This is a genomic window from Caproicibacter sp. (assembly GCF_046707225.1).
Lineage (GTDB): Bacteria > Bacillota > Clostridia > Oscillospirales > Acutalibacteraceae > Caproicibacter.
The window spans coordinates 1-57,671 of the sequence record NZ_JBJKOP010000048.1 but is presented as its reverse complement, the minus strand read 5'-3'; the positions used below and the strand labels follow the sequence as shown (position 1 = coordinate 57,671).

Below are 57,671 nucleotides of genomic sequence, written 5' to 3'. Positions count from 1 at the left end.
AAATTGTAATTTTCATTCTGATTCCTCTCTAAGAAACAATAAACTTCAATGAATTTTCGGAACGGATGTGGCGAAATTCCGAGATCTGTTTACAGGGAGCTGATATCCCGGACAAGGCGTTCCACGTCTTCGTCGCGGGTCGCCCAGCTGGTGCAGAACCGGACGGCGCTGTGCGATTCGTCGATTCTTCCAAAGTAGGATACCTCGTAGTTCTGCCGCAGGGATGAAAGCGCCGAGTCCGGCAGAATCGGAAACTGCTGGTTGGTTGGGGAAGGGGACAGAAATTGCCAGCCTTTTTCCGCGCAGGCGCGGTGGATCCGCATGGCCTGCCGGTCGGCGCGCGCCGCGATGTCAAAGTAAAGATCGTTTTCCAAAAGGGCGAGAAACTGAATTCCCAGCAGACGACCCTTGGCAAGCATTCCGCCCCTTTGCTTGAGAATGTAGCGGAAATCCTTTTTCAGCGCGGGATTACGGATGACCAACGCTTCGCCGAACAGCGCGCCGACCTTGGTTCCACCAATGGTGAACGCGTCGCAGAGCCCGGCGAGCGCGGGCAGTGTAAGGTCGCAGCCTTCGGCGCTCAGCCCGTAGCCGAGGCGGGCGCCGTCCACATACAGGAGTAAACCGTTGCGGCGGCAGGTTTCGCTGATTTCGGTCAGCTCCTTTTTGGAATAGATGGTGCCCAGCTCTGTGGAATAGGAGAGATACACCATGCCCGGCTGAACCATGTGCTCGTGAGTCTCGTCGCCGAAATGCGCGTCGCAGGCAGCCTGAATCTGAGCGGCGGTGATTTTTCCGTCTGTTCCCGGCACAGGCAGAACCTTGTGTCCGGTCGCTTCCACCGCGCCGCTTTCGTGGACGTTGATATGCCCGGTATCGGCGCAGAGAGCGCCCTGGTGGGGACGCAGGGATGCGGCAATCACAATCAGGTTGACCTGAGTTCCGCCGATGGTAAACTGTACGTCGGCGTCGGGGCAGGCGGCTTTTTGGCGGATCAGTTCGGCCGCGCGCCTGCAATAAGGGTCTTCGCCGTAACCGGCGGTTTGTTCCAGGTTGGTTTGTGAAAGCAGTTCCAGGACTTTCGGGTGTGCGCCTTCGCTGTAATCGCAGTTGAATCGAATCATGAATTTACCTCTTTTATATCATGTTAGATGAATGGCAGGAATAACAGAATCCTAATTCGTTACGGTTTGCCGGTAGAGCATACGGTTCTCTGAAAAAATCGCCTGCAATTTTTCTGTGTCCTGCAGATATGAAAGGTAGGAACGGACGGTGCTGCCGACCAGAGCATATTGCTCAAAAGTCATCTTTAGCGAATAGAAGTCAAAGATATGACGCAGGATTTCTTCAAACGAGGAAGGCGGTTCACAGAACGATGTGATTTTCCCGGCTATTTCATGGACCTTGTCCCGGTTGATTTGAACCAAAGGCCGAATGTCTTTGACAGCCGGAGCGTGTGCCGGAACAAACAGCTCCGCTTTCATCTGCTCCACACGGTCCAGGGTGCGCAGGTATTCGGCAACATTATAGATGAAATTCAGATGATATTTTGTGATGATGGTTTCCCCGAAAAGGCAGTCTGCCAGAAAGCATACGCCGTCCGCAGTTTTCAGACCGATCATATCGAAGAAGTGGCCGCCCAGACGGAAAAACTCCATCCCGGCGGGAAGAAATTCCTCAACGGTTCCGGTTGGTTTGCACGGCTCGGCCATCAAAAATTTGCTGCGCAGCTGGCGGCAGGGATATCCGCCGTAAAGAAAGGAGGGCTCCAAAACCGGATATTCTGTGAATGCGTTTTCAAGGCCGGTCGAATAGATTTTACAGCCGGTTCTCTTTTGCAGCAGGCTGTTGCCGCCAATGTGGTCCGCGTTGGAATGGGTGTTGATGATGCCGCTCAGGGCCCACCCCCGGGAGTCGAGAACTTTCAGAACCTTTTTCCCGGCTTTCTTGTCGTTGCCGCTGTCGATCAGCCATACGTGTTCCGGGTCTTCCAGAAAAATGCCGATTTTCGCGGGACACTCCAGATAAAAGGTGCGCTCGCCCGCCTGAATCAGTTCATACATAAGATTTCCCCTCCTTGGTGTCAAAATGCTCGGTTGTTATCGAGTCGGAATGAATCCCCGCGCGCGAACCGCAAAATTGAACCTGAAAACGTACACAGCTCTGGCCGCGCAGGGCACTTTTCATCCCCTAAGGCTGCATTTTCTTTCTTTTCCCGCTGATTTGTTCGGCCGTGACTTGGAATACGGTGGTCTGACGGACCATTCGGTCATCAAACCGGAATTCTCCGCCGGACTGGTAATGTTCCATCAGGCGGGTCAGTGCGCCGGTCTTTTCCGCCGGATCCGTAATGAATTCAGCGATGCCGAAAGCGACGGCGCTTTCGTACTCCGTAGAGCAGTCACAGGCTTTTTCTCCGGTAATCAGGCGATGGGAACAGTCAAATTGAAGGCAGACCCGCGGGTCCTTCCGAAGCAGGTCGATTTTTCGGCCTTCCCCGGCGCAGTGAAAATAAAAGGCAGCCCTGTTTTCTGAAACGGCATAGCCGAAACTCATCGGCACCACATAGGGCAGACCCTTGTCCGTCATACCGATATGGCATACGTCGCACCGGTCAATGATCTTGACGATTTCGTTCAGTTCGGTGATTTCGCGGTCTTTGCGTCTCATGATAAAAAATCTCCTTTTGCAGCGCGCCAACTGTAAGAATTCATTCTCCCGGATGATAAAAAAACCGATTGCGGCCCCCAGAGGAGACAGACCGCATCGGTAATCTGGTCACAGTAATGTCGCAAAGCGCGGCCTTCCCGTCTTCATCGCGGTCTCTGCACCCCAGGCACACCGGATCAAGATCATGGGTGCGGGGAAAAGCGCCCTTGCTTTTCGGACTCTGTATTGAATACTATTATTATATGGGTTTCATAGGGACTTGTCAATTTCATCACGCGCGCGGCAGGCGCATTATTTTATACTTTACAAACCCGCCAACCGTGATATAATAATGAGAAAACCCGAAGTTGGGCGGGGGAGCATGGCGCTGAAAACGCCGTTGTACCTGCCGTCCGCCGCGAAAGCTGTTCAGGGAGTAATCAGAAGCAAGGAGAAGATAAAATGGCGTATTTTTATGAAGAGCCCTGCCACACGTTCAGCGAATATCTGTTGGTACCGGGCTATTCCTCCGCGGAATGCATGCCCGCGAATGTCTCGCTGCAAACACCCGTCGTGCGTTTTAAAAAGGGTGAGCAACCGGAGCTGAGCATGAACATTCCTCTGGTTTCTGCGATTATGCAGTCGGTCTCCGATGATCGCATGGCGATCGCGCTGGCAAAGGAGGGAGGAATTTCTTTCCTTTACGGCTCCCAGAGCATTGAAAAACAGGCGGAAATGGTCGGGCGCGTCAAAAGCTATAAAGCGGGATTTGTGATCAGCGACTCCAATATTCGGATGGACCAAACCCTGGCCGATATTCTTGAGCTGAAGGAAAAGACGGGCCATTCAACGGTGGCGGTGACGGACGACGGCACACCGAACGGGCATTTGCTTGGAATTGTGACAAGCCGCGATTACCGGGTAAGCCGGATGTCGCCGGAAGAAAAGGTCTTTACCTTTATGACGCCGATCGAAAAGATTATCTATGCCGAAGAGGGCGTCAGCCTGAAGGAAGCCAATAATATCATCTGGGACAACAAGCTCAATGCCCTTCCGATTCTGGACAAGGACCAGCGGCTGGCGGCGTTTGTGTTCCGCAAGGACTACGATTCTCACAAGGGGAATCCGCTGGAGCTTCTGGATTCCCACAAGCGTTACGTGGTCGGCGCGGGCGTCAACACGCGCGATTACGAAGAGCGCATCCCCGCTCTGGTGGAAGCGGGCGCGGACATTCTCTGCATCGATTCCTCGGAAGGATATACCGAGTGGCAGAAACGCACGCTTGACTATGTGCGCAAAACCTACGGTAATGCCGTGAAAATCGGGGCCGGCAACGTGGTTGACCGCGAAGGGTTCCGCTTTTTGGCGGAAGCGGGCGCCGATTTTGTCAAAATCGGGATCGGCGGCGGTTCCATCTGCATTACGCGTGAAACCAAGGGAATCGGCCGCGGCCAGGCAACCGCCGTAATTGAGGTTGCGAAGGCGCGCGACGAGTACTTTGAGGAAACCGGCGTCTATGTTCCAATCTGCTCGGACGGCGGAATCGTTTACGACTACCATTTGACGCTGGCGCTGGCGATGGGATGCGACTTCTGCATGCTGGGCCGCTATTTCGCCCGCTTTGACGAAAGCCCGACCAATAAAGTGATGATCAACGGAAATTATATGAAGGAATATTGGGGCGAAGGTTCCGCCCGCGCCCGCAACTGGCAGCGCTATGACATGGGCGGCGATAAAAAGCTGAGCTTTGAAGAAGGGGTCGATTCCTACGTCCCCTATGCCGGCAGTCTGCACGACAATCTTTCACTGACGCTGAGCAAGATGCGCTCCACCATGTGCAACTGCGGCGCGCTTTCTTTGCCGGAGCTGCAAAAGAAAGCCCGCTTGACGCAGGTGTCTTCCGTCAGCATTGTCGAAGGCGGCGCCCACGATGTGGTGCTGAAAGACGACATGCATCTGATGAAATAAAGTTTGATATTCAGTAAACGGCGGGGCCGGGATGAAAATCCCGGCCCCGCCGTTTTTTTTATATGCTGCACCCTGCCGTGAAACCGAAATCAAGGGAAACGTCCGGGTTATTTAGCGGAATGAATCGCGTTGCCGACCGCGAAAGCCAGACCCTTGGGGTTTTCCCAAGCCATGGAATGGCCCGCCTGTTTTACGATTTCTATTTGAATCCCATGTTCCGCCAGAATCTGTTCGTCCGCATCGGGCAAAGACTTTTCCCCAAAGATGAAAGTCCTGGGGCATTTCAGCGAATACAGAATGTCTCTCCACGATGGGTTTCCTCCCGCTGCCGCCGACTTGGAAATCAGATAAGCGGCTTTTGGAAGCCACACGGACTGGGATGCCGACCATATCCTGTTACCGTCCTCACGGCTCTCCTTTACCAGCTTTTCGAAGCCGCGGTCAATGAAGTCCCGCATCTCAAAATCGGCGATGTATTTGCTTGTGGAGCCTTTGGAGCTTGGATCCAGATTAGATTCACTTAATATAATCTGATGCAGCCGATCCCGGCACTGATCGGCGACAGCAAGGGCAACGGCTCCGCCCAAACTGTGCCCAAACAGAAGAAACGGACCGATCTTTAAAGAATTGATAAATTCCAGCAAATATTCCGCGTGAGCTTCGACGGTATAAGCGAAATCATCGGGCTTATCACTGTAGCCGGCGCCTAAAAGGTCCACAAGAATGCGGCGATGGTCCAGCAGCGGCTTCTGTGCCGCAACTTCCGGATAGTCGAATGTGCCCGCGCAGCCAAGTCCGTGAATAAACAGAATCGGCAGGTCCTTTCCGGGCAGGTCGTGATATCGTATCGTATTACCGGTATTTTGAATGGTATATTCTTTCATGGTTCAATCCCTCCGCGGTTCGTTTTATGGGACCAGCCAAACAGAGTAATATCGGGATCAGGCTTTTGCACCCTTTGCAGATGAGACGATGGATGGCGAAACGATACAAAACGGCCTCCTAACCGAACCGTTAAGGTCGTATGTTAGGAGGTCTTTTCTGCCTGGATGTTATTTTACCGAGCCTTCGCCGCCCATCAGCCTTGTCATTTCCTCAATGCGTTCTATGGGAAAAGGCGGTGAAGTAAGCGGCTTCATGGCAATCGACATGAGTTTGATCGGATTATCATCCGCCGCCACACGATTTGAGCTGATTTTTCCGCAGACGCGGCAGCGGTGAATGACGGCCCATTCTCCGTTTTTTTTGACCCATACGGCAACAGGCTCCATGATTCCCCCGCAATCGGCCAAACGATCCCCCGGTTCATCATCAACATGCAGGCTCGACAGGCAGTTTGGGCAATGATTTCTGTGGCTGGTTCCGGCGCCTTCCGGTGTTACAATTCTTCCGCATAGCTTGCAGGTAAATGTTTCGCTGCAAGCGTGTGTTTTATAATATCCTTTTTCAAATGATTTTTTCTTGTTTTCCCGATTCATGGGATGGTCCTCCTAACAGATGATAAAAATCCTATTGGGAGGTTTCGATTTGATGTTACGCAACCTCCCGGTTAGCGCACAATCACCATAGCGTTATTATTTTTCATACAATAATCTCCTTAAAATATCTTTATAATCAAGCCGATTGGCTGGATTAACGATGTCTAATATTATTATACGCTTATGCAGGATCGGCATCAAGTTTTAGTCAATATTTTTGCTCGAAATGTTTACCGGGGCAGCCCTTTGCATTTGTCCGGCTGCTGGTTCCTCCATAGAGGACAAATTCACTACGGAACTCAAATCCGGTGTGGGTGGAGGTGGACGAATGAAGCACACCCTATACGGCAAAGTTAATATAGCGTGTGCTTCAAGTACTTGATATATCAATTATTTCGCCTTATTATTTACTTGACATATCAAGAAAATGGAGGCGAGTATCCTTGGAACGTCAAGAAATAAAGAGCATTGGGAAATGGATTTCTATTCTCTACAGGCAAGCACAGATTTACCTGAACAGGGAATTAAAACCATACGACTTAAATTCCTCGGAGTATATCTATCTTGTCAACCTTGCCGCTGAAACCAATGGGAGCAATCAAAAGCATTTGTCCGATATGATCAGTATCGACGATGCGCTTACCACCAGGGCAATGAAAAGCCTTGAAAACAAAGGCTTTATCATCCGGGAAAAAAGCCGGAGCGACAAACGGTCCTACCATATCAGTCTGACAGAAAAAGGTGTCGGTATACAGCCAAACATTCTTGAAATACTTAAAAAGTGGACGGATATCATTTCAGAAGGCATGGATGAAGACGAGAAAGATTTTATCATTCAAAAGCTTACAGTGATGTCAAATAACGCGATAAAAGTAACGAAGGGAAAATAATACGGGGGAAGGCGCAACTCTATTACGGCATAGAATTTTGATTGAGGTTAAAAATAAACAGAAGTTAGAAAGGAACAGAAAAATGAAATATTATGTATTGGAAGGCACGTTTTCCAAAAATCTCCCGGAAAAAGCTGAGCTGCAAAAAGCGATTGACGCACACCTTGAATATTTAAAATTTGGATTTGATGACGGCTCAATCCTTGTATCCGGCCCCAAAACAGGAACAGGCGGCGGCATTATCGTTGTCAAATGCGATGATATTAAAAAGTTCTGCGAGAATGATCCGCTCGTTCAAGCGGGAATTCAGGAGTATCGAATCACGGAGTTTGATTTGTATCATTGCCAGAGTTACCTCAAAATTTGGTTTGATGAATAAAAGTAATCGAGAAAAGAACAGACATCCTGCAAAGGTGAGTCAGTTTTCATTGCTGGACGGCAAAGTTTGCATCAGGGCAAAGAAACGGTCTGGCTTCCCGGTACTGAAATATTCATACCAGACTTCCAGTGTGTCTGCCCCAAAAACACCTAAATGCTCAATGATTTGTTTCGCCCACAGCAAAGCCCCGGTGGAACTTGCAGTAATCAGGTTATCATCCGCCACAGAGGGCTGGTCTATATAAAAGCTTTGCCCTTTATAACCGGGAGCAACCATTTCAAGAAATCCCTGTCCGTTACTGGTATGCGGGCGGTTATTTAATAGACCGAAGCTGGCAAGCGCAGCGGTAGCTCCGCAGATTGCGCACACCGTCGCGCCTGTAGAAAGAAATTCCCCTGCTTTTTTGATGATCGAGCTATGCTTCGGGTCGCTCCATGTAGTTGCACCCGGTAATAGCAGCACGCTTGTTTCGCTCACAGCCATATCGTCGATCAGGCAATCGGGCGCGATTGTCAGCCCGCCCATTGTTTTGATCGGCTCTTTGGAAGCACTGACCGTTTTGAGTGTTACCCGCTGCGCGCCCTTTTTGAAAAATCGGCCGGAATTCAGCTCCGAAGTCACATACCCCAGTTCCCAGTCGGCTAAAGTATCAAGAACGTAAACATAGACTGTAAACATAAATTTCTCCTCTTTCATTGCTTTATTGATTTGTTTGCTTTTTTATAGTACCATGTAATTGTTGACAACAGTATGGCAACAATCAAAAAGAAATTTGGAAGGCGGCTGTCGGATGAAAGTAGACAGGCTTGTCAGCATTATTATGATACTCCTTGACAGAGAGCGGATCGGCGCACAGGAGTTAGCAGATCTGTTTGAAGTTTCACCCCGCACAATCTACCGCGACATAGATGCGATCAACATGGCGGGCATTCCTGTTTGCTCAACATCGGGCGTGGGCGGCGGCTTTGAAATTATGCAGAAATACAAGATGGATAAAAAGGTTTTTTCAACTGCCGATCTTTCCGCTATCCTGATGGGGCTTTCCAGTCTTACGGGCATGATACGGGGGAATGAACTGGTAAACGCCCTGGCGAAAGTCAAAAGTTTTATCCCCGCCGACAGAGCGAAAGACATTGAATTAAAAGTAAATCAAATCCATATCGATTTAAGCCCGTGGATGGGCAACAGGAACATAGGGCCATATTTAGAAAGCATCAAAACGGCTTTGCACGAAAGCAAGCTGCTTTCGTTTGAATATGTAGCCCACCACGGAAATAAGACCGCACGAACAGTCGAGCCGTATCAGCTTGTATTGAAAAGCAGTCATTGGTATATGCAAGGGTATTGCCATAAAAGAAATGATTTTCGCTTATTCAGACTATCACGCATGTCAAACCTGCAAATACAGGAGGAATTTTTCACGCCGCGGGATTATCAAAAGCCGCAGCTGGATTTTGCCGATACTCTGGAGACCATTCAGACAAGAATCAAAATTCGGATTCATAAATCTGTCATGGACAGGATGCTTGATTATTGCGCTTATGAAAACTTTTTGCCGGACGGCGAGGAGCATTACATTGTGAGCTTTCCCTTCATTGAAAACGAATACTACTATGACATCCTTCTGAGCTTTGGGGACAAATGCGAATGTTTGGAACCGCCGCATATCCGCGAAGAGATGAAGCGCAGAATACAAGATATTGCTGCCGTGTATGAAAGTTAATACAGGAGTGAGACGAAAAATTCCTTCACCAGCGCCGACTCTGCATATTGCTTTCCTGAGAATGTGCTGTAATTTGTGTTGCTAACTATGTTGATATTCCCAACTCATAATGAGTTCTTTTTCCCCAGTAGCTTCGTCGATCTGCTTACAGATAATAGTGAAAGATTCCCGTTGATAAAATTGAACCGCACGTTTATTTTTCTGATAGACATGGAGGGACAAAGCATCAGATTGTTTCTTCATGTGGTTCAGTAAAGCTTTCCCAATGCCGTGGGACTGACTGTCCTGCCTGACAAAAATCCCAGCGATGTAGTTGTTAATTAAACCTATAAATCCTTGGATTTTGCCGTTCTCTTCATAAACAAAGATGTTCGCGTCCGTCAGTGCGGTTTTTACGAAATCATAATTTTTTCGCCAATAGCTTTCTGGAATGAAATCATGGGCTTTCATATTTGTTTGAAACCATATTTCCATAATTGTATTTAAGTCGTCTGATTTAAATTCTCTTATCACAAATCCTCCGATTTAGCCCACGCCAACAGGCTCATTGCCTTGTTACCGGTATATCCAAATTAAACCTGTTGCCACAATCTGCCATTGTACGCGAATTACGAGTCTACTCGACATAGTCCTACTACGGTTTCCACGTGGATTGAGTAGACAATAATGATGCTGTTAAGACATAGTTACCCCTGAGTGGCGGGTTGTTTTTTATTCATTTGGGAGTTCTTTATACTTTGGTATTTTCTCTAAATCACTGTCCCAACTCGCTTTGCTCGCATAGTAGATGTGTCCTTGCGGTTTCATGTATATGACACTGTCAATACATCCTGCGGGAACAACCAGCAGCTTTCCGTCAGACTGAATATTAGGCAGTGCTGATCCGCAATTAGCGCAAAAGCTTTTTATGTGTCCTTCTGAAAGATAGTTAAAAGTTTTCACTTCATTTTGACCTGAAAGCCAGGTTAACTTGGCTGTAGAGGAAAACAGATTGGCCGCATGGGCTGACCCTGTATCTTTACGGCATCGTTCACAATGGCAAAGGAAAAAATTATCAAAATCCCCCTCTACTTCAAAAGTAACTCTGCCACAAAGACATGATCCGGTGTAGTTCACAGTCAAAACTCCTTTCAAAAGCTAAATATTTTATATTCTACACAGTTTGACAACACATTCTGTATGCGCGGTGCGGGGGAACAGGTCTACCGGTGTGATCTGCATGGTTTTATATCCGCGCAGAGCGAACCGTTTTAAATCGCGCGCGAGTGTTTCCGGGTCGCAGGAGACGTAAACCACGCGCTGGGGGGCCATCTTGCCGACGGTATCAATTAAAGATTCGTCACAGCCCTTTCGCGGCGGGTCCAGAATGACGACGTCCGGCTTCTCTCCGCGGTTCTTCAGCATGTCGGCGGCTTTCGCGGCGTCCATGCAGAGGAATTCCGCGTTCTTAATTCCATTCTCCTCCGCATTTTGCCTGGCGTCTTCCACCGCCTGCGGAATGATTTCCACTCCGATCACCTTGCCCGCGTTTTTCGCCATGGATAGCCCGATGGTTCCCGTGCCGCAGTAAAGATCCAGAATCGTTTCGCCGCCGGTCAGGCCCGCGTACTCTGCCGCCAGATTGTAAAGGCGTTCCGCTTGCCGGCGGTTTACCTGGTAAAAAGAGAGCGGGGAAATGCGGAATTTCAGGCCGCAAAGCTCATCCGTAACGGTGTCCTGGCCCCAGATGGTCCGGCATTTGGGCCCGAGTATGACATTAGTGCGCTCGCGGTTGCTGTTAATGACAACGCTTTTTAATCCGGGAACGTTGTTTTTCAGCAGCTCAACAAGCTCCGGTTCGTTGTGGACTCCGTTGCCGTTGACGACCACGCACGCCATAACCTCGCCTGTGGATTCCGCCAGACGAAGAAAAAAATGCCTGATGTGGCCGCGCCCTGTTTTTTCATCGTATACGTCTTCCCGGGTGCGTTTCTCCCACTCGCGGAAGGCACCGGTTGCCGCGGCGAAAACCTGCGGCTGCAGCAGGCATTCGCCGCAGTCGATGATTCGGTGACTGTGGGAAGCGTAAAAGCCGAGGCTGATTTCTCCGCCGGGACCGCCGCCGACCGGCAGCTGCGCCTTGTTACGGTAGTGGTCCGGATTTTCCGCGCGGACAATCGGATTCAGGATTGTGTAATGAAATCCGGCGATTCGCTCGATTGCGTCCTGAACCCGCTGCTGCTTGGCTTTGCATTCGGCTTCATACCGAACGTGCCGGTAAACGCATCCGCCGCAGCGGGAAAACTGTGGGCAATCCACTGGAATGCGGTCCGGGGAAGATGAAAGGATTTTTTCAATCTTGCCGAACGCATAAGTTTTGGCAGTTTTTAAAATTTTCACGGAAAGACGGTCGCCTGCGGCGGCGTGCGGGACAAAAACGGCAATTCCGTTACAGCGCCCGACTCCATTGCCTTCGGCCGTATATCCGGTAATATCGAGTTCGATCATTTGATTTTTCTTGAGTTCCATTTTTTCTCCGTTCTCCTTTTCCTATTACCCGTCTAGTGTACCATTGAGCAACCGACAATACAAGGCGTACGGGAAAATGATCGGAAGCACCCGGCTGGTTCAGCAAGCATAATAGTGAATAATAACTAAAAGTGTTCGTTTTATTCCTACGTTTTATACAAAGGGTAGATTCTGCTCGTGATTCCTTGAAAGCCGTTGACAGAATGCGCCCTTGGGGGTATACTGATATCAATGAAATGAAGGATGCAAATTTAACAGATTCATTTCTAAACTCTTATTTGTTTTGTGATTATAAGTCTTGTGGCAGAGTTTGCCACACCTTTTCAATACAACTCCTCCCCAAAAAAGCAAAAACCGGTGAAAACCGGTTTTTGCTTTTTTTATTTTTTGCATGACGAAGCATGATAGAATTCACATTCGTCTTATTTCTGTGAACGAATTCCACCTCTTATGATGCTTTGACGGAAAAAGTGGTACGATCAGAAAAGAAAGGATGGGAAATTATGGGGAAAATGTTCGAAAATAGGTTTCCATTGACGCTTTTTCTGATCATTTTGTTTTTAGCCGTGATTCCTACCACTGCATTTTACGCGCAGCAAACTGCAAATCAGGGGAGCGCCGCGGTCAGCGCGGAGGAACACTGGTTTGGCGCCGACGCTACCGTGGAATCGGTCGGCGCGCAGTTGAAGGCTTTTGATCCGAGCATTACCGTGGCGGTGACGGACCAGGACGGAACCCCCAGAACCGGTGGGCTGCTGGAAGAAGGGGACTTCGTCATGATGTATAATGCTTCGGGAAAGCTGCTCAAGGAGTTTGTAAATATTAACCCGGACAGTCAGAGAAGCTCTTCCTCCGATTCCGTGCCGCCGGCCTCCTCACAGCCGGAAGACAGCGCGTCGTCCTCCGAACAGGCTTCGTCGCAGAGCCAGCCGGAGAGCAGCGTTCCATCTGATTCGCCTTCCGGCTCAGAGTCGTCTTCTGCGTCGAATCCCGGCTCCTCCGCGTCCTCCGGACAATCATCGGCCTCCGGGGTTTCTTCCGAGCCGAATCCCGGTTCCTCCGCATCCTCCGGACAGTCATCGGGCTCCGGGGTTTCTTCCGGGCCGGCGGACGGGTTTTTATCAGGGGGTGAGGATTACTTCGACTTCAGCACACCTGTTTCGGTGGAAGAACTGGAGGACCAGCTTCTTGATGAGGGCGTGCCGGATTCCCGGCTGACGGTCAAATCCTATAACGGCAACACCCGACTGAGCGGTTCTGTCTGCACGGGGGATGTTCTGACGGTTGAGAATCCGGACGGAACGGTCCAAAACCGCGTGACGGCGGTCGTTGCCGGAGATCTGACGCGCCGCGGTACCCCGGACGAAGCCTCGTGCAGAGCGCTCTACAATTATTTGGCGGGGTCCGGAACGCTGAGAGCCGACCTTCGCCGCGCGGCGGACCTCAACAGGGACGGTGCCGTTACCACCAGCGACCTTCTGAAACTGAAAAAGATGATTTCCGGGGAAGACTGAGGATTGACCGGGTTCGAAAAAGTAATATAATAGGTATGATCGAGAAACAAAGGAGATTATATTATGTTTGAACCCGCTGAAATCAGCAGCCTGTTTGATTTGTCCCATACGGCGGCCGCGCCGCTGCTCGCCGCGCTCCGTTATCCCTGGGAGGCACTGCCGAAAATTGGGGAATTGATCTTGCGGATCGGCGCCGGCCTGCCGGAAGAAGAATATGAGCTTCGCGGCGAAGCCGTCTGGGTACACCGTACCGCGACCGTGTTCGAATCCGCCTACCTGCATGGGCCGGCGATCATCGGACCCCGGACGGAAGTGCGCCAGTGCGCGTTTCTTCGCGGAAACGCTCTGGTCGGCGCGGACTGCGTCGTCGGGAATTCTACGGAGCTTAAAAATGTGATTTTGTTCGACGGTGTCCAGGTGCCGCACTACAATTATGTGGGCGACTCCATTCTGGGGTATAAGGCGCATATGGGCGCCGGCTCCATCACCTCCAATATTAAATCCGACAAAACAGACGTGAGCATCGCGGCCGGGGGCGAGCGGATCGCGACGGGCCTGAGAAAGATCGGTGCCATGCTGGGCGACTATGTGGAAATCGGCTGCAATTCGGTCCTGAATCCGGGGTCCGTGATCGGCAGGGGAACCACCGTTTATCCGCTCTCCATGGTGCGCGGATTTGTGCCGCCGAACAGCATTTATAAACGCGCGGGAGAAATCGCCGAAAGAAAATAGTGCCATGGCCGCCGAAGGGCGGCCGTTTTCTTTTTATCATTCTGCATTTTTCTCCTTGAATCCGTTTTCCGATCCGTTTATTGTGGAGATATTACGGTTTGGAGGGATTCAAAATGAGTGAAAACAAACGCGCGGCTCTGATTGGTTCGGTCTGCGAGACTGGGAAATGCTCGCTGGCCGCCGCGCTGCCGGTTCTGGCCGCCGCGTGCGTCGAGGTCTGCGTGGCTCCGATGAGCGCGGCGCCGTCGCCGGGACCGGAAACGGAAAAACGAGTGGATTTGAGCGGCGACCTGCCGTTCTATGCGGAGCAATGGAAGAAGTTGGGCTATTCGTTCGACGCGGTGCTGTTTGAATTGCCGGAAAACGCAAAAGAAGCCGATACGCTCGCCTCTTTCCTTCACACATTCCGAGAAAAGGATAATCTGATTTTATTTGGGTCTTCCTCATGGAGAGGGAACGGCGGCAAGGCCGGAATGACACGGGAACGGGCAAAACTGGCGGAACAATTTTGTTCAATGGCCGATCTTGTAATCCTGCCGGCCTGTGACGCGGCTTTTTTGATGGGAGAGCGCGAGCGGGTCGGGCCGTGGAACCGCAGAACGGTGGAGGACCTGCTGCGGGGGATTTGCTCCCTGGGCGCAAAAAGCGCGGTGATGACGGGGGTCTGGTTCAGTCCGGATCTAATGGGTACGGCGGCTTACACCGCGGAAAACGGAAGCGTCAGCTATGCGTTTTCACACCGGATCTCCGGGGAATGGATGGGGGCCGGAGACCTGTTCTGCGCCGCTCTTCTCGCGGGGCTTCTGTACGGGATGCATCTGAGCGCCGCCATGCAGCTCGCGGTGGATTTTACGGCCGACTGCATCCGCCGCACAAGGGAAAGCGGAGAGGACGGAAGGCTTGGATTGAAATTTGAGGCATGCCTGCCGAAACTGATCAACCAGCTGGGAATCGTAAAACCGTAATCGCGAAAGATGCGTCCTGCCGCCGATTGGCCGCGTTTTTCGAACGAAAAATTCCGCGCGGCTTTCGACGGCCCACGGCGCAACCGCGATTCGGAACCCCGGTTTACTTTAAAGCCGAATGCCGCTATAATGTTTCATGAACCGAAAGGAGGTCCTTTCTTGAATACGTTTTTAACCGCCCTTACAAGCGCGGAGTCCATTCTGCTGTTTGCGGCGCGGGTCGCCGTGGCGCTGATCAGCGGCGTCGTGGTTTTTCGCTGCTTTTCTTCCCTGCGCGTCGGGCGCAGGCGCGAGGACCCCGTCGTGGTTCTGGAAGATATGGTGACGCATGAGGTGATTCCGGTTCTGTACTGGGAAAATTCCATCGGGCGAAGCCGAAGCTGCGACATTGTTATAAACGATGAAACCGCAAGCCGGGCCCATGCGGTGCTGTTCCGCCGGGAAAGCGGATGGCTTGTCACGGATACCGATTCGAAGGCCGGCACATTCATCAACGGCAAAAAAGTCCGGCAGAATGCTCCGATCCTGCCCGGGGATACCGTCGCGATGGGGTCCACCGCGCTGATGCTCAAACGCACCGCGGACGTGAGCGGCCTGAAACCGTCCAAACGCCCGCGCGGGCCGGCTGCCCCCCCCGCGGCGCTGATGCTCGCGGTCACCGTCGTACAGATTTTGCTGGGGGCGCAGGCATGCTTTGCGGGGGACAAGCCCGTTTTGCCGCCGCTTGCTCCGCTGGGAATTCTGCTGCTGCTGGAATGGGGACTTTACTTCTTTTCCAGAAAAGTGCTGGGCCGCGTCAGCTTTGAGCTGGAAACCATCGCCTTTCTGAACAGCGGAATCGGAATTCTGCTGATTTCCGGAACAAATGTCAAGGAAACCTGGTTTCAGCTTGCGGCGCTTGCAGCCGGAATGGTTTTGTTCTGCGCAATGATCTGGTTTTTAGGCGATCTTGACCGGGCGATGCGGTGGCGCGTCGCGATCGGTGTGCTGGCGATTCTGCTTTTTGCCGCGAATCTGCTGCTGGGCAGGGAATATAATGGCGCAAAAAACTGGATCGAACTCGGCCCTGTCACCGTTCAGCCGTCGGAACTGATTAAAATCGCCTTTATTTTTGTCGGCGCCTCCACGCTGGACAGGCTGCAGACCGCGCGGAACCTGACGGGGTTCATTGCTTTTTCGGCGGTGTGCATGGGCGCGCTGTTCCTGATGAAAGATTTCGGCACAGCCTGCATTTTCTTTGTGACCTTTTTGATTATCGCGTTTATGCGGTCCGGCAGCCTTCGCACCATTGCGCTGATCTGTTCGGTGGCCGGGCTCGGCGCGTTCCTGATTTTGAAATTCCGGCCCTATGTCGCGCAGCGGTTTGCGGTCTGGGGGCATGTCTGGGAGCACGCGAGCGACTCGGGCTACCAGCAGACCAGAGTGCTGAGTTATTCCGCCTCCGGCGGGCTGTTCGGCGTGGGTTTGGGGCGCGGCAGTTTAAAATCGGTGTTCGCGGCCCAAAGCGACCTGGTTTTCGGGATGCTCTGCGAGGAACTGGGACTGATTCTCGCGCTGATCGCGGTGCTGTCCGTCGCGGGTCTGCTGCTTTACGCGCGCTCCGACGCGACTCGGAGCCGTTCGACGCTCTATTCCATTTCCTCCTGCGCGGCGGCGGGCATGCTGCTGTTTCAGGCCTGCCTGAATATTTTCGGCGCCACGGACGTTCTTCCCCTGACCGGGGTAACGCTTCCGTTTATCAGCATGGGCGGTTCCAGCATGGTGTCCGTCTGGGGGCTTCTGGCCTTTATCAAGGCCGGGGATGAGCGGACCTATGCGGTGCGCAGGAGGAGAAAACCATGAAAACGACCGGGACGCGCTCTTTTATTCTTTATATTCTCTGCGCGGGCTTTGCCGCCGGACTTTGCGTGTTTCTCTACGGACTGTTTGTCAACGGCGGCAACTGGGCCGTTCAGCCGTTCAACAAGCACATTTCCGGCGGGAGCTCGGTTTCCGCCGAGGGGCGTGTGCTGGACCGGAACGGTGTGGTTCTGGCCGAAAGCGATAACGGCAAACGGGTGTACAGCGACGACGAGACCGTCCGCAGGGCGATGCTGCATGCGGTCGGGGATACGCAGGGATACATCTCCACAGGCGTTCAGTACAGTTTCCGCGCGGAGCTTTCCGGCTACAATTTTGTGACGGGGCTTGCCTCCCCGACGGGGCAGTCTTCCGGAAACGACCTCCGGCTTACTCTGGACAGCGGCCTGTGCAGGCTGGCCCGTCAGCAGCTTGGCAGCCGGGACGGCGCCGCGGCCCTTTACAATTATAAAACCGGGGAACTGCTCTGTATGGTCAGCACGCCGGACTATGACCCGGCAAATCCGCCGAAAGACCTGACAACCGATCAAACAGGCAAATACAGCGGCGTGTTCGTCAACAAGGTGCTGTCCTCCTCCCTGACCCCCGGCTCGATTTTCAAGCTGGTGACTTCCGCCGCCGCGATTGAACACATCAAAGACCTGGACAGCCGTACCTGGAACTGCAACGGCAGCGTCACGATCAACGGGAACAAGATCACGGATGTGAGGGCGTACGGGAAACTGGATTTTAAAAACGCGCTCGCCAAATCCTCCAACGTGGCGTTTTCGCAGATCGCCATTGAGCTGGGCGCGAACACGATGACCGCAATGGCGAACGAAATGGGCTTCAACCGCACCTTTGTCTTGGAGGGAATCCCGTCCGCGAAAAGCGTGTACAATGTAAACGGCGCCCAGCCGCAGGAGCTTGGCTGGTCCGGCGTGGGGCAGTTCACCGACCTTGCCAACCCCTATCACATGATGATCCTGATGGGAGCGATTGCAAACGGAGGAACCTATGTGCAGCCGTATCTGGTCCAAAATGTCACCAATTCTTTTGGATTCCGAACGGCAACCGGTTCCTCAAAAACGGGCGAGCAGCTGCTCAGCCCTGAGACCGCCGCAAAACTTAAAACTTATATGCGTTATGACGTTACGTCGGATTACGGAGACGGTCTGTTCCCCGGCATGAAGGTTTCGGCGAAAACCGGAACCGGGGAAGTCGGCAACGGAAAAAAGCCGAACTGCTGGATGGTTGGATTTTCTTCCGACGAAAAGACTCCGTTCGCGTTTGCGGTTCTGGTTGAAAATCAGAATTCAAGCATTGCTTCCGCCGGAAAGCTCGCGTCCGCTTTGATGAGGGACGCCGCGAAAATCTCATAAGTTTTTGCAGGGACCTGGGAGTGCCAACCCTTTCCGTTCGAATCCGCGAAAATTGGTGCATTTCGCTCTTTTATATCTCCGCCGGTTATGCTAAAATAAGTTGGACAAAATCTGAATGATGAATCGGATCGAAATTCAGCCGTTCAGCCGGCGGAATTGGGGGAAAAAATGTCAGAAGTCATCCGTGTTTTTGTGGAAAAAAAGCCGGGGTTTGACTCAGAGGCGCGGCATCTGTGCGCGGACCTGATGGAAAACCTTGGCCTGACTTCCGTGGAAGACGTCAAAATCGTCAACCGTTACGATCTTTCCGGAATTTCAGGCAAAGAATATGAGGCGGCAAGGGACACCATCCTTTCGGAACCAAATGTTGATTTAGTGTACGAAGAGGAATATCCTTTGCCGGAGGGGTACAGAGCCTTTGCGACGGAGTATCTTCCCGGGCAGTACGATCAGAGGGCGGATTCAGCGGCTCAGTGTGTCCAGCTGCTGACGCAGGGAGAGCGGCCGCAGGTTGCGACGGCGAAACTCGTCGCGGTCAAAGGTGAATTGAATCCGGAAGATCTTTTGAAAATTGAAAATTATCTGATCAACCCGGTTGAAAGCCGCCTTGCTTCCATGAGCAAGCCGGAAACACTCGATTCCGAGGCAAAGGTGCCTGAGGATGTCGCTCGTGTGGAAGGATTCACCTCCTGGAACGATGGGCGGCTTTTTGAATATCACCGCTCGATGGGGTTCGCCATGAGCCGGGAGGATCTTTTGTTCTGCCGCGATTATTTCCGCGACGCGGAAAAGAGGGACCCAAGCGTCACGGAACTGCGCGTGATCGACACCTACTGGAGCGACCACTGCCGCCATACGACGTTTCTGACCCGCCTGAACCGCATCACGGTGGAACGCTCCGCGCTGAGCGCGGTGATCGAGGACGCGCTCGCGGAATACTATCACGCCCGCGACGAGGTTTACGGAAGAACCGATCGGCCGGTATCCCTGATGGACATGGCGGTCATCGGGATGAAGCTGCTGAGAAAGCGCGGCCTGATCCCCGACCTTGACGTAAGCGAAGAGATCAACGCCTGTTCGATTGAAGTACCGGTTACGGTGGACGGAAAGGTTCAGACATGGCTGGTGCAGTTTAAAAACGAAACCCACAACCATCCGACGGAGATCGAACCGTTCGGCGGCGCGGCGACCTGCCTGGGCGGCGCGATCCGCGACCCGCTTTCCGGCAGGGCGTACGTCTATCAGGCGATGCGCGTCACCGGCTCCGGCGATCCGCGCGTGCCGTTTGAAAAGACCAGAAAGGGCAAACTGCCGACGCGCAAGATCACGACCGGCGCGGCGCAGGGATACAGCTCCTACGGGAATCAGATCGGCCTTGCCACGGGGCAGGTCACGGAGCTTTACGACCCCGGCTATGTTGCGAAGCGCATGGAAATCGGCGCGGTGATCGGCGCGTCCCCCAAAGAAAACGTAATGCGCGGTGTTCCGGCGCCCGGGGACGTGATCGTTCTGTTGGGCGGGGCGACAGGACGCGACGGCTGCGGCGGGGCGACCGGCTCCTCCAAGGCGCACACGCAGCAGTCCATCGAGGTGTGCAGCGCGGAGGTTCAGAAGGGCAACCCGCCCACAGAGCGCAAGATCCAGCGTCTGTTCCGCGACCCGAAGGTCGCCAAAATGATCAAGCGTTGCAACGATTTCGGCGCGGGCGGCGTCAGTGTCGCGATCGGCGAACTGGCGGACGGCCTGAGCATCGATCTTGACAAGGTTCCGAAAAAATACGAGGGACTCGACGGAACGGAGCTTGCCATTTCGGAATCGCAGGAGCGCATGGCGGTGGTGCTGGCCCCCGGCGACACGGAAGCCTTTGTCGCAGCCGCGGCGCGGGAAAATCTCGTCGCGACCGTTGTGGCCGTCGTGAAAGAAGAGCCGAGGCTCCGCATGACGTGGCGCGGAGACAAAATTGTCGATATTGCCCGATCTTTCCTGAACACGAACGGCGTTACCCAGAACGCCGATGCCCTGATTTCGGCCGTCGACCCAAAGCAGAACTACCGCGAAAGGGTTCCGGAGTGCCTTGAGGGGCTTTCGCTGGCGCAGGCGTTTGAAACGAACCTTTCCCGTTTGGAAGTTTGCGGGCAAAAGGGACTTTCCGAGCGCTTCGACGCGAGCATCGGCGCCCAGACGGTCCTGATGCCGTTCGCGGGCACCTACCAGCTGACCCCGGAAGAGGGCATGGTCGCGGGTTTGCCGGTCGCCGGCGCCAGCGACGATGCGACCGCGATGAGCTACGGCTTTATCCCGGGAATTTCCCGTTTCTCGCCGTTTCACGGCGCGGCCTACGCGGTGGTCGAGAGCCTGTCGAGGCTCGCGGCGCTCGGCGCGGACCCGCTTTCGGCGCGGCTGACCTTTCAGGAATATTTCGAACGGATGACGAACGACCCGAAAAGCTGGGGCAAACCCACCGCCGCGCTGCTCGGCGCGCTTTCCGCGCAGATCGGGCTCGGCGTTCCGTCCATCGGCGGCAAGGACAGCATGAGCGGTACGTTTGAATCCATCAGCGTTCCGCCGACTTTGGTCAGCTTCGCGGTGGCGATGACCAAAAAGAGCAAGACCGTTTCCGCGGCGTTCCAAAAAGCCGGTTCCAAGGTTTTGCTGCTTCCGCTCCCGGAGGACCCGGAGACGCTTCTGCCAAACTGGCAGAAGCTGAAGGCTTATTATGCCGCGGTGGTTCACCTTGTTCGGGAGGGCGGAGTCCGGTCCGCCTCCGTCGTAAAAGAGGGCGGCGCGGCCGCCGCCGTGGCGCGCATGTGCTTCGGCAACAAGATCGGTTTCCGCTTCAATCCGCCGGTCCTGAGTCCACAGTGCCTGTTTGCCCCGGCTTCCGGCGCGATTCTTGTGGAACTGGACGAGGAGACGCCGGTTCAGAATCTGGCGTTTCTCACGCTGGGCCATACGATAGAGCAGCCTCAGGTGGAGCTGGGAGACACGGCGCTTAGCCTTGAACGGCTGATCAGCGCGTGGAACGGCACGCTGGACAAAATATTCCCTGCCGCGGCGCCGGGCACCAAAATTAGAGACGTTCCGCTCTGCACGGAACGCAGCGAGGCGGCGCCTTCGATCAAAACGGCGAAGCCCCGCGTATTCATTCCGGTGTTCCCGGGCACGAACTGCGAATACGACAGCGCCCGCGCGTTTGAAAAGGCCGGGGCCGTACCGGAGGTTCTGGTCGTGAGAAATCTGACGCCGAATGATATTGAAGAAACCATCGAACGGATGGCGGAGGCGATTTCTCGTTCACAGATCATTATGATTCCGGGGGGCTTCTCGGGCGGCGACGAGCCGGACGGTTCGGGTAAATTCATTGCGACGACGTTCCGGAATCCGCGAATCGCGGAAGCGGTTGAGCAGATGCTTACCAAAAGAGACGGCCTGATGCTGGGAATCTGCAACGGGTTCCAGGCGCTGATTAAGCTGGGGCTTGTTCCCTACGGCAGAATTACGGCGCCGTCGGAGCATGCGCCGACCCTGACCTTTAACAGCATCGGAAGGCATATCTCCCGCATGGTGTACACGCGTGTGGCTTCGGTAAAATCCCCATGGTTCGCGGGGGTGAACGCGGGCGACGTGTTCGCCGTTCCGATTTCCCATGGGGAAGGCCGCTTTGTCGCGGGCGAGGATGTGATGAGCGGTCTGATCGCAAACGGACAGGTCGCGACGCAGTACTGCACGCCGGGCGGCGTACCGAGCGGAGCTTCCGAATGGAGCCCGAACGGCTCTGTCTGCGCGGTGGAGGGAATCACCAGCCCTGACGGGCGAATCCTTGGGAAAATGAGCCATTCGGAGCGGATGGGTGAAAATCTGTACCAAAACGTTCCGGGAAAGAAAGACCAGAAGCTGTTTGAATCCGGCGTGAACTATTTTAAATAAACAAGTATGAGTAGTCTGAAAGCTGGCGGTCGGTGTGACGGAAAATATTTTGAAGCGGACGTGGGCTGAAATCAGCCTGGACGCCGTGGAACACAATTACCGGGAGATTAAAAAGAGGCTGCGCGCTGAAACAAAGGTTTGCTGTGTGGTTAAGGCGGACGCCTACGGCCACGGCGCTGAGCGCCTTGCGGCGGAATATGAAAAGCTGGGCGCGGACTGGTTCGCGGTTTCCAATTTTGAAGAGGCGAGGCAGCTGCGCAGGGCGGGCATCAAGCTGCCGATTCTGATTCTGGGTTACACGCCGCCCGAAATGGCGGCGGAGCTTGCCCGGCTGAATATTTCGCAGGCGATGGTCGGCGGCGAGTACGCGGCTGCGCTGAGCGAGCGGGCCGTGAAGGCCGGGGCCTCCGTAAAGGTACATATTTCTCTGGACACCGGCATGAGCCGGGTCGGATTTTTGTATCAGCATCCGGAGCGTGACGGCGGTTCGCTGGACGAAATCGAACGCGCCTGCGCGCTGCCCGGAATCGACCCTGAGGGAGTTTTCACGCATTTCGCGGTGGCGGACGAGGGCGAGAACGGACGTGACTATACCCGAATGCAGGCTCACAATTTCCGCGATGCAATCGAAAAGCTGAATCGGCGCGGCATATCATTCCGGATTCGTCACTGCGCCAATTCCGCGGCGATCTTCGATTATCCGGAGATGCAGATGGACATGGCGCGCCCCGGCATCATCCTCTACGGCCTGATGCCGTCCGGCTGCATCCGAAATCCCGCGCCGCTGATTCCCGTCATGCAGCTGAAAAGTGTTGTAGCGCTTGTCAAGACGGTCCCCGCCCAGACCTCGGTGAGCTACGGACGCAAATTTATCTCTCAGGAAGAGATGAAGGTGGCCACGGTACCGATTGGTTACGCGGACGGTTACCCGAGAAGTCTGTTTCAGTCCGCGGAGCTGCTGGTGCGTGGGCAGAGGGCAATGATCATCGGCAGGGTCTGCATGGATCAGCTGATGCTGGACGTAACAAAAATTCCGGATGTGAAGGCGGGGGACACGGTTACGGTATTCGGCACGGACGGCGCCGCCCTTCCGGTGGATGAGTTGGCTTCTCAGGTTGGAACAATTAACTATGAACTGGTTTGCGGTGTGTCCAAGCGGGTTCCGCGTGTTTTTCTGCGAAACTGTGAGACGATTGGCAGCCTTGATTATCTCAGGCGCTAAAGCACGGCTTAACAGGGGAGAGGGGAACGGAATGCAAAGAAATAGAGCCATTATGATTCTTGCGTGGGCTTTTTCGGCGGCCGCGGTCGCGGCCGCGATTCACAACGCTGTTACGGGAACGGGGTCGACGGAATGCGCCGTTCTGATCACGGCTTCCCTGATTCTTCAGTTTTTATATGCGCGAAGCCTGAAACAAAACAAACCATAAAGGGCTGTTGCAAAATGAATTAGTGAGAGCAATTTCGCAAAGTAACAGCCTTAAAAACAAGAGAATGCGTCTTGAAACGGCTTTTATAGGCCGGATCAAGACGCATTTTTTTACATAAGTCCTGAATAGGGCTATTTTGCAACAACCCCTGTTCCACCCAAATCAGAGCGTTCTACTGCAGAAAACCAACCTTTTTCATGACCTTGCGCAGCGTTTTGCGGGCGATAACCTCCGCTTTCCGCCCGCCTTCGGCGTAACATTGTTCCAGATAGTCTTTATTCTTCATATAGTCGTCGAACTTCTCACGGATGGGGCGAAGATGCTCCGCGACCGCCTCGCCGACCGCCGTCTTAAAGTCGCCGTAACCCTTTCCGGCAAACTCCGCTTCGATTTCCCCGTCGGTGCGTCCCGTCACGCAGGAATAGATGCCCATCAGATTGTTGACCCCGTCTTTGCCCGGGGCGCGGCGCACGCAGGCTTCGCTGTCCGTCACGGCGCGCTTGAATTTGCGCATGATATCCTCCGGGCGGTCCAGAACCGCGATGGAGGCGTTCACGTTCTCATCGGATTTACTCATCTTACGGGCGGGGTCCTGCAAAGACATGATTTTTGCGCCCGTTTCCGGAATATACCCCTCCGGCAGCTTGAACGTCTGGCCGTACAGACCGTTGAAGCGGTCGGCGATGTTGCGGGTCAGCTCGATGTGCTGCTTCTGGTCCACGCCGACCGGGACTAGGTCGGCCTGATAAAGCAGAATGTCTGCCGCCATCAGGCTTGGGTAGGTGAACAGACCGGCGTTGATGTTGTCGGGGTGCTTCTGGGATTTATCCTTAAACTGCGTCATGCGCTGCAGCTCGCCGAACTGCGTGTAGCAGTTCAGAACCCACGCGAGCTGGGCGTGCTCCGGTACCTGGCTCTGAATGAAAAACGGGCTTTTCTGCGGGTCGATGCCGCAGGCGAGCAGCAGTGCGTACGCTTCAAGCGTATTGCGGCGGAATTTTGCGGGCTCCTGCCGCACCGTAATGGTGTGCAGATCCGCGAGCGCATAGATGCATTCGTATTCGTCCTGCAGCTCAATCCAGTTTTTCAGCGCGCCGAGATAATTGCCGAGTGTGATGGTGCCGCTCGGCTGAATCGCGCTGAAGATGACCTTTTTGGTGTTTTCGTTTTTTTCCGGTTTCATTAAAACTGATGCCTCCATATTGACGCTTTTACGGGATCATGTCGCTTGCGACTTCCCCTAAAAGCTGAATGCCGCGCACGAGGTTTTCGTCGGTCGGCGTGGTGTAATTGATGCGAAACGATTGGCAGGGCTTTGATTCGTCGGTCAGAAAGGCGTTGCCGGGCACGACGCAGACCTTGTGGTCAATCGCGCGTTTGACAAATTCGAGCATATCGATTCCGTCCGGCAGGGTGCACCAGAAAAACAGGCCGCCCTCGATCGGCAGATAGGTGATTTTCGGCAGAAGCCATCGATTCATCGCATCGACGGCGACCTTCGATTTTTTGCGGTATACCTCGCGCAGACGGGCAAGGTGCGCGCCAAAATCGTATTTTGTCATCAGCTCGTCGCAGAGCATCTGGCCCCAAATGTTGGTGTGCACGTCCTCGCCCTGCTTGCATACGATCATTTTCTGAAGAACCGGTTTCGGACCGACCGCGTACCCAACGCGGATGCCGGGCGCAACGACCTTGGAAAAAGTGCCGGAGTAGAGGACGATGCCCTCCGTGTCGAAAGACTTGATGGACGGAAGATCCTCCCCCTGAAAACGCAGATCGCCGTAAGGGTTATCCTCCAGGATCATCAAGCCGTATTTCTTTGCGAGCTCATACATTCCGTGCCGCTTTGCAAGGCTCATGGTCGCGCCGGTCGGATTCTGAAAGTTCGGGATGGTGTAGATGAATTTTGCCCGCTTTTCCTCCTTTAATGCCTGTTCCAGGCCTTCCAGGCTGATTCCGTCCGATTCCATCGGCACGCCGCGCAGTTTCGCCCGGTAGGAACGGTAGGTGTTCAGCGCGCCGAGGAAGCTCGGGGCTTCGCACACAATGGTGTCCTCTTCGTCGACGACGGATTTTGTAAACAGATCCATGATCTGCTGCGCGCCGCTTGTAATGATCAGGTCGTCGCCGTCCGAACCGATTCCGGACGTTTCTTTCAAATAGGCGGCAAGATGCCTGCGCAGGGGCGTGTAGCCCTCCGTCGTGCCGTACTGAAGAGCGTCGATCGGGCGCTGAGCCAGAATTTCCGCTGAAATTTCCGCGATTTCATGAACCGGGAACGCTTCCGGAGCGGGATTCCCGGCGGAGAGTGAAATGACCTGCGGATCGGCGGCATACTTAAAGATTTCCCGGATTGCAGAAGGCTTAAGTTCCAACACGCGCCTGGAAAATTGGTATTCCATAATGATCGACCTTTCCTACTGAATATTTTATTCCTTATTCTAACACAGTTTCCCTCCGGTTGCCAGATAAATCCTAATAAATGATAATTTGGTTTTATCCGATTCTTTTCGCCATTATTTTACGCCATGTTATGACAATATGGTCTAAATACAAATCGTATAATAGACTTAGGTCAATTTGGGGACAAGTTGTTCCAATAAACAATGGCGGTGATAGATCCATGGCAAAGGAAAACATCCGGCGTATCCGACTTTCCGCGGCGGCTGCTGTCCCGGCAAGGACGGCCGCGCGGCATCTTACGGCTTTTACGGCGGGAATGCTTTTCGCGCGGGGAACCGTTTTCGGGCAGTACGCGCCGTTCGGCGTTGCGGCGGCGGCGGCGATGCCCTATTCGGTCCTGTGGAGCGCGATTCTTGGCAGTGCCGCGGGGTATCTTCTTCCCTCGGCCGTTACGGTCCCGGTTCACTATCTGGCCGCGCTGCTGGCTGCCGCGGCGATTCGCTGGACCCTGAACGATCTTGTGCGTCTTCGCTCGCATCCCGCGTTCGCGCCGGCGGTTGCGTTTCTGCCGGTGCTGGCAACCGGGATGAGCGTGGCGCTGGTCAATGGTTCCGGGACCGCGACGACCGCCATGTACGTGGCGGAAGCCATGCTGGCGGGCGCGGCGGCCTATTTCTTCCGCCGGACGGTCTCCGTCTGGGAGTCGGGCCGCAGCCCCGGTGAATGGAGCGCGCAGGAGACCACGTGCGCCGCGTTTTCGGCGGGGCTTCTGATCCTCTCCCTGTCCGGCTTATCCGTTGGGGGAGTATCGGCGGGCCGGGTCCTCGCGGTGCTGGCGATTCTGTTTGCCGCGCGGTACGGCGGGGTCAGCGGCGGAAGCGTTTCCGGCGTTGCGGCCGGGATCGCGTTCAGCCTTTCCACGGCGGGCCTGAATTATCTTTCCGGCGCTTACGCTCTGGGCGGCCTGATGGCCGGGCTGTTCTCGCCGGTGGGCCGGCTTGCGTCCGCCTGCGCGTTTGTGGCGGCAAATACCGTCGCTTCCCTTCAGGTCGGGAATCAGGCGGCGGTGGTGAGCGGCCTTTACGAGGTGATGGCGGCGACCGTCATATATATGCTGCTTCCGGCCAAAACCGGCAGCGGCCTTGTCGGAATTTTCTCGCGAGGCGACGATTCGTCCCGTGCGGAGGGTCTGCGCCGTTCGGTGATCATGAAGCTGGATTTCGCCGCGAAGGCGCTGGGCAGCGTCTCGGAATCCGTCGAGGAGGTCTCCAAAAAGCTGCAGGTCGTCTGCTCTCCGGACATCAGCAGCGTTTACCACAAGGCCGCGGACGAGGTCTGCCGCACCTGCGGACTGAACGCTTATTGCTGGGACCGGAATTTCACCGACAGCATGAACGCGTTTAACGATCTTTCGGGAAAGCTGAAGGAAAAGGGCCAGATTCAGCGCGAGGATTTCAGCCAGCCGTTCGCTTCGCACTGCGGCCGCCTGAATCTGCTTGCGGACGCCGTGAACCGCAACTACGGTGAATATGTGGTCCGCGCCGCCGCGGAGGGCCGCGCGCAGCAGGTGCGGGACGTCGTCGCGGTTCAGTTTGAAACGACGAGCAGCATGCTGGAGGAGATGGCTTCCGAACTGGAGCTGTACGACCTTTTTGACTACGCGGCGGCGCAAAAGGTGGAGGAAACGCTGCGTCTCGCCGGGATTCAGTCGTTCGACGTCAGCTGCAGAACGGACCGGTTCGGGCGCATGTCGGTTGAAATCGTATCGGGTCCGGTGGACTGCGCGCGGCTGAGCAAGGCCGAGCTGACCGAGGAGATTTCCCGCGCCTGTTCCCGCACGTTCCAGCCGCCGTGCGTCACCACGGCGGGCGGAAAATGCCGGATTCAGATGACGGAAATGCCTGTCTTTCGCATCAAGTCCGGATGCGCCCAGCATGTTTGCGGAAACGGCAAACTCTGCGGCGACAGCTGGGAAATGTTCTCCGACGGCAACGGCCGTCAGATCGCCGTCCTGAGCGACGGAATGGGGACGGGAGGCAGGGCCGCAGTGGACGGAGCGATGGCCTGCGGTATTATGACGCGTCTGATCAAAGCGGGAATCGGATTCGACGCCGCGCTGAAAATTGTGAACTCGGCCCTTCTGGTGAAATCAGGTGACGAATCGCTCGCCACTATGGACATTGCCGCGGTGGATCTGTTCAATGGCCGTGCCGAGCTGTTCAAAGCCGGAGCGCCGTCCGCGATTCTGCGGCGGAACGGGCACGCGGCGGTGATCGACACCCCCAGCCTGCCGATCGGCATCCTGAACGAAACGCGGTTTGCAAAATCCTCCGAAACGCTTGCGGACGGGGATCTTCTGATTCTGATGACCGACGGGGCGCTTTCCTCCGGCGCGGAATGGATCTGTGAAGAGGCGGAGAAGTGGAACGGCCGTCTGCCGCAGGAGCTTGCCGAAACGATCGTCTCTCGTGCGATATCGAACCGCAGGGACGGGCATGACGACGATATCACCGTCGTGGTTCAGATGCTGACAAAACTGGAGTAAATCTGAAACCGGCCCGTTTTCCATTGAATCAGACTGCGAAACATGCTAAAATATCCAATGGAGAAAAACAGTCGGGGGGAAACGAGATGCAGACTGCCATTGGAATCCTGGTGATCCTTGCCGGAATCGCCGGCGCGGTTTTTATGATGAAAAAGGCGGAGCGCAAGGCGGCTTCGGCGCCGCCGGCGGAGCCGGTCCGCCCGGTTCCGATCGAAGAAGCCGTCGCAGCGCTGAACCGGAAGCTGAAAGAGGATCCGGGCGCAAGGCTTCCCGTGGAGCTTTACGGCCTCGCCAGAACGGACCGCCCGGCCGTTGCCCCCGTGACCGAACGCCCGGCGGCCTGCTATCAAACCGTTTCGTATTCGTGCCGTGAAAAAAGCGGCGGGCAGAGGCGGGGACTCCGGTCCGCTGCCAATCTGGAGCAGACCGAAGAGTACCGGGAATCGGGCCCGGATGATTTTTATATTATGGATTCCACGTCGGATGAAAAGATCTATGTGGATCTGGAAAGCTTCGGCGACCGGGCGGAGCTGCTTTCCGCCTGCGACAGCTATGAGGAGAAAAATTCCAAATGGATGGACAGGCACCTGAAAAGCTGCCGGCGATTTTTTCCGAGGCTTGGTTCCGATATTGCCGGATACCATGTTCTGGAGTATTTTTACCATGTGAACCAGCCTTTGAACATCGCCGGGGAACTGTACCGGCACGCGAGGCGGTACCATATCGCGGCGTCCTCCGGCGAGAGGCGTTCTCTGGTCACTTACAAATCGGAGGAACAGGCGGAAAAAGTTCTGCAGAAATCCCGCTTGACGGCGGTCGGGCTCGGTCTGATTGCCGTGGTGGTCGGTATCGGGGTGATCATCGCCGGATTCCGATAAAAAAGACATTAAAAATATTTTGGCCATTGTAGGAGCCGGGCGCATTGCCCGGCTCCTTGGTATTTTGAAGTGAAATTTTTTGCTGAGTCGTTATAATAAGGGAAGATTACCAATTTATATTCTACGGGAAAGATCTGATTCGTTGAAATTCCATCAAATTTTAGAAAATTATGAAAAGTGGTTGACAAAACATGATTTTAGCGTATGATTGTATTAGAACGTTAATACAATAACAAACCGGTTTATTTTGCTCGGCTTCTGTTGACAATCATAAAATTCGCAGTATGATTTAGGTTATTGACCGGAAATTCGCTGATTTCGGAAAGGAGTAAAATGATGAAAAAAGGGATTGCCCTTTTACTGATGCTCACCTTGGCGGCGGGCGCCACGGTTCCTGCTTATGCGCAAGACACGGCACAGTCTTCGGACCAGAAGCAAACGGTCGAGGTTTCGCTCGGCAGCATCGAAGATATTATGTCAACCTATAACCTGGATGTAAAAACCTATGAGAACAGCATACGGGACGCGCAGCATGAAAAGGATACCAGTGACCAAGACACGGACTCGGCGAAAGACGCTTATCATCTTACACAGATTGAAAATGAAGGAAACATTCGGAAAGCTATATTGAGCGCGAAAGAGGATTATCTTGAGTTTTGCGCATTAAACGACAAATTGGTTGCGGCGCAGACGACCGCAGAAAATGCAAGACAGGCACTTGTAGTGTCTCAGCAGTCGCTCTCCAGTGGGTACGCGTCTCAGCAGACCTGCGACGGACTGCTGGATCAGTATAATGAGGCGCAAAACAATGTGAACCAGATTAACAATCAGCTGATCCAGATGAGAAAGGCACTGAAAACCACACTGAATCTGCCGAATGGATTTACTATGGATATTAAGCCAGTGGCCGAAGGAGATTTAGACTTCAGTGTGATTCCTTCCATTAACTACAGTGCCGATCTGATTGTAATGGAAGGCAACAGCTCTGCGATTAAGACCGCATTGATTCACTATAATCAGGCGGACGATAAGGTCAACACAACCAATTTTGCCATTGAAAACGCAGACATTGCAGTGAAGCAGACTAGAACATCGGAAGAGGCTGCGTTTCAAAAGCTTTATGATTCCATGACCAGCGCATATACGGTTTACCAGCAGGCTTTGGATCAGGTACAGCGAAAACAGGCGGAACTCACACAGGAAAACAAAGCGCTTTCCCTCGGTTACTCCAGTCAGAAATCGGTTGACGATAAAACCAAAGAATTGAAAACCCTGCAAAGCACGCTCGCCGACGACCGGAATACCCTGTTTACCAGTTATCTGAGCTATATCAACAAAAAAAATGGATTTTAACAGGGAGCTGAATACATGAAATTAATACCGAAAAAATATAGGTTTACGAAAAAAACAGCGGCGATATTGCTGGTAGCGGTTTTGGTTCTGGGGGTGGGAGCGTACTCCTGCTCCGTGCGCGCCAAATCCAAGAACATACATACCAATATTACAACCACCAAGCTGGAAAAAACGAACCTTCAGGATACCGTGGCCGTGTCCGGGACGGTTCACAGCAACGATTCCCACAATGTATATACGACTCTGACCTATCCGGTTAAGACCGTCAGCGTGGAGGTCGGCGACAAAGTGAAAAAGGGAGACGTTCTGGCGGTTTTGGATACCGCGACGCTGGAAAAGGATGTCGAGCAGCAGAAGTACACGACGGACGACTCAAGTAAGAGCGCAGCGCTTGCTCTCGCGCAGGCCAAAAGAAGCTATGATAATGCGCTGTACCTGTACAACAACGGGCTGAACAACGGCGTTGTGACGGCTCAGGCCGCGCTGAAAACCGCCGCGGATAACTATAACTATCAAAAGCTGCTGTATGAAAGCGGTCAGATTTCCAAAACGGCGATGGAACAGGCGCAAAGTGATTATGATAAAGCGCAGAAATCGCTGACGATCGCGCAGAATCAGGCGGATCAGGATCTGAAAACAGCAAAGGAAGCCTATGACAGCGCGGTGCTGAAGGCGGCGGACAAAAGCGCGGATGTCGGGCTGGAAAAGCTGAAGAAAAACCTTGAGGATTCCGTGATTACAGCGCCGGCGGACGGCACTGTTACGGTGAAAAGCGCGACGGTCGGGGCTGTGCCGACCGGAGTCATGTTTGTTATTGAGAATACGGGCGATCTGATTGTAGACACGCAGATCAAAGAAATGGATGCGGCGAGCGTAAAGTCAGGCGACCCCGTGACCATTCAGACCGACGCGACGGGGGATGCGAAAATCAAGGGTACGGTTACAACCATCGCTCCGGCCGCAACCGCGTCGACGGAAGGAACCGGAAACGTTACTTATGCAGCGAAGGTATCTGTAGACGACCGGAATCCGTCCCTTCGCATCGGGATGAAAGCCCGTATGGACATTGTGATTCGGGAAAAGAAAAATGTTTTTGTTGTTCCGTATGATGCCCTGCTGCAAAAGGACGGCGGCAACGTCATCATGGTTGCGGGAAAAGCCGGCGCTCTTTATAAGGCGAAGGAAATTCCGGTTACCACGGGCCTTGAAACCGATGTTTCGGTTGAAATCTCCGGCGACGGGCTGAAAGACGGAATGCTTATCATCGGAAATTCGGACGGTATTTCCGCGGGTGATACGCTTCAGTTGGCAGGGGAGGCCCAAAAATGAGCCGGACGATCATCCAGATGAATTCAATCATTAAAAATTATTATATCGGAACGCCGAATGAGCTGCACATTCTGAAAAGTATTTCTCTGGAAGTGGAAGAAGGGGACTTCATTGCCATTGTGGGGGCTTCCGGTTCCGGAAAAAGTACGCTGATGAACATGATCGGCGTGTTGGACCGCCCCACGTCGGGGGAATATATCCTGGACGGGATTTCCATCAAACGGATGAACGACAATCAGCTGTCGGATGTCCGTAATAAAAAAATCGGGTTTGTTTTTCAGACCTTTAACCTGATTCCCCGCAACAACGCGTTGAAAAATGTGGAGCTGCCGATGCTTTACGCGGGTATGGACCGCAAAAAGCGCGTGGAACGGTCGAAAGAGCTTTTGAGTTTGGTGGGGATGGGGGACCGCATGGATCACCAGCCGAACGAGCTTTCCGGCGGGCAGAAGCAGCGCGTCGCCATCGCCCGCGCACTGGCGAACGACCCGGCCATCCTGCTGGCGGATGAACCGACGGGCGCGCTGGATTCCGAGACCGGGCGAATGGTCATGGACCTGTTCCACAAGGTGCATGAGGAAGACGGGAAGACAATCGTCCTGATTACGCACAACCCCGAGCTGGCGGAGGAAACCAACCGGGTTGTGACGCTGCACGACGGAATGATTGTCGACGACAGGCCCGGTTCCGGAAAGGCGGCGGTGTAATGTTCCTGAAAGAAAACGTCATTCTTGCGGTCGCGGGTCTGAGGGCGAACAAGGTTCGCGCATTTTTGACGATGCTCGGCATCATTATCGGCATCGGGTCGGTCATTGCGATTGTTTCCATCGGGGACGCGGTGACGAATAATGTCTCCGATACCATGGCGGGCCTTGGGGCAAATAACATTTACGTCTATGTCGCGCCGAACGGAAACGACAGCATTTACGGGCAGATGAACGGATCGGGAACGGAGAAAATGGACGACAGCGACCTGCTGACCTTCGATCAGATTGAGCAGGTGAAGAAAAAATTCTCCAATGAAATCAGCGATCTCGCCCTTTACGAATCCGTCGGCAGCGGCAAGGCACAGGATGGGCATAAGTACGCGAATGTTACGATTTACGGGGCAAATCCGGGTTTCGGTTCGGTTGAAAATGTCGATGTTCAGAAGGGCAGATTCCTGACGGACCGTGATATCAGCGGAAACCGGAGGGTCGCTGTGGTTTCCGATAAGCTGGTCTCCAACATGTTCGGCAGTGAAACCGATCCGCTCGGCCAAAAAATCAACGTGGATACAAGCGACGGCGTGGAATCCTATACGATCGTCGGCGTGTACAAATATGTTCAGCAGGGGTTCGGCGGAGCTGCCGTCGCGGACAAGGACATCAGCACAACGCTTTACATTCCGGTCAGCGTTGCCAAGGAAACGTCGGATAACCAGAACTACTCCTCGTTTGAAATCAAGCTGAAGAATGTGAACGACACCCATGCGTTTACGGACCGGATTGAATCCTATATGAAACGGCTGTACGCCAACAATCCGAAATACACCTGTTCGGCATACAATATGGAGAACATGCTGTCCTCCGTGACCTCCATGATGGGGACCATCTCCATTGCGATTGCCGCGATTGCCGCGATCGCCCTGATCGTCGGCGGCATCGGCGTCATGAATATCATGCTGGTCTCCGTAACCGAGCGCACGCGGGAAATCGGTACGCGCAAGGCTCTTGGTGCGCGCAGCAGCTATATCCGGATGCAGTTTATCGTGGAGTCGGTCATTATCTGTGTCATCGGCGGGATCATCGGGATTATTACGGGAATCGGATTGGCGGCGGCAGGGGTAACCCTGCTGAAGATGAAGCTGGTAATTTCCGTGCCGATTATTTTCATCAGCGTCGGATTCTCCATGCTGATCGGCATTTTCTTCGGGTATTATCCGGCGAAAAAGGCCAGCCAGTTGGACCCGATCGATGCGCTGCGGTACGAATAAGCAAAAATCCTCTCCGAAAGGAAAACTTCCGTATCCCGGCAGCGCCCGATTAGCTGCCTGTTGAAAAAGTCCGGCGTAAGCCGGGCTTTTTCGCTGTAATACGGCAAAATTGAAACAGCGATGAAAGAGAATGCTGGAACGGGAAAAACTGTGCAAGAATGATACGGGAAAGAGAACAGCCGGATCCAGCGTGGGTCCGGCTGTTCTGCTTTAAGATTGTGTTTGCTTAACATCGGTAAGGAATCCCCGCTTGGGCCGGACGATTCAGTCGGATTCTTTCTGCCTTCTCCAAAGGGTAGAACGGCTGACATGAAGCATGCCGGCAATTTCCGTATGCGTATATCCCAATTTGTCGGACAGATCATGAAGCATATCCCCAGAAACGTCCGTGATCCCGGGCACGTAATGGTACCGGCTGAAAACATCAGCCAGCAGCCGCTTTTCCCCAATACACTCGCGGAGGATGCGCGAAAATGATTTTTCCTCTCCCCGCGCATTGAGAAAAAGAGAGAAGCGCGCGCACACATTATGAAGTTCGCGGATATTCCCCGGCCATGAATACATTTTGAGAAGGGAAAGGTCATCATCCGGAATCAGAACCGGTCCGGCCTCTACTTTATGATTCAAAAACTCCCGGAAAAGCAGGAGAATATCTTCCCCGCGCCTGCGCAAAGGAGGCAGCTCGAGCTCAAGTTCATTCAGGCGAAACAGCAGGTCCATACGAAATCCCTCTTTCAGCATATCCTCCGGATTTTTATTTGTTGCCGCAATCACCCGCACGTCGACGGGGATGATTTTGTCGTCTCCGATCCTCATAATCTCGTGTTCCTGCAAAACCCGCAGCAGCTTGACCTGCAACGCCGGGGACACGCTGCCGATTTCATCGAGAAAAATGGTTCCGCCGTTTGCAAGTTCAAAAAGGCCCCGGTGCCCGCCTTTTGCGCTGCCGGTAAAAGCACCCTCCTGATAGCCGAATAATTCGCTTTCCAGCAAATTATCCGGCAGAGCGGCACAATTGACAGCCACAAAGCTTTGCCCCGCGCGTTCGGAATAGTTGCAGATGCTCTGCGCCAAAAGTTCCTTTCCGGTACCGGTTTCCCCAAAGATAAGAATGTTGTAATTTGTTTTTGCATAAATTTTTGCTTTGTTCATGGTCTTCTTCAGTTCCGCGCACTTTCCGAGGATATCTGAAAAATGATATTTTGAAATAAACCCGCTTTTGCTTAACAGCGCGCGCTGTTTAATTAAATAAGACATTTCCGATTTTCTGAAGTCGGAAAGGTCGGTGATCAAAGCCGTTGCGGCGGCCTCCACAGCCGGGTCTTCTGTCATCAGAATTTTGCGAAGATGCAGCTGACGGTTGCGGTAAAGTACGACCGTATCCTCAACGCGTGATTTTTGCTGGAAGGTGGAGGTCAGTTTCAACTGCGGAAACAGGGTTTCAGCCTGTTTGCCCAGCGCGTCGGACGCCGTTACCCCCAGATAGTTTTCGGCGCTTGGATTGTAATTTGTAACGGCCCCGAAGCGGTCGATACTGATGATCCCGTTCGGAGACTCTCCGATTACGGCGGCATAATACATCATATCGCTCTTTTTCTTTCTTAGCCGCTGCGCGAATATTTTAGCGGTGCGAAACGCGTTTACAATGACCTGAATGCCGGGGTAAATTAACACGCCGGTGAAACCGAGCTGCGCGGCAACCTCACACGCGTATCCTCCTCCCATGATGAGAGGACAGCCGCAGTCCCTCATTTTTTCCGGCAGATCTGTATTGCGGTTATAAATGATTTTTTTAATTTGGATTCCCAAAAACGGTTCAAGCAGGCTGAAATCATAGTTCAGCCTGTTTTGATAGCAGGCAATGCCGATCCGGTCAGCCTTTTTTGATGCTTCCACAATATGCTGCAAATAGTCCTGATAACCCACTTCAATGCCCACGATTGGGATGTCGTAAGAATGCGAAATGGTTTCAAAGTTTGAGCTGCCGGCGATAAAAACCTCCGTGTTGTTTTTTAAAGCCAGCTGAATGCTCTTGTTTAGCTTTTGCCCCTGCGTTGAAACGCAGGTTATTTCCATTTCTGGATCATTAAGCTGTTGGACGGCATTCAGCGCCAGTTCATGCAGCTTACCGTATGTAAAACAACAGATTTTGTATTTCTGAAACATTTGTCCGCTCCTTTCAATGAATCGGCTGACAGCTCATCCTCCACAGTATAGCACAAAGATTCGCAGAAAAACATCTAAATTAACTAAAATGTAACTTCATATGCTTGATACAGTTATTAAAATAGTAAAAGATTACTGTTAAAAATATGTTTCAAAATTCCGATCGTCTGAAATTTTGAAACATATTTTTTTCGTTGTAACGATTCAATCGTATTTTACGAAGGGATTCATCAGATTTTCAAATCGGTCAAGCCGCCGGCACAGGCCCTTTTCTCCGCTCTTATTTATGAATTTTTATCCTTTCCGACGAATCTGGCATGACTTTTGCTGATTCAGGAGGTTGTTCGGGTGCAGCGTTCCCGAAAACGGCATGCCCTAACGAAAGGATGAAGGAAAAATGGAGTATGAAGGACTACTGAAAGGCTGCAAAGTGCTCGATCTAACCAGAGTGCTGGCAGGCCCTTACTGCGCAATGCTTCTTGCCGACATGGGTGCCGACGTCACCAAAATTGAAATGCCAGGGAAAGGCGACGACTCCCGTGCCAACGCCCCCATGGTGCAGAGCAACGGGCTGAAAGAAAGCGCGTATTACATGAACCTGAACCGGAACAAACGCGGAATGACTTTGAACCTGAAAAGCGAGGACGGCAAGGATATTTTCAAAAAACTCGTAAAGCAAAGCGATATTGTTCTGGAAAATTACCGTCCCGGCGTCATGGAGCACCTCGGACTGGGCTACGACGAGCTGCGGAAGGTCAACCCCGGAATCGTCTACGGCTGCGTCTCCGGATTCGGCCACTACGGCCCTTACAGCCAGCGCGCCGGATACGATATTGTGGGGCAGGCGATGTCCGGCCTGATGAGCACCACCGGATGGCCCGGAGGCCCCCCCACCAGAACCGGGACCGCCATTGCCGACGTAGTCGGCGGTTTAAACTGCGCCATCGGCGTTCTTGCCGCATATTCGCATAAACTGCAGACGGGAGAAGGTGAAAAAGTCGACATCTCGCTGGTGGACGGCATGGTTTCCGCGCTTGAAATCATCAACATGATCTATTTGGTTCAGGAAAGGGTTCCCACCCGGATCGGCAACCGTTATGAAGCCGTATACCCCTACGACACGTTTCGCGCAAAGGGGGAAGATCAGTACGTCGTGATCGCTGCCGGCAACGACAAGCTGTTCGGGCTGCTGGCCGGTGTGATGGGCCTGCCCGAGCTTGCGGAAGACCCCCGCTTCCGCACGAATATTCTCCGCGTCCAAAATCACGAAGCGCTGAAACCGATCGTGGAAGCATGGACCGCTCAGTACACAATTGATGAAGTTGTTGAAATGCTTCTCAAAGTCGGATGCCCGGCGGCGCCGATCAACACCATAGACCGCGTGGTCAAGGACCCCCACATTGCCGGCGCGCGAAAAATGTTCGTGGAATGCAACCACCCAATCGGCAAGTTAACAATTACCGGCGACCAGATTAAACTGACCAACCACCCCATTGAAGAATTCCGCCCCGCGCCTCTGCTTGGCCAGCAAACCATGGAAATTTTGGGTGAAAAGCTGGGCCTCAGCGAAAGCCGGATCAATGAACTGAAAGCAAAAGGAGCACTGTAAGGAGGTGATTACGATGAAAAAAATTGATGTGATTGAGGTTGGTCCCCGTGACGGTTTTCAAAACCTGCCCGATTATCTGCCGGTTTCAGATAAGCTGACCGTCATCGACAGTCTGGTGCAATCGGGCGTAAAACACATACAGATCACGTCTTTTGTCAATCCCAAAGCGATTCCCCAGATGAAAGACGCCGGGGAAGTCGCCCGTGCCTGCCTCTGGAAATACCCGGAGCTTGATTTGTTTGCGCTCATCCCGAATTTCAGGGGCGCGCAGTCTGCCCGGGAAGCGGGAATGAAAAAGGTAACCAACGTTATTTCGCTGAGCGTCAGTCACAATAAAGCAAATATCAACCGGACACATGACGAATCGTTTGCAGAGCTGGCAAAAATCAAGGAGTCTTTTCCGGAGCTTGACGTTTGTCTGGACGTCGCGACGGCGTTCGGCTGCCCGTTTGAGGGAAAGTTCCGCAGGGTGGAGCCGCTTCTCGGTTTCCTGCAGCGTGCTTGGGACCTTGGCGTTACAACTTTCAATCTGTGCGATACCGTCGGTTTGGCGGACCCGGCACAGGTTCGCCTTTTTCTGCAAGCGGTTAAAGAGAAATTCCCCGCCGCCAGGGTGGAAATCCATATTCATGACACGAGGAACATGGGGCTTGTCAATACCCTTGCTGCCGTGGAATCCGGAATAGACGGAGTGCAGGCAACGCTCGGCGGTCTGGGCGGCTGCCCGTTCGCTCCCGGTGCGTCGGGGAATACAGCCACGGAGGACCTTGTTCTGATGCTGAACGAAATGGGATATGAAACCGGGATTTCTTTTGAGAAAATTCTTGCGGCGGCAAAAGCGGAAGATCAGATGATTCCAAACGGGATTTACAGCGGCCATAATATCCGAATCAAAGGCAGTCCGTGTTGCTAAAAATATGTTTCATAAATTTTTAGATAAGAAATAATGAAACATAGATCAATTAATTTGCCCTGCTGATTCAAGCCTGATTAGCGGATATTATCTAGAATTTTCTTAATTTATCTGCATTTTTTGACTATTTGTACGTAAATGGCACAGATTTTGCTATTATACTAAATCAGGTGGCCTGACTGCTGCAAAACCGGGCTTCGCGCTTTGATCGATTTTGCAGGCGTTTGTAAAGGCGCAAATAGAAAGAACAGGAGTTTGTATTATGAAAAAGAAACTTGCATTGTTTTTAACCCTTGCACTTCTCACAACTTCCCTGCTGAGTGCCTGCGGCGGCTCCGGAGCGTCAACGCAGACCGTCTCAAATTCGGGCGGCACCGCATCCGCCGGCTCCGCCGCGCCGGGGGGTGACGCTTCAAAGGACCCCGCGGTTACATTCAAGGTTAACAACACTCATTCCGGGGAAGGCGTACAGGATACCACGATGGACCTTTTGATTAAATTGTGCGACCAGTATTCCGGAGGTACGATAAAAGGAACAAAAATCGCCGGCGGCAGCCTGGGCGGAGAACGTGAAATGACGGAAATGGTTCAGCTCGGAACTTTGGATGTCGGCCTGATCTCTGACATGGGCATCGATTCGTCGATCGGCGGACTCGGCTGGGCATGGCTTCCGTTTATGATTACCTCTTACGATCAGGTTGACAAATATTACATCAACGGATGGATCGGGCAGGAGCTGACCAAAGAGATGGCCGCGAAGGGAATTGTTCGTGTGGCGGCTACGGAAAATGAATTCCGCGAGTGCGGCACTGTTTCGCGCCCGATTCAATCCATGGATGACTTTAAGGGCCTGAAAATCCGCGTGCCGGAAGTTGACGCGTGCCAGGACTTTTACAAGGCCTGCGGTGCGATTCCCGCCGCGATCAGCACCAGCGAAACACTCGCGGCGCTGGAGCAAAAAACCGTGGACGGCGTTGACAACTCGGTTTACAATCTGAAATCCATGGGCGTTCTCGACGACATTAAATATGTGACCCAGCTAAATTACATGTATTCCGGCGCGTCAATTGTATGCAGTCAGTCCTTCTGGGACAAAATGACTCCCGCGCAGCAGGCCGCATTTACAAAGGCCGCGACAGAGGCCGGCGCGAGTTTCCGCAAATCCATGCGCGCCGACACTCAGACCATTATAAAGAACGGTAAATTTAAGACCTACGAAGTGAAAGAAGATTCCCAATTCTATAAAGATTTGAAAAAAGTTGCGGTAAACCTGTGGTCCACCTATAATAACAAGTTTGATTCCTCCATCATGGAAAAGATCAATAAGGATTTTGGCGTATAAGCCGGAATCCGCCCGATTCAAACGTTTGTGAAAGGAAAACAAAGCAGCTGCGGATTCCAAAATTGAATCAATCCGTCGGCTGCTGTTTCCTTTAAAAACCGTTTTTAATCCATTTGGGATGTGAGGGTACTTGTATGCAGAAAAAAAGCGCTGTAAAAACTTTCCGTAAAATTGAACACGGCATCGTCGCCGTGGAAAACATCTTTCTGGTTCTTTCCCTGGTCGCCATGGTTGGCAGCATTGCGATTCAGGTTGTCTGCCGCTATGTTTTAATGATTTCCTCCCCCTGGTGCGAAGAACTCGCACGGTATCTTTTTGTGGCTCTGACATTTATCGGAGCCGCCCGCGCGTTTGCAACCAAGGAACATATCGGAATCGACCTTGTGGACACGATCGCCGAAAAAAAATGCAAAAATCCTCAAAGGGTGATCACGCTGTTTAATAAGCTCGCGATTCTGATTACATTTATCTTTATCGTTTTGTTCTCTTATCTTTATTTTGACTACCTTCAAAGCATCGCAGTGCACCCGCAGGTTTCTGCAAGCATGCACATTAACATGCTGATTCCGATGAGCAGTATTCTGATCGGCAGTATTCTGATGGCTTACCACGATATTTGCCGTCTCTTTTATTCCTATCAAATAAATGATGAAGCAACGGAGAGTGCTTGATTAAAGGAGGATAAAGACAATGAGCCCTTTGGCATTACTCGGTATTTTTCTGCTGTTCTTCCTTGGTCTGGCTATGTGCTTCAAAGTTCCGGTCGGATATTCTATCGGCATGGCAACGCTGGCCGTACTGTTCTTTGACGGATTAAGCAGTAAAATTCTCTGCACGGTCACCTTTTCGGGTCTGGACAGCTTCCCGTTGCTTGCCGTTCCGCTGTTTATCTTTGCGGGCGCAATCATGCAATACAGCGGCATCGCGGCTGCGCTGATTGAATTGATCGATTCCCTGGTGGGGCGCCTGCGCGGCTCTCTGGGCGCCGTAACCATTCTGACCTCTGCGGCGTTCGGCGTTTTGACCGGCTCCTGCCTCGCGACCATCAGCTGTGTGGGCGGCATCATGGTACCGGAAATGAAGAAAAAGGGGTATTCGGCCAGCTATTGTGCGGCGCTGGCTGCCGCGGCAAGCTTTCTGGGAATTTTAATTCCGCCCTCCGTACCGGGAATCATGTATGGTTTGTGCGCCTCAGTCAGTATTTCTCAGGTGTGGATGAGCACCGTCGGACCGGCTCTTATCTGCATCGCCGCCTTTATGGGAATCAACTACTTTGTGCAGGGGCGCAGGGAAGAAAAAAGCACGGTCCAGATTACTTTTCCTTGTTACATAAAAAATGTCGGAACGGCTTTTCTGAGATCCATTCCCGCTCTGATTATGCCCGTGATTATTTTCGGAGGAATCTACGGCGGCATTTTTACCGCTACCGAAGCCGGTGCCGTCGCCGTCGTTTACGGAATGATCTTTTTCCTGTATAAAAAAATATTTCATAAAAACGACTTGACTTCCAAATTCCTCGGCCTAACCTTAAATGCGGCGATCTCAACCGCGGCCATTTGTATTCTGATTGATTTTTCCAACTGCTCCGGCCGCGTCATTTCCATGATCGGCATTGCGGAAGCGATCAAAGTTTTTGTCACCGCCCATATTGCGAGCGGCGCCGTCTTCCTGATCTTTGCCAATGTTATTTTCCTGATTGCCGGAATGCTGATCGATATCAACGCCGCGATCCTGCTCATCGTTCCGCTTCTGCTGCCTACTGCAACGGCAATGGGAATCAACCCGATCCACTTCGGCGCCATTATTCTGGTCAACCTGAGCGTTGGATTCATTACGCCTCCCTTCTGCAGCTCCGTATTCATGGCCCAGAAAATTTCCGGCGCGCGGTATGTGGATATTGTAAAAGATGTTATGCCCTTTGTTATCGCCAGTCTGGTCGTCGTATTGCTGACCACCTATGTCCCTGCAATTTCCACTTTCATTCCGAACCTGCTGGCATAAACAAAGCTTCCCTGTTACTATTTCACTTTCGGCCTTTACGCAAAAGAAAAGCGGAATCGCTCCTCCCGGGACCTGATTTTTCCCGGAGAGAGCGGTTCCGCTTTTCTCTATTTCAGACTTCTGCGTTCAAAGGCATTTTTGATCTTCAGCTCATCGCGGTATTTCGCGACCGTTCTGCGCGATATGTTAACTCCCGATCCCTTCAGCTTTTCCGCAAGCGCGCTGTCGCTGAGCGGTCTGGCCGTGTCTTCCTCCCGTATCAGCCTGACAATCATTTCCTTGACCGCGTGGCTGCTCATCATTTCTCCGCAGGACGCCACGCCGGCGCTGAAAAAGTCCTTAAACAGACGCGTGCCAACGGGCGACTGAAGATATTTTTCCCGAATTGCCCGGCTGACGGTCGATTCGTGAAGCTTCAGCTCGCCCGACACCATGCTGAGATTCAGCGGCGCCAAAGGGCCTCTTCCCTCAAAATACTCTTTCTGCCTGTCGAGAACCACGCGTGTCACTCTGAGAAGGGTATTGCGCCTTTGCTCAACGCTTTTCACAACAAACTGCGCCCGCCGGATTTTTTCTTTCAGGTACTCCGTCGTGCCCGGGTCTTTCGAATTGCGATACAGAGCTTCATACATTCTGCTGACGCCGACGGATCCGATCCACCGGTCGTTCAGCGTAATCTCCCAGGAGTCTTCCTGCCGGTCGATTAAGACGTCCGGTACGATGTAAGCCGGATTCTCCCGGCATCCAAACCCGCTGCCAGGGCGCGGGTTCAAGGAGTGAAGGACCGCAACGTATTCTTTCACCTCTTTGATCGGCAGAGAAAGCTGCCGCGCTATTTTATGATAATGGCCATAGGCGACGTCCGTCAGGCAATTTTCTATGATCGAAGCGAAATTGCGGTCCAAAAGGCCCTTTGCCTCCAGTTGGAGCAGCAGGCACTCACAAAGGCCGCCGGCCCCCACTCCGGCGGGCTCCATGCCCTGAACCGCGTCTATACATTTTCGCACCTGTTCCCGGCTGCAGCTTGTAAGGGAACTGATTTCGTCCGCCGAAACCGTGAGATAGCCGTCCTCATCCAGGAGGTCGATGATATACTGAATCAACTGGATTTCCCGTTTTGTATACATACGCAGTCTGATCTGGGATTTCAGCGACTCCTGCAAAGAAGTCGTCTGGTCTTCTTTCCACGCGGCCTCCCGCTCCTCCTCGTCCCATTCAATGCTCTCGGGGCCGTGTCCCTGACGGCAAAACCAATCGCCGATCGAACGGATCTTCTCCTCTTCCGAACCGCCTTCCAGCTCCAGCACGGGGTTTTCCATTTGTTCACGCTGCAGAAAGTCGTACAATTCGCTGTTGTTCATCATCAGAATTTTCAGCGACTGCGTCTGCAGGAGCGACAACGTTTGCTTTTGGCTGATTTCCTGCAGCAAGTCCATTTCGAATTCCTCCCCCGCTTTCATCTCTCAAATCCAATATAGCAGTATTTTGACGTATCATAATAACAATTCGGAAAATGAGAGCAAAGCCGGTTCGAAACAGCCATATCCGCCAGTAGAGCTTCCCGAACGAAACGGGCGTAAGCCTTTAGACGAGCGAAAGTTTAATGTCTGCCTGTTCGATAAAGCTTTTCCAGTCGGAGGACAGTCCGCTGTCGGTGATAATCCTGTCCATTTCATTGAGCTGAGCAAAATAAGCCGGGCTTACTTTGCCGAATTTGCTGGAATCCGTTTTTTCTCCGCGCGCTTTTTGGCATGGAAGAGGGTGAGAGTCCTTGTATGAGTTCGCACGGGATGGCCGTTCAGCGAAAAATGGTCTTTTCAGTCTTTGCAGACGCGGAACAGTGTTTCCGCGTTTTCTTTTGCCAGGGTTAGAATATCCTGCGGACTTTCGCCTCGAATTCCGGCGATTTTTTCCGCGACGAAAGGGATCAGCGAGGAATCGTTGCGCTTGCCGCGGTACGGGACCGGCGCGAGATAGGGACAGTCGGTTTCCAGCAGCAGGCGGTCGCGCGGCAGGCTCTTTACCACCTCGACCGGAACGCGGGCGTTCTTAAAGGTAACGGAACCGCCGACGCCGAGATACATCCCGAGCCGAACGGCTTCGGCCGCCATTTCCACGCTGCCCGAAAAGCAGTGGATGACCCCGGCCGGGCGGTGGCGGCGCAGCAGCTCCATGGTGTCGCCGTGCGCGTCGCGGTCATGCACGATCACCGGTAGGCGGAGCTTGTTTGCCAGAAGAATCTGCTTTTCAAAAATATCGCGCTGCACATCTCTGGGGGCGTTTTCCTCAAAGTGATAGTCAAGGCCGATTTCCCCGACCGCAACAATGTGCGAATCGGCGAGCAACTCTTCAAGCTGTGTCTGCCAATCGGCGGGAACGTCTTTGGCGCATTCCGGATGAATGCCCGCCGCCGCCGAAAAATAGCCGTACCGCGCTGCAAGTGAAATTGCTTTGCGGGAAGAGACAAGGTCCGCGCCGCAGTCGACCACATGGCAGACGCCTTTTTCCGGAAGAGAGGCGAGCAGGCCGTCCCGGTCGGCGTCGAACGCTTCGTCGTCGTAGTGCGCGTGGCTGTCGAAAATATTGGAGTAATTCATATGGCCTCCATCAAAGATTTCTTTAGTGCGTTGAGGTGCATGGGATAAAAGCCGTTCCTGTTCCGTGAAAGCATCTCTTTGCACTTTTGTCGCGTGACCCATCGCATATTGGCGGTTTCGTTTTTTCCGTCGGTAAAGTTCCTCTGCTTGGCACACGAATGTCTGCAAAACAAGAAAATATCCGCCATCCGCCGAAAGATTTTGTGTGGAAAAAAACCGGGAGAATCAAAAGACTCTCCCGGTGAAAAACGCGCAGCCGCAGGTTACCGGATCTTGCTGCCGGCGGGAACACCGTCGACAAAGACCACGCGCACGTCGTCTTCGCCCGCGTCGGCGGCAAGGATCATTCCCTGGCTTTCCACGCCGCAGAGCTTGGCTGGCTTCAGATTTGATACCACAATGACCGTGTGCCCGATCAGGTCTTCCGGCTTATACCACTGCGAAATACCGGAGGCAACCGTGCGTCCGCCCATGCCGTCGTCCAGCGTCAGCTTTAAAAGCTTTTTGGAACGCTTGATCGGTTCACAGGCCGTTACTTTTGCAGCCCGCAGATCCACTTTCGCGAAATCTTCGATTCCGATCTGTGCGATTCCCCCGGGCTGATCCTCCGCTTTCGTTTCCTGCGCGGCTTTTGCGTTTGCCGGGTCGGCAGGATTCGGAATCAGCTTGTTCAGTTCCTCAATCTCTTTGTCCACATCGATGCGGGGGAAAAGGGTCGCCCCTTTTTTAACGACTGCATCGGTTGGAAATTCGCCCCAGATTCCCGCTGATTCATAGGTGACGGCATCGCCGGAAACGCCGAGCTGCTCCTGAATTTTCGGGGAAGTTTCCGGCAGAAACGGCGTGAGCAGAACGGATATGATGCGGAGCGACTCGCACAGATTGTAAAGAACCGCCGCAAGGCGAGCCTTTTGACTTTCGTCTTTGCCCAGCGCCCAAGGCGCCGTTTCGTCGATATATTTGTTCGTGCGCGAAATCAGCTTCCAGATTTCCGCGAGCGCGTTTGAGAACTGGTATTTATTGATCGCCTCGTCGCACTTGCCGCGCAGGGAAAGCGCCGTGGCCTTCAGTTCTTCGTCGAGCGGAGCCGCTTCGCGTTCCGCGGGAATTTTTCCGCCGAAATACTTTTCCGCCATCGCGGTCGTGCGGGAAAGCAGGTTCCCAAGGTCGTTTGCAAGGTCGGAGTTGATGCGGCTGATCAGCGCTTCGTTCGTAAACAGGCCGTCGGCGCCGAATGGGATTTCCCGAAGCAGGAAATAGCGGATCGCGTCCACGCCGTAACGGGAGCAGAGAGTCATCGGGTCGACCACGTTGCCTTTGCTTTTGCTCATTTTGCTTCCGTCGCCGAACAGGAGCCAGCCGTGGCCGTAAATCTGTTTGGGGAGCGGAAGCTCCAGCGCCATCAGCATGGCGGGCCAGATGATGGTGTGGAAGCGGACGATTTCCTTGCCGACGAAATGAACGTCGGCGGGCCAGTATTTCCGGTAAGCGGAATCGTCGTCTGAACCGTACCCGAGCGCCGTGATGTAGTTGGTCAGCGCGTCAAGCCAGACGTATACCACATGTTTGGGGTCGAAGGTGACCGGAATGCCCCACGAAAAGCTGGTGCGGGAGACGCACAGGTCCTCAAGGCCCTGCTTGATAAAGCTGATCATTTCATTCTTGCGGCTTTCCGGCTGGATGAAATCAGGGTGTTCCTCATAGTATTTTAGAAGCGGTTCGGCGTAATTGGAAAGGCGGAAAAAATAGGCTTCCTCGCTGACGATTTTCACTTCGCGTCCGCAGTCGGGGCATTTGCCGTCTTTCAGCTGCGTCTCGGTCCAGAAAGCCTCGCAGTCCGTGCAGTACCAGCCTTTGTATTCGCCTTTGTAAATTTCGCCGCGGTCGTACAGCTCCTTAAAAATCTTCTGCACGGCTTTTACATGGTAGTCGTCCGTTGTGCGGATAAAGCGGTCGTTTGAGATATTCAGCAGTTTCCACAGATCTTTAAAAACCTGCGCCATGCGGTCCACATATTGTTTTGGCGTGACGCCTTCCTTTTCCGCTTTCTGTTCAATCTTTAAACCGTGTTCGTCCGTCCCGGTTAAAAACATCACGTCGTACCCCTGCATTCGCTTGTAGCGCGCGATGGCGTCGCTGGCCAGCGTGCAGTAGCTGTGTCCGATATGGGGCTTGCCGGACGGGTAATAGATGGGCGTCGTGATGTAAAAGGTCTTTTTCTCCATTTTTTCAGCCTCCGGGAACTTAATTTTTATTATTATACCATTCTGTGCCATAAAATAAAAGCAATTTCACTTCTTACGGAAAAACGGCGGGTTTCCCCGCCGTCACAAGCCGTTGATTGCGGCGCGCGACCGCAAAAATCAGGTTCCGTCCGAGCTGCTTTCGGACGAGCTGTTTTCGCCGTAGAGAAATTGCCGCAGAACGGTGCAGTTCTTTTCCAGATTGACCGAAACCACTTTCCCGATTCCTTTCACGGAAACGCTGTCGTCAAAGGTATTGGGAGCGGGAATCTGCTGAGTTTCAATTTTGTAGCCGGAAAGCGACGCGCCGACGGACGCAAGGTACAAAAGCTGGCTGTCGCTCAGGTTCGTTTTTACATAATTTAAATAATCGTAGATCAGTTTGTTGGCGTCGATGAGGTTCATGGATTTCATTTTTTGGATCATAAGCTCCACGACCTGCCGCTGCCGCCCCGTGCGCCCGTAGTCGTCATGACCGAATTCATCGGTAGCGTGGCGGATGCGGGCGTAATAAAGGCAGAGTTTTCCGTTTAGATGGTGGGTGATGGTTTTTTCGCCGGTGGCGGGATAAGACAGATGGCTGCCCATGTTTTCGTTTTCCGCCTGACAGGCCGCTTTGGACATCGGAACATCCAGCCCGCCCATTTTGTCAATCACGGCGGCGAAGTTATTGAAATCGACCGAAATATACTGGTCGATATTGATTCGGTAATTGTTTTCCAGCGTCTGCATGGTCAGGGCGACTCCGCCCTTCGCGTAGGCGGCATTGAGCTTGTTTTTCCCGACGGTCGGAATTTCCAGGTAGGAGTCCCGCAGAAAAGACACGAGCCGGATGCTTTTGGATTTGCTGTCGATGGACATCAGCATGTTGGTGTCCGACCGGCCGTCGGAGCCATCCTCGTTCTCATCCACGCCAAGCAGCAGAATGTTCATGACGCTGTTGTCCGACTTTACGTTCCAGGCCGGGGCGCCGCTCGGCAGCTGCACATAATTCGCCAGCTGCGAGCTGGTCACGTCGGAACGATTCAGGCGGGAGGAGAGAATATGGAAATAAATAAATGCGCCGCCGACTGCGGCCAGCGTGACAACGAGGAGCAGAGTGAATAATTTTTTCAGGCAGCCGCCCTTTTTCCGCCGCTTTCTGGTTTGCGTGCCGCGGCGTTTGGGGGAATTGCTGTAGATATCCCGGTCGACCACATTGTAGCGGTCGATTTCCTGTGTGTCCCAGGAAACATTTCGGCGAGTCGCCGGTCTGCCCGCGGCGTTTCGGCTGCCGCCGCCGGAACCGCTACGGCGGACGGGACGTCCCGTGTTTTGTCTGTTCATACTGCACCTCGCGTTCATTTCAATCAAGCCTACTTATTGTATTGCAAAGAGGAGGGGTTGTCAACGCAGAGGATTTTCGGCAGCTTTATGAAATTCCTGTGAAGATCGGGCAAAACACTGTATTTTCAATCCGCCGTTTGCTATAATAAAACGAATGGGAGGGATTGCCATGAAGCATCAGCCGGCGCCGGGAAAACCGCATGCGCTGTTTGTCCGGATTCTTGCCGGAGTCTGCGCGGTTCTGATCGCTGCCTCCGCTTTTTTTCTGGCGTTTTTTTCCTGAGGACCGGTCGCTGCGGTAATGCGGCGGACTTTTTGTTTTAACAGCCGGAGACTCCCAAATTTTGAACATACAGAGGTATCTTTTGAATGGATCAGCTGGTTACAACATTGATCAATGCCCTGCGGGGCATTCCCGCTGAACTGATTGTGTTTCTCATTTCTCTTTTGCCGTTGCTTGAGCTCAGGGGCGGCATCCTTGCGGCGGGTTTGCTGCATGTCGGAATGATCCGTGCGTTTTTTATTTGTCTGGCCGGCACGCTGCTGCCCGTCCCTTTTATTCTTCTTTTTTTCCGAAAGATTCTGGACTGGCTGCGCAACACGCGCTTTGTTCGTCTGGTGCACCGGCTGGAGGACAAGATGAACCGTAAAAGTAAACAGATTGAAAAATACAAGACGTTCGGCCTGCTGCTGTTTGTCGCGATTCCGCTGCCCGGTACCGGCGCGTGGACAGGCTCCGCCGCCGCCGCCCTGATCGGCATGAAGTTCCGGCACGCGCTGATTTCCGTGGTGCTTGGCTGCATCATCGCGGATGTGATTATGTGCCTGCTCGCCTACGGCGTTTTGGGCTCGATCCTGTAGGAAAGGAGTGATCCCCATGCAAAAAGCGGATCTTGCGGTCGTCGGGGGAGGGCCTTCCGGCATGGCCGCGGCTTTGGCTGCCGCGCGGGCCGGGGGGCGCGGGATGAGCGTCGCGGTGCTGGAAAAGAACGACCGCGTCGGAAAAAAGCTGCTGCTGACCGGCAACGGCCGCTGCAACCTGACCAACCGAAGCGCGGGAGAAAGCTCCCACTACCACGGGGACGCGGCGGCGCATCGGATTCTGAAAGACTTTTCGCCGGAACAGGCGCTTTTGCTGTTTCAAAAGCTGGGCCTGCTCTGCCGTGAACTGGACGGCGGACGGATTTATCCATACAGTCTGCAGGCGGCGTCCGTTTTGAACGTTCTGCGCAGAAATCTGGACCGCTGCGGTGTTGAGACCGTCTGTGGCTTTGATGTGAAAAGCGTTCGGAAATCAGACGGCGGATTTTTGATATCTTCCCCAGAGAGAGAGTTTTTTGCCCGGAGGCTGATTCTTGCGGCGGGCGGTTCAGCCTGCCCGCGCTCCGGCTCGGACGGCGGGGGAGCCGTGCTGGCGAAAACACTGGGCCACACCGTCGGGCCCCTTTTCCCGTCTTTGGTTCAGGTCAAAACGGACCCGGCGCGGGTGCGCCCATTAAAAGGGATTCGCTGCCCGGCTGCCGTTTCGTTCCGCGCGGAGGGGGAAATCCTGCGCGCATCCGCCGGGGAAGTCCAGTTTACGGAAAACGCGCTTTCGGGCATCTGTATTTTTGAGCTTTCCCGGTGTGTCGGCGAGATTCGAGCTCCGAAGAATGCGGAAATCCTGCTTGATTTGTTTCCGGAGTATTCGCCGGAAAAGCTGAAAGAGCTGTTGCAGACAGCCTCGGTCGGCGCGGGCGACTGGACCGTTTCGCAGCTTCTGGAGGGCTTTCTGCCCAAAGCGCTGACAATCGAGCTGTCGAAATACGCGCTGGGCGGCGCGTCGACGCCGGCCAGCCGGCTTTCGGACGAAACGCTGGACCGGCTGGTTTCGGCGGCGAAAGGCTATGCCTTCCCGGTCAGGGGGACGCTTTCGTGGGACCACGCGCAGGTAACGGCGGGCGGTGTTCCGCTCTTGGAACTGACGGAGCGGCTGGAATCCAAAAAGTGCGGGGGGCTGTATCTGTGCGGCGAGCTGCTCGACGTCGACGGCGACTGCGGGGGCTATAATCTGCACTGGGCCTGGGCCAGCGGTGTAACCGCCGGAAGGGCCGCCGCGGAATCTTTGAAAGGAGGATGACGGCAGTTGGAGGGCGAGATTCTGACCGATGTTCTGATGTTTGTGTTTACATTGTTTCTGATTTTGGTCGGCTGGCTGGCTCGGGACCATCATTCCGAGTACCCGGATACCTTCTGTGGGTATCATGTGGGGAAAATTGCCGCGAAAAGCAGAGAGGCGTGGGAGGACGCGAACCGCTGGTGCGGCGGCGCATTTTTGAAATGCGGGTCGGCCTTCCTTTTTCTGGACGCAGCCGCGGCGCTGATGTTCCGGGTGACGCGGGCGGAGGAGCGGCTTCCTGCCCTCCCCGTCAGCTATCTGATGGCGGTGATATTGGTTCCGACGGCTTTGTCCATCGTTTGGACGGAGCGGCGGCTCAAGCAGAAATACAACCCGGACGGCACGCTGAAATAAGGAGAATCTGCGATGAACTGTGCTTATTATATTGTTGACGCGTTTACGGACAGCGTCTTTCAGGGAAATCCCGCCGGGGTTTGTGTCCTGAATGAATTCCCGGAGCGGAAGCTCATGCAGAGCATCGCGGCGGAAAACAATCTGTCCGAAACCGCGTTTGTGGTTCGGCGGGATGCGTATTATGAGATTAAGTGGTTTACCCCGGCCGAAGAAGTTGACCTTTGCGGCCACGCAACGCTTGGCTCTTCCTATGTGGTTTCACATTTTGTTGAGCCGGGAAGCAAAAAAATCGAGTTTCACTCCCAAAGCGGAACCTTATCGGTAGAGTGCAGTGACGATGTGTTTACACTGGATTTTCCCACACGTTCCCCAAAACCGGTTGAAACACCGAAGAATCTCGCGCGGATTCTTGGTGCCGATGTGCGGGAAACACTTTTGTCGCGTGACCTGGTCGTTCTGCTGGATTCCGAACAGCAGGTGCGTGACCTTACACCGGATTTTTCCGGTATGAAGGAGCTTAAGGACGGGATGGGAATTCTGGTGACAGCAAAGGGCGAGCGTGTGGATTTTGTGTCGCGCTGCTTCTTCCCGGTTTTTGGAGTTCAGGAAGACCCCGTGACCGGTTCGGCACATTGTAGTTTGATTCCATATTGGGCAGAGCGCCTTGGAAAAACAAAGATGAAAGCGGCGCAGCTCTCCGCGCGGGGCGGTCTGCTCGACTGTGAACTGTGCGGGGATCGCGTAAAAATCGGCGGGAAAGCCGCTTTGTATCTGACAGGAGAGATTTCAATTTGATTTATCGCATTTCAGAACTTCGTTTGGAACTGGGCGGGTCGGAGGATGAACTGAACGCGCAGGCCGCGAAGCGCCTGCGCGTTTCAACAGAGGAAATCCGCTCGATGAGCCTGTGTAAAAAATCCGTAGATGCGCGCAAAAAGAGCGACGTCCATTTCATCTGCACCGTGGAGGCCGACTGTCCGTCGGCCCGAATGCCCAAAGACCGGCGTGTGACAAAGGCCGAGCCGTACCGGTACCGTCTGCCGGCTTGCCGCCCTCTGGAACAGCGGCCCGTGGTGGTTGGATTCGGTCCCGCCGGAATGTTTGCCGCGCTGATTCTGGCGCAGGCGGGGCAGCGTCCCGTTGTGCTGGAGCGCGGTTCCCGCGTGGAGGAACGGCAGAAGCAGGTTTCCGCTTTCTGGAACAGCGGAATTTTAAATCCGGAGTGCAACGTCCAATTCGGCGAGGGCGGCGCGGGAACCTTTTCCGACGGAAAGCTGAACACCGGCACGAAAGACCCGCGGATCCGCAAGGTGCTGGAGGAATTTGCCGGCGCGGGTGCCCCGCCGGAAATCCTGTATGAAGCGAAGCCGCATATCGGCACCGATCGGCTGCCGCAGACGGTTCGTGGAATCCGGCAGAAGATTCTCTCCCTAGGCGGCGAAATCCGGTTCGACACACAGATGACCGCTCTGCTGAAAAGGAACGGCCGTGTTTCCGGCGTGGAATTCCGAACAAAGGGCGGCGCGCCGGAGCGGATGGAGACCGGCCATGTCGTGCTGGCGGTCGGGCACAGCGCGCGGGATACGTTCGAAGAACTGCTCGCCGCCGGTGTCCCGATGGAACCGAAGCCTTTCGCCGTGGGCGCGCGGATCGAACACCCGCAGAGCCTGATCGACTCCGCGCAGTACGGGGCTGCCGCGGGGCACCCGGCGCTTGGGGCGGCGGATTACAAATTGGCGGTTCATCTGGAAAACGGTCGGGGAGTATACACGTTCTGCATGTGTCCGGGCGGCCAGGTCGTGGCGGCGGCCAGTGAGGATGGCCGCCTGGTGACAAACGGGATGAGCCGTTTTGGCCGCGACGGGCAAAACGCCAACGCCGCCCTGCTGGTCGGTGTTACCCCGGCGGATTTCGGAGGGGAAGGCCCGCTCGCGGGGGTACAATTTCAGCGCATGCTGGAGGAGGCCGCGTTCCGGCTGGGCGGCGGCGATTACCGCGCCCCCGTTCAGCGGGTGGAGGATTTTCTGGAGCGCCGCGCTTCTTCCCGGCTTGGAGACGTTGTTCCGACTTATCGCCCGGGAGTGGCACCCTGCTTGCTGGACGGCTGTCTGCCGCCTTTTCTTGCGGACTCCATGCGCGAAGGAATCCGGCGAATGGACGCCCGTCTGCACGGCTTTGCCATGCCGGACGCGGTTTTGACGGCGGTGGAAAGCCGTTCTTCGTCCCCGGTGCGCATCCTGCGCGGGGACGACGGGCAGTCGCCCGTCCTTTCCGGCTTGTATCCCTGCGGAGAGGGCGCGGGCTACGCGGGCGGCATCGTTTCCGCCGCGGTGGACGGAATCCGGTGCGCGGAGCGGGTGCTCGGCGGATAACACAGCAATGGGGCTTGCGGAAAAAGGCCGGCGGGGAAATTTTCCCGCCGGCCTTTATGCTTTTTCCGGTTCTCCCGGCAGATTCCGGATTCTGCCCATGATCATTTCATCCACGTAGGTCCCGTTCCGGATGGCGGCTTTCTGCTTTGTGCCCTCTGCCTCAAACCCCATCTTTTTGTAAAGGCGGATCGCCCGGTCGTTGTCCGTGTAAACGCCGAGCTCGACCCGCACCAGCATCAGCCAGTTGTCCGCCACATCCAGAACGGTCTTCATCAGGGCTTCGCCGATCCCCTGATTTTGATAATCCCTATGTACCATAATGCCAAGCCCGGCGGAGTGGCGCAGCCGCGGGTTTGCGCTGATGTTCAGACCTACCATGCCGATTATTTTTTCTGTTCCGTTATCCTCCGTTACGGCGACGAATTCATGGCTGTTTGGTCCCATTGCCGCAATAAAATTCTCAGTCTTTTGAATCCGTTCAGACGGAAGCGCAAGCATGTTGTAAAAAACCTCCGGCATCCTGCGCATTTCGTTGATTCCCTCGGCGTCTTCCTTCCGCACGGGCCTGATATCAAAATTCCGCATAAAAATCCCTCCTGATTCCGTTTTATTGAAAAAAGCCCGACAAAATCAGGCTTTTAGTAAGCTTACAAACCATTCCGCCTCCGGCATTGGGGCCGAGGGGAAGCAGACGGAATTTTCCGCGGCGTTTTCAATCGCGGAAAAATAGCACAGCGCCAGCGCCAGGGGGTCGCCCTGACGGATTTCTCCGGTTTCCTGCCCGGCTTTGACAGTCGGGACAAGTTTTTTCGCGAAGTCCATTTCCCGGACCGTTTCCTTCATTTCCTCCGTCAGGTAATCGGCATAGAGAGCCTGCTTCGCAAGCAAAAAGGCCTTGGCCGTCGCGGGGGAAACCGCGAAATAAGACAGCGCGCTTTCCGCAATTTGGCGAAAAACTTCAATCGGACCCAGGGAAAGGCGAAGGTATTCCTCCATCATCCGGATGCCGTCGAGCGCGGTTTTCAGGTGCTCCAAATAGAGCTGTTCCTTTGTGTCGTAATAGTGGAACAGCAATCCGGAGCTGATTCCCAGCGCGCGGGAGATTTCGCGCGTGCTGGTTCCCGTGTAGCCGTGCCGGATAAAGAGGTCCAGACTTTTGTCCAGAATCTCTCTGCGCCTGCCTTCTTCCTGCTTTTGCCGCAGGGTCATTCGCATTGTCCTCCTTCCGGGGCTGGAGATCTTCTTAATATTTGAAACAGCATAGCAGATTTAACAAATCCTGTCAATCCGGGATATTTCTGCAAATCCTGTGAGTTTGAATTACAAATCGAAAATAATTGCAAATTTCTCTTCCTATTAAAAAAGGACTATGCTACAATAATCTGTAAAAAGAGAAGACGGGAAGTGTTCCTCGTGGAGTTTTCCAAACGGATGCGCCACTTTGAAACCGGTGTTTTTTCCGCGCTGGCGCAAATGAAACAGGAAAAACTTGCAAAGGGAGAAGCGGTGATTGATTTCAGTATCGGATCGCCGAATATTCCCCCGGCGCAGCACATTATAGACGCCTTGGCGGAGGGAGTCAAAGACAGAACCAATTACGAATATGCCATTACCGACAGCTCGGAATTGCGGCGGGCCGTCTGCGTCTGGTACCGCAGAAGATACGGGGTGGAGCTGGACGCGGAAACGGAGGTTGTGTCGCTGCTGGGCTCGCAGGACGGGCTGGCGCATCTCTCGCTTGCCGTTGTGGACCCGGGCGACCTTGTGCTGGTGCCGGACCCCGGGTACCCGATTTTCGGGGACGGGCCGCTTCTGGCGGGAGCCGAGCTGTACCGCATGCCGCAGGAAGAGAAAAACGGGTGGATCATCGACCTGAAAACCGTGCCGGAACAGATCGCCCGCCGCGCCAGATTTATGATCGTATCCTATCCGAACAATCCTGTGACCAGTATCGCGCCGTCTTCCTTTTACCGGGAGCTGGTGGATTTCGCGAAGGCCTATGAGGTGATTGTTCTGCACGACAATGCGTACAGCGAGCTGGCGTTCGACGGGGCAAAGTGCGGCAGCTTTTTGCAGACCCCCGGCGCGAAGGATGTCGGAATCGAGTTCAACTCGCTTTCCAAAACCTATGGCCTGGCCGGAGCCAGAATCGGCTTTGCCCTTGGCAACTGGGAAGTGATATCGGCCCTGAAAGCGCTGAAATCCAATCTGGACTACGGGATGTTCCTTCCGATACAAAAGGCCGCGGCGGCGGCCTTGACCGGACCGCAGGACTGTGTGGAGCAGACACGCGCGGCTTACGAGCAAAGAAGAAATGTGCTGGTGGAGGGATTGAACGCGATCGGCTGGAGGATGAAAAAACCTGCGGCGACCATGTTTGTCTGGGCGAAGATTCCCTCGCCTTACACCGACAGCGCCGTGTTCGTAAAAGAGCTTTTTCAAAAGACCGGAGTACTGGTGACGCCCGGTTCGGCATTTGGGCCGTCCGGCGAGGGATATGTCCGCATGGCGCTGGTGCGGAGCGAAGAAGAAATGCGCGAAGCGATCCGTGCGATCGAACAGAGCGGAATCCTGAAGAATTTTTCATAGCCCGATCAAAACGGCCGGAGCAATTGCTCCGGCCGTTTTTTGTCTAGGGGCGAATGACGAGCCCCAGATAACGGGAAAGCTCGCACGCCTGCAAAGAAGTGACGACGGCGCCGCGCAGCTCCGGTCCGGAAACCGCTAGACCGTCGATCTCATCGCCGGTCAAATCGATTCCGGCAAGCGGCGTGTGCAGAAACTCGGCTTTTTGCAGGCCGCAGTTTGAAAACGTAACGCCTTTCAGCGTGCAGTCCTGCATGTCGCCGTTCTCCATGCCGCAGTCCAGAAACCGCACCTGTTTCAGCTTTGAGCTTGCAAGACCGACCCAGTCCGCCTTGCATCCCCGGAAGACAACGTTTTCCCACAGCGCGCGGGAAAAATCCGCGCCGACCAGCTTGCAGTTTTGAAACTCGACGCGGCGGAACAGGCTTTCGGACAGGACCGCGTTCGAAAAATCACACGATTCGAAGATAACGTCGATAAAAGACAGCTTTTCCGCCCGGCAGCCAGTGAAGCGGCAGCCCGAAAACCGGCATCCGCGGAAATCGACGCCGGCGAATTCGGCGCCCGCGGCGGATTGCCCGGAAAAGTACAGTCCGGAACACGCCAACTCTTCCAGAGAGGCCTTTAAGATCATCTGCGCCATATTTTCCGCGGCGGTTGTAGAGTCCGGCAAATTCGGGGAATCCGGTTTCATTCCTAAGCTTCCTTTCCTCTTAGAACTTGTTCCAGTTTAGCAGAAGCCATCGGCGGTGTAAAGAGCATTCGTTCATAAATTGCCGCTGACGGCTCATACTAAGCGGTGAAAAAGGAGGGGTGCTTTTTGTTTCCCGAAAAAGTTTATTACGAGCCGGACGCGCTGTCCTATGACTTGGGGAAGGTGCTGAGGGAAAAATACGGCGGGTCGCCGTGGATTCCGATCGAAAGCCATAATAAAATAGACGAGCTGAGAACACAGCCGAATTCCGCGTTTAGGGACTTGAAACGCCTTTTGATCGTCGGGGTCAGGAAAACGCATCGATACGTCCCGAATACCAAAACCTCCGATTTTCTGGTTCCGTACACATCCTCCGGGTGCAGCGCGTCCTGCCTGTACTGCTATCTGGTCTGCAATTACAATAAATGCGCCTACCTGCGCCTTTTTGTCAACCGGGAAGAAATGCTGGACAAACTGGAAAAAACAGCCCGGAAGTCGGAAACAGACCTTACGTTTGAAATCGGAAGCAACAGCGACCTTGTGCTGGAAAACACAATCACACATAATCTGGAATGGACCATAGAGCACTTTGCCGCTCAGGAAAAGGGTTTCCTTACTTTCCCGACAAAATTCAATATGGTCGGGCCTCTTCTGCCGCTTGAACACCGCGGACGGGTGGTGTTCCGGATGAGCGTGAACCCGCGGGAAATCATTCGGACGATTGAACTGGGAACCTCGCCGCTGGAACAGCGCGTGGAAGCGCTGAACCAAATGGCTGAAGCGGGATACCGAATCGGAATGCTGATCGCGCCGATTATCCTGGTTGAAAACTGGAAGCCGCAGTATCTGGAGCTTCTAGATTTTCTGGAAGCGAAGCTCTCCGACCGGGTGAAGCGCAGCGTTGGGATTGAAGTGATTTTTATGACTTACAGCTATGTTCACCGCGCCATCAATACCGAGGCGTTTCCCAAAGGCTCCGACCTGTATGACCCCGAGAGGATGACGGGCCGGGGCAGAGGAAAGTACTGTTATCGTCCGGACGTCAGAAACGAAGCGGAAGCTTTTTTAAGGAAGGAAATAGAGAAGCGGTTCGGGGCAAAGTCGATTCTTTATATTGTTTGAAGCGGTCAATCCGGTTGGATCGGTTTGAAAAACGGGGACATTATTTCAGAAATATCGGACAGGAATTCTCAAAATATCTCGAAAAGGGATTGACAATCTCAAATGATTTGGTATAATAAATCTTGCTGTTCCAAACAAGATTTTGCGGAATTGTGTAAAGGTAGCACGACAGACTCTGACTCTGTTTGTGAGGGTTCGAATCCTTCTTCCGCAGCCAGGCTCCGTTTTCGGGGCCGTATTTTTCGAGGTGTGGCTCAGCTTGGTAGAGCGCTACGTTCGGGACGTAGAGGCCGCTGGTTCGAATCCAGTCACCTCGACCAA

Annotated in this window: 50 protein-coding genes and 2 tRNA genes (1 of these 52 running past the window's edge); 32 read left to right on the top strand and 20 right to left on the bottom strand. The window is 53.8% G+C overall.

The window, feature by feature from the left end; translation table 11 throughout:
* The 4 genes from ACLQ3M_RS13725 to ACLQ3M_RS13710 form a co-directional block, all read right to left on the bottom strand.
* Positions 1-16, bottom strand: the 5' portion of a protein-coding gene (locus tag ACLQ3M_RS13725; protein WP_411678257.1) for a D-isomer specific 2-hydroxyacid dehydrogenase family protein. Its footprint begins 965 nt before the window's first position; 16 of the gene's 981 nt are visible here — the first part of the coding sequence; it begins with the start codon at positions 14-16; the stop codon falls past the left edge of the window.
* Between the two features lie 73 nt (positions 17-89).
* Positions 90-1,124, bottom strand: a complete 1,035-nt coding sequence (locus ACLQ3M_RS13720) for a threonine aldolase family protein (protein WP_411678256.1) — start codon at positions 1,122-1,124, stop codon at positions 90-92.
* A gap of 51 nt (positions 1,125-1,175) precedes the next feature.
* Positions 1,176-2,063 (bottom strand): MBL fold metallo-hydrolase, encoded by an 888-nt coding sequence (locus ACLQ3M_RS13715; protein WP_411678255.1) that lies wholly within the window; start codon positions 2,061-2,063, stop codon positions 1,176-1,178.
* Positions 2,064-2,190: 127 nt separating this feature from the next.
* On the bottom strand, positions 2,191-2,670 hold the full coding sequence (locus ACLQ3M_RS13710) for a pyridoxamine 5'-phosphate oxidase family protein (protein ID WP_411678254.1): 480 nt from the start codon (positions 2,668-2,670) through the stop codon (positions 2,191-2,193).
* Positions 2,671-3,111: 441 nt separating this feature from the next.
* Between ACLQ3M_RS13710 and ACLQ3M_RS13705 the strand changes: the two genes are divergently transcribed.
* On the top strand, positions 3,112-4,617 hold the full coding sequence (locus ACLQ3M_RS13705) for an IMP dehydrogenase (RefSeq protein ID WP_411678253.1): 1,506 nt from the start codon (positions 3,112-3,114) through the stop codon (positions 4,615-4,617).
* 107 nt (positions 4,618-4,724) lie between these two features.
* Here the strand turns inward: ACLQ3M_RS13705 and ACLQ3M_RS13700 are convergent, their stop codons facing one another.
* Complete coding sequence (locus ACLQ3M_RS13700; RefSeq protein WP_411678252.1) at positions 4,725-5,501, bottom strand: alpha/beta fold hydrolase; 777 nt, start codon at positions 5,499-5,501, stop codon at positions 4,725-4,727.
* Positions 5,502-5,669: 168 nt separating this feature from the next.
* Entirely contained in the window at positions 5,670-6,095 is a 426-nt protein-coding gene (locus ACLQ3M_RS13695; protein WP_411678251.1) for an RNHCP domain-containing protein, read from the bottom strand.
* Positions 6,096-6,538: 443 nt separating this feature from the next.
* On the opposite strand from ACLQ3M_RS13695, the gene ACLQ3M_RS13690 reads away from it, so the two are divergent.
* Together ACLQ3M_RS13690 and ACLQ3M_RS13685 are read left to right on the top strand one after the other, a co-directional pair.
* Positions 6,539-6,985, top strand: coding sequence for a MarR family winged helix-turn-helix transcriptional regulator (locus ACLQ3M_RS13690; protein WP_411678250.1), 447 nt, complete (start codon positions 6,539-6,541; stop codon positions 6,983-6,985).
* Positions 6,986-7,067: 82 nt separating this feature from the next.
* Positions 7,068-7,364, top strand: a complete 297-nt coding sequence (locus ACLQ3M_RS13685; protein WP_411678249.1) for a YciI family protein — start codon at positions 7,068-7,070, stop codon at positions 7,362-7,364.
* A gap of 39 nt (positions 7,365-7,403) precedes the next feature.
* Here the strand turns inward: ACLQ3M_RS13685 and ACLQ3M_RS13680 are convergent, their stop codons facing one another.
* Positions 7,404-8,042: a type 1 glutamine amidotransferase family protein gene (locus ACLQ3M_RS13680; RefSeq protein ID WP_411678248.1), complete on the bottom strand. Its 639-nt coding sequence runs from the start codon at positions 8,040-8,042 to the stop codon at positions 7,404-7,406.
* 112 nt (positions 8,043-8,154) lie between these two features.
* Here ACLQ3M_RS13680 and ACLQ3M_RS13675 point away from each other — a divergent pair, with 112 nt between their 5' ends.
* A complete protein-coding gene (locus ACLQ3M_RS13675; RefSeq protein WP_411678247.1) occupies positions 8,155-9,087 on the top strand; it encodes a helix-turn-helix transcriptional regulator in 933 nt (310 codons plus the stop codon).
* Positions 9,088-9,168: 81 nt separating this feature from the next.
* Here the strand turns inward: ACLQ3M_RS13675 and ACLQ3M_RS13670 are convergent, their stop codons facing one another.
* The 3 genes from ACLQ3M_RS13670 to rlmD form a co-directional block, all read right to left on the bottom strand.
* Positions 9,169-9,600 carry an N-acetyltransferase gene (locus ACLQ3M_RS13670; RefSeq protein ID WP_411678246.1) on the bottom strand — a complete coding sequence of 144 codons (432 nt, stop codon included), beginning with the start codon at positions 9,598-9,600 and terminating at the stop codon, positions 9,169-9,171.
* A gap of 198 nt (positions 9,601-9,798) precedes the next feature.
* Positions 9,799-10,203 carry a GFA family protein gene (locus ACLQ3M_RS13665; RefSeq protein WP_411678245.1) on the bottom strand — a complete coding sequence of 135 codons (405 nt, stop codon included), beginning with the start codon at positions 10,201-10,203 and terminating at the stop codon, positions 9,799-9,801.
* 30 nt (positions 10,204-10,233) lie between these two features.
* On the bottom strand, positions 10,234-11,595 hold the full coding sequence (gene rlmD, locus ACLQ3M_RS13660) for a 23S rRNA (uracil(1939)-C(5))-methyltransferase RlmD (protein ID WP_411678244.1): 1,362 nt from the start codon (positions 11,593-11,595) through the stop codon (positions 10,234-10,236).
* A 503-nt stretch (positions 11,596-12,098) separates the two neighbouring features.
* On the opposite strand from rlmD, the gene ACLQ3M_RS13655 reads away from it, so the two are divergent.
* From ACLQ3M_RS13655 to ACLQ3M_RS13620, 8 genes are all read left to right on the top strand, one after another.
* The gene (locus tag ACLQ3M_RS13655) at positions 12,099-13,109 is read left to right on the top strand and encodes a dockerin type I domain-containing protein (RefSeq protein ID WP_411678243.1); all 1,011 of its coding nucleotides are present in this window, start codon (positions 12,099-12,101) and stop codon (positions 13,107-13,109) included.
* Positions 13,110-13,172: 63 nt separating this feature from the next.
* Positions 13,173-13,841 carry a UDP-N-acetylglucosamine pyrophosphorylase gene (locus ACLQ3M_RS13650; RefSeq protein WP_411678242.1) on the top strand — a complete coding sequence of 223 codons (669 nt, stop codon included), beginning with the start codon at positions 13,173-13,175 and terminating at the stop codon, positions 13,839-13,841.
* Between the two features lie 113 nt (positions 13,842-13,954).
* Positions 13,955-14,806, top strand: a complete 852-nt coding sequence (locus ACLQ3M_RS13645; protein ID WP_411678241.1) for a bifunctional hydroxymethylpyrimidine kinase/phosphomethylpyrimidine kinase — start codon at positions 13,955-13,957, stop codon at positions 14,804-14,806.
* Positions 14,807-14,965: 159 nt separating this feature from the next.
* A complete protein-coding gene (locus tag ACLQ3M_RS13640) occupies positions 14,966-16,648 on the top strand; it encodes an FtsW/RodA/SpoVE family cell cycle protein (protein ID WP_411678240.1) in 1,683 nt (560 codons plus the stop codon).
* Positions 16,645-18,027 (top strand): penicillin-binding transpeptidase domain-containing protein, encoded by a 1,383-nt coding sequence (locus ACLQ3M_RS13635; protein WP_411678239.1) that lies wholly within the window; start codon positions 16,645-16,647, stop codon positions 18,025-18,027. The genes ACLQ3M_RS13640 and ACLQ3M_RS13635 overlap by 4 nt, the downstream gene beginning before the upstream one ends.
* A gap of 168 nt (positions 18,028-18,195) precedes the next feature.
* On the top strand, positions 18,196-21,954 hold the full coding sequence (locus ACLQ3M_RS13630; protein WP_411678238.1) for a phosphoribosylformylglycinamidine synthase: 3,759 nt from the start codon (positions 18,196-18,198) through the stop codon (positions 21,952-21,954).
* Positions 21,955-21,988: 34 nt separating this feature from the next.
* Positions 21,989-23,176: an alanine racemase gene (gene alr, locus ACLQ3M_RS13625; protein WP_411678237.1), complete on the top strand. Its 1,188-nt coding sequence runs from the start codon at positions 21,989-21,991 to the stop codon at positions 23,174-23,176.
* Positions 23,177-23,207: 31 nt separating this feature from the next.
* A complete protein-coding gene (locus tag ACLQ3M_RS13620) occupies positions 23,208-23,384 on the top strand; it encodes a hypothetical protein (protein WP_411678236.1) in 177 nt (58 codons plus the stop codon).
* Between the two features lie 172 nt (positions 23,385-23,556).
* Here the strand turns inward: ACLQ3M_RS13620 and trpS are convergent, their stop codons facing one another.
* Both trpS and ACLQ3M_RS13610 read right to left on the bottom strand, forming a co-directional pair.
* Complete coding sequence (gene trpS, locus ACLQ3M_RS13615) at positions 23,557-24,567, bottom strand: tryptophan--tRNA ligase (RefSeq protein ID WP_411678235.1); 1,011 nt, start codon at positions 24,565-24,567, stop codon at positions 23,557-23,559.
* A gap of 28 nt (positions 24,568-24,595) precedes the next feature.
* Entirely contained in the window at positions 24,596-25,786 is a 1,191-nt protein-coding gene (locus ACLQ3M_RS13610) for a PLP-dependent aminotransferase family protein (RefSeq protein ID WP_411678234.1), read from the bottom strand.
* Positions 25,787-26,007: 221 nt separating this feature from the next.
* On the opposite strand from ACLQ3M_RS13610, the gene ACLQ3M_RS13605 reads away from it, so the two are divergent.
* The 6 genes from ACLQ3M_RS13605 to ACLQ3M_RS13580 all read left to right on the top strand — a co-directional run bounded on the left by ACLQ3M_RS13605 (position 26,008) and on the right by ACLQ3M_RS13580 (position 33,867).
* Positions 26,008-28,332, top strand: coding sequence for a SpoIIE family protein phosphatase (locus ACLQ3M_RS13605; RefSeq protein ID WP_411678233.1), 2,325 nt, complete (start codon positions 26,008-26,010; stop codon positions 28,330-28,332).
* A gap of 86 nt (positions 28,333-28,418) precedes the next feature.
* The gene (locus ACLQ3M_RS13600; protein WP_411678232.1) at positions 28,419-29,210 is read left to right on the top strand and encodes a hypothetical protein; all 792 of its coding nucleotides are present in this window, start codon (positions 28,419-28,421) and stop codon (positions 29,208-29,210) included.
* Positions 29,211-29,543: 333 nt separating this feature from the next.
* The gene (locus ACLQ3M_RS13595) at positions 29,544-30,563 is read left to right on the top strand and encodes a hypothetical protein (RefSeq protein WP_411678231.1); all 1,020 of its coding nucleotides are present in this window, start codon (positions 29,544-29,546) and stop codon (positions 30,561-30,563) included.
* A gap of 15 nt (positions 30,564-30,578) precedes the next feature.
* A complete protein-coding gene (locus ACLQ3M_RS13590) occupies positions 30,579-31,892 on the top strand; it encodes an efflux RND transporter periplasmic adaptor subunit (RefSeq protein WP_411678230.1) in 1,314 nt (437 codons plus the stop codon).
* Positions 31,889-32,599: an ABC transporter ATP-binding protein gene (locus ACLQ3M_RS13585; RefSeq protein WP_411678229.1), complete on the top strand. Its 711-nt coding sequence runs from the start codon at positions 31,889-31,891 to the stop codon at positions 32,597-32,599. The genes ACLQ3M_RS13590 and ACLQ3M_RS13585 overlap by 4 nt, the downstream gene beginning before the upstream one ends.
* Positions 32,599-33,867 carry an ABC transporter permease gene (locus ACLQ3M_RS13580; protein WP_411678228.1) on the top strand — a complete coding sequence of 423 codons (1,269 nt, stop codon included), beginning with the start codon at positions 32,599-32,601 and terminating at the stop codon, positions 33,865-33,867. Before ACLQ3M_RS13585 ends, ACLQ3M_RS13580 begins: the two co-directional genes overlap by 1 nt.
* Before the next feature lie 264 nt (positions 33,868-34,131).
* Here ACLQ3M_RS13580 and ACLQ3M_RS13575 read toward each other — a convergent pair whose 3' ends face one another.
* Positions 34,132-36,033, bottom strand: coding sequence for a sigma 54-interacting transcriptional regulator (locus ACLQ3M_RS13575; RefSeq protein WP_411678227.1), 1,902 nt, complete (start codon positions 36,031-36,033; stop codon positions 34,132-34,134).
* A 397-nt stretch (positions 36,034-36,430) separates the two neighbouring features.
* On the opposite strand from ACLQ3M_RS13575, the gene ACLQ3M_RS13570 reads away from it, so the two are divergent.
* From ACLQ3M_RS13570 to ACLQ3M_RS13550, 5 genes are all read left to right on the top strand, one after another.
* Entirely contained in the window at positions 36,431-37,642 is a 1,212-nt protein-coding gene (locus ACLQ3M_RS13570; RefSeq protein ID WP_411678226.1) for a CaiB/BaiF CoA transferase family protein, read from the top strand.
* Between the two features lie 13 nt (positions 37,643-37,655).
* Positions 37,656-38,555, top strand: a complete 900-nt coding sequence (locus tag ACLQ3M_RS13565) for a hydroxymethylglutaryl-CoA lyase (protein ID WP_411678225.1) — start codon at positions 37,656-37,658, stop codon at positions 38,553-38,555.
* A 262-nt stretch (positions 38,556-38,817) separates the two neighbouring features.
* Positions 38,818-39,897, top strand: a complete 1,080-nt coding sequence (locus ACLQ3M_RS13560) for a TRAP transporter substrate-binding protein (RefSeq protein ID WP_411678224.1) — start codon at positions 38,818-38,820, stop codon at positions 39,895-39,897.
* A gap of 134 nt (positions 39,898-40,031) precedes the next feature.
* The gene (locus ACLQ3M_RS13555) at positions 40,032-40,568 is read left to right on the top strand and encodes a TRAP transporter small permease (RefSeq protein ID WP_411678223.1); all 537 of its coding nucleotides are present in this window, start codon (positions 40,032-40,034) and stop codon (positions 40,566-40,568) included.
* 19 nt (positions 40,569-40,587) lie between these two features.
* Positions 40,588-41,898 (top strand): TRAP transporter large permease, encoded by a 1,311-nt coding sequence (locus tag ACLQ3M_RS13550; RefSeq protein WP_411678222.1) that lies wholly within the window; start codon positions 40,588-40,590, stop codon positions 41,896-41,898.
* A 107-nt stretch (positions 41,899-42,005) separates the two neighbouring features.
* Here ACLQ3M_RS13550 and rpoN read toward each other — a convergent pair whose 3' ends face one another.
* From rpoN to ACLQ3M_RS13530, 4 genes are all read right to left on the bottom strand, one after another.
* Positions 42,006-43,334 carry an RNA polymerase factor sigma-54 gene (gene rpoN, locus ACLQ3M_RS13545; RefSeq protein WP_411678221.1) on the bottom strand — a complete coding sequence of 443 codons (1,329 nt, stop codon included), beginning with the start codon at positions 43,332-43,334 and terminating at the stop codon, positions 42,006-42,008.
* A gap of 381 nt (positions 43,335-43,715) precedes the next feature.
* Positions 43,716-44,495 carry a TatD family hydrolase gene (locus tag ACLQ3M_RS13540; protein ID WP_411678220.1) on the bottom strand — a complete coding sequence of 260 codons (780 nt, stop codon included), beginning with the start codon at positions 44,493-44,495 and terminating at the stop codon, positions 43,716-43,718.
* Between the two features lie 263 nt (positions 44,496-44,758).
* Positions 44,759-46,720, bottom strand: coding sequence for a methionine--tRNA ligase (metG, locus tag ACLQ3M_RS13535; protein ID WP_411678219.1), 1,962 nt, complete (start codon positions 46,718-46,720; stop codon positions 44,759-44,761).
* A gap of 138 nt (positions 46,721-46,858) precedes the next feature.
* Positions 46,859-48,064, bottom strand: coding sequence for an LCP family protein (locus ACLQ3M_RS13530; protein ID WP_411678218.1), 1,206 nt, complete (start codon positions 48,062-48,064; stop codon positions 46,859-46,861).
* Between the two features lie 369 nt (positions 48,065-48,433).
* On the opposite strand from ACLQ3M_RS13530, the gene ACLQ3M_RS13525 reads away from it, so the two are divergent.
* The 5 genes from ACLQ3M_RS13525 to ACLQ3M_RS13505 are packed head-to-tail and all read left to right on the top strand — an operon-like array spanning position 48,434 to position 52,948.
* Complete coding sequence (locus tag ACLQ3M_RS13525) at positions 48,434-48,925, top strand: COG2426 family protein (protein ID WP_411678217.1); 492 nt, start codon at positions 48,434-48,436, stop codon at positions 48,923-48,925.
* A gap of 16 nt (positions 48,926-48,941) precedes the next feature.
* Complete coding sequence (locus ACLQ3M_RS13520) at positions 48,942-50,183, top strand: NAD(P)/FAD-dependent oxidoreductase (protein ID WP_411678216.1); 1,242 nt, start codon at positions 48,942-48,944, stop codon at positions 50,181-50,183.
* Positions 50,184-50,189: 6 nt separating this feature from the next.
* On the top strand, positions 50,190-50,576 hold the full coding sequence (locus ACLQ3M_RS13515; RefSeq protein ID WP_411678215.1) for a hypothetical protein: 387 nt from the start codon (positions 50,190-50,192) through the stop codon (positions 50,574-50,576).
* 12 nt (positions 50,577-50,588) lie between these two features.
* Positions 50,589-51,371 carry a PhzF family phenazine biosynthesis protein gene (locus ACLQ3M_RS13510; RefSeq protein WP_411678214.1) on the top strand — a complete coding sequence of 261 codons (783 nt, stop codon included), beginning with the start codon at positions 50,589-50,591 and terminating at the stop codon, positions 51,369-51,371.
* A complete protein-coding gene (locus tag ACLQ3M_RS13505; protein WP_411678267.1) occupies positions 51,371-52,948 on the top strand; it encodes an NAD(P)/FAD-dependent oxidoreductase in 1,578 nt (525 codons plus the stop codon). Before ACLQ3M_RS13510 ends, ACLQ3M_RS13505 begins: the two co-directional genes overlap by 1 nt.
* Positions 52,949-53,002: 54 nt before the next feature.
* Here ACLQ3M_RS13505 and ACLQ3M_RS13500 read toward each other — a convergent pair whose 3' ends face one another.
* Positions 53,003-53,533, bottom strand: coding sequence for a GNAT family N-acetyltransferase (locus tag ACLQ3M_RS13500; protein WP_411678213.1), 531 nt, complete (start codon positions 53,531-53,533; stop codon positions 53,003-53,005).
* Between the two features lie 45 nt (positions 53,534-53,578).
* Positions 53,579-54,157, bottom strand: coding sequence for a TetR/AcrR family transcriptional regulator (locus ACLQ3M_RS13495; protein ID WP_411678212.1), 579 nt, complete (start codon positions 54,155-54,157; stop codon positions 53,579-53,581).
* A 204-nt stretch (positions 54,158-54,361) separates the two neighbouring features.
* Between ACLQ3M_RS13495 and ACLQ3M_RS13490 the strand changes: the two genes are divergently transcribed.
* Positions 54,362-55,537 (top strand): aminotransferase class I/II-fold pyridoxal phosphate-dependent enzyme, encoded by a 1,176-nt coding sequence (locus ACLQ3M_RS13490; protein ID WP_411678211.1) that lies wholly within the window; start codon positions 54,362-54,364, stop codon positions 55,535-55,537.
* Positions 55,538-55,580: 43 nt separating this feature from the next.
* On the opposite strand, the gene ACLQ3M_RS13485 is transcribed toward ACLQ3M_RS13490, so the two are convergent.
* Complete coding sequence (locus tag ACLQ3M_RS13485; protein WP_411678210.1) at positions 55,581-56,228, bottom strand: pentapeptide repeat-containing protein; 648 nt, start codon at positions 56,226-56,228, stop codon at positions 55,581-55,583.
* A 126-nt stretch (positions 56,229-56,354) separates the two neighbouring features.
* Between ACLQ3M_RS13485 and ACLQ3M_RS13480 the strand changes: the two genes are divergently transcribed.
* The 3 genes from ACLQ3M_RS13480 to ACLQ3M_RS13470 all read left to right on the top strand — a co-directional run bounded on the left by ACLQ3M_RS13480 (position 56,355) and on the right by ACLQ3M_RS13470 (position 57,670).
* Entirely contained in the window at positions 56,355-57,350 is a 996-nt protein-coding gene (locus ACLQ3M_RS13480; protein WP_411678209.1) for a radical SAM protein, read from the top strand.
* Between the two features lie 143 nt (positions 57,351-57,493).
* A tRNA-Gln gene (locus ACLQ3M_RS13475) sits at positions 57,494-57,567 on the top strand.
* 26 nt (positions 57,568-57,593) lie between these two features.
* Positions 57,594-57,670 (top strand) — tRNA-Pro (locus ACLQ3M_RS13470).
* Position 57,671: the final 1 nt, after the last annotated feature.

Coding starts and splice junctions, on each gene's coding strand:
- ACLQ3M_RS13720 (WP_411678256.1), bottom strand. CDS start 1,124: ATGATTCGATTCAACTGCGATTACAGCGAAGGCGCACACCCGAAAGTC.
- ACLQ3M_RS13715 (WP_411678255.1), bottom strand. CDS start 2,063: ATGTATGAACTGATTCAGGCGGGCGAGCGCACCTTTTATCTGGAGTGT.
- ACLQ3M_RS13710 (WP_411678254.1), bottom strand. CDS start 2,670: ATGAGACGCAAAGACCGCGAAATCACCGAACTGAACGAAATCGTCAAG.
- ACLQ3M_RS13705 (WP_411678253.1), top strand. CDS start 3,112: ATGGCGTATTTTTATGAAGAGCCCTGCCACACGTTCAGCGAATATCTG.
- ACLQ3M_RS13700 (WP_411678252.1), bottom strand. CDS start 5,501: ATGAAAGAATATACCATTCAAAATACCGGTAATACGATACGATATCAC.
- ACLQ3M_RS13695 (WP_411678251.1), bottom strand. CDS start 6,095: ATGAATCGGGAAAACAAGAAAAAATCATTTGAAAAAGGATATTATAAA.
- ACLQ3M_RS13685 (WP_411678249.1), top strand. CDS start 7,068: ATGAAATATTATGTATTGGAAGGCACGTTTTCCAAAAATCTCCCGGAA.
- ACLQ3M_RS13680 (WP_411678248.1), bottom strand. CDS start 8,042: ATGTTTACAGTCTATGTTTACGTTCTTGATACTTTAGCCGACTGGGAA.
- ACLQ3M_RS13675 (WP_411678247.1), top strand. CDS start 8,155: ATGAAAGTAGACAGGCTTGTCAGCATTATTATGATACTCCTTGACAGA.
- rlmD (WP_411678244.1), bottom strand. CDS start 11,595: ATGGAACTCAAGAAAAATCAAATGATCGAACTCGATATTACCGGATAT.
- ACLQ3M_RS13655 (WP_411678243.1), top strand. CDS start 12,099: ATGGGGAAAATGTTCGAAAATAGGTTTCCATTGACGCTTTTTCTGATC.
- ACLQ3M_RS13650 (WP_411678242.1), top strand. CDS start 13,173: ATGTTTGAACCCGCTGAAATCAGCAGCCTGTTTGATTTGTCCCATACG.
- ACLQ3M_RS13645 (WP_411678241.1), top strand. CDS start 13,955: ATGAGTGAAAACAAACGCGCGGCTCTGATTGGTTCGGTCTGCGAGACT.
- ACLQ3M_RS13635 (WP_411678239.1), top strand. CDS start 16,645: ATGAAAACGACCGGGACGCGCTCTTTTATTCTTTATATTCTCTGCGCG.
- ACLQ3M_RS13630 (WP_411678238.1), top strand. CDS start 18,196: ATGTCAGAAGTCATCCGTGTTTTTGTGGAAAAAAAGCCGGGGTTTGAC.
- ACLQ3M_RS13620 (WP_411678236.1), top strand. CDS start 23,208: ATGCAAAGAAATAGAGCCATTATGATTCTTGCGTGGGCTTTTTCGGCG.
- trpS (WP_411678235.1), bottom strand. CDS start 24,567: ATGAAACCGGAAAAAAACGAAAACACCAAAAAGGTCATCTTCAGCGCG.
- ACLQ3M_RS13610 (WP_411678234.1), bottom strand. CDS start 25,786: ATGGAATACCAATTTTCCAGGCGCGTGTTGGAACTTAAGCCTTCTGCA.
- ACLQ3M_RS13605 (WP_411678233.1), top strand. CDS start 26,008: ATGGCAAAGGAAAACATCCGGCGTATCCGACTTTCCGCGGCGGCTGCT.
- ACLQ3M_RS13600 (WP_411678232.1), top strand. CDS start 28,419: ATGCAGACTGCCATTGGAATCCTGGTGATCCTTGCCGGAATCGCCGGC.
- ACLQ3M_RS13595 (WP_411678231.1), top strand. CDS start 29,544: ATGATGAAAAAAGGGATTGCCCTTTTACTGATGCTCACCTTGGCGGCG.
- ACLQ3M_RS13590 (WP_411678230.1), top strand. CDS start 30,579: ATGAAATTAATACCGAAAAAATATAGGTTTACGAAAAAAACAGCGGCG.
- ACLQ3M_RS13585 (WP_411678229.1), top strand. CDS start 31,889: ATGAGCCGGACGATCATCCAGATGAATTCAATCATTAAAAATTATTAT.
- ACLQ3M_RS13580 (WP_411678228.1), top strand. CDS start 32,599: ATGTTCCTGAAAGAAAACGTCATTCTTGCGGTCGCGGGTCTGAGGGCG.
- ACLQ3M_RS13575 (WP_411678227.1), bottom strand. CDS start 36,033: ATGTTTCAGAAATACAAAATCTGTTGTTTTACATACGGTAAGCTGCAT.
- ACLQ3M_RS13570 (WP_411678226.1), top strand. CDS start 36,431: ATGGAGTATGAAGGACTACTGAAAGGCTGCAAAGTGCTCGATCTAACC.
- ACLQ3M_RS13565 (WP_411678225.1), top strand. CDS start 37,656: ATGAAAAAAATTGATGTGATTGAGGTTGGTCCCCGTGACGGTTTTCAA.
- ACLQ3M_RS13560 (WP_411678224.1), top strand. CDS start 38,818: ATGAAAAAGAAACTTGCATTGTTTTTAACCCTTGCACTTCTCACAACT.
- ACLQ3M_RS13555 (WP_411678223.1), top strand. CDS start 40,032: ATGCAGAAAAAAAGCGCTGTAAAAACTTTCCGTAAAATTGAACACGGC.
- ACLQ3M_RS13550 (WP_411678222.1), top strand. CDS start 40,588: ATGAGCCCTTTGGCATTACTCGGTATTTTTCTGCTGTTCTTCCTTGGT.
- rpoN (WP_411678221.1), bottom strand. CDS start 43,334: ATGGACTTGCTGCAGGAAATCAGCCAAAAGCAAACGTTGTCGCTCCTG.
- ACLQ3M_RS13540 (WP_411678220.1), bottom strand. CDS start 44,495: ATGAATTACTCCAATATTTTCGACAGCCACGCGCACTACGACGACGAA.
- metG (WP_411678219.1), bottom strand. CDS start 46,720: ATGGAGAAAAAGACCTTTTACATCACGACGCCCATCTATTACCCGTCC.
- ACLQ3M_RS13530 (WP_411678218.1), bottom strand. CDS start 48,064: ATGAACAGACAAAACACGGGACGTCCCGTCCGCCGTAGCGGTTCCGGC.
- ACLQ3M_RS13525 (WP_411678217.1), top strand. CDS start 48,434: ATGGATCAGCTGGTTACAACATTGATCAATGCCCTGCGGGGCATTCCC.
- ACLQ3M_RS13520 (WP_411678216.1), top strand. CDS start 48,942: ATGCAAAAAGCGGATCTTGCGGTCGTCGGGGGAGGGCCTTCCGGCATG.
- ACLQ3M_RS13510 (WP_411678214.1), top strand. CDS start 50,589: ATGAACTGTGCTTATTATATTGTTGACGCGTTTACGGACAGCGTCTTT.
- ACLQ3M_RS13500 (WP_411678213.1), bottom strand. CDS start 53,533: ATGCGGAATTTTGATATCAGGCCCGTGCGGAAGGAAGACGCCGAGGGA.
- ACLQ3M_RS13495 (WP_411678212.1), bottom strand. CDS start 54,157: ATGACCCTGCGGCAAAAGCAGGAAGAAGGCAGGCGCAGAGAGATTCTG.
- ACLQ3M_RS13485 (WP_411678210.1), bottom strand. CDS start 56,228: ATGAAACCGGATTCCCCGAATTTGCCGGACTCTACAACCGCCGCGGAA.